Origin of the sequence: Candidatus Pantoea multigeneris, from assembly GCF_011752615.1 — a bacterium.
Taxonomy (GTDB): Bacteria; Pseudomonadota; Gammaproteobacteria; order Enterobacterales; family Enterobacteriaceae; genus Pantoea; species Pantoea multigeneris.
Genome location: NZ_VWXF01000001.1, coordinates 1 through 57,671, shown reverse-complemented (window position 1 = coordinate 57,671; position 57,671 = coordinate 1). Strand labels below are relative to the sequence as shown.

51 protein-coding genes (1 of these 51 running past the window's edge) are annotated in these 57,671 nt (G+C 53.4%); 29 read left to right on the top strand and 22 right to left on the bottom strand.

Translation table 11 applies throughout. The features are described 5' to 3' along the window. A protein-coding gene (locus tag F3J40_RS00255) for an alkene reductase (protein WP_167011856.1) crosses the window boundary here: on the bottom strand, nt 1-302 show its beginning. It extends 796 nt beyond the left edge of the window; the window shows 302 of its 1,098 coding nt (coding positions 1-302); its start codon is at nt 300-302; its stop codon lies beyond the left edge, outside the window. Between the two features lie 52 nt (nt 303-354). Beyond that, the gene (locus F3J40_RS00250; protein ID WP_167012900.1) at nt 355-948 is read right to left on the bottom strand and encodes a TetR/AcrR family transcriptional regulator; all 594 of its coding nucleotides are present in this window, start codon (nt 946-948) and stop codon (nt 355-357) included. Nucleotides 949-1,113: 165 nt separating this feature from the next. Here F3J40_RS00250 and F3J40_RS00245 point away from each other — a divergent pair, with 165 nt between their 5' ends. The 3 genes from F3J40_RS00245 to F3J40_RS00235 all read left to right on the top strand — a co-directional run bounded on the left by F3J40_RS00245 (nt 1,114) and on the right by F3J40_RS00235 (nt 2,588). After that, nucleotides 1,114-1,353 (top strand): DUF1289 domain-containing protein, encoded by a 240-nt coding sequence (locus F3J40_RS00245; protein WP_167011854.1) that lies wholly within the window; start codon nt 1,114-1,116, stop codon nt 1,351-1,353. 119 nt (nt 1,354-1,472) lie between these two features. Then, entirely contained in the window at nt 1,473-1,994 is a 522-nt protein-coding gene (gene sodC, locus F3J40_RS00240; RefSeq protein WP_167011852.1) for a superoxide dismutase family protein, read from the top strand. Between the two features lie 126 nt (nt 1,995-2,120). After that, nucleotides 2,121-2,588, top strand: a complete 468-nt coding sequence (locus tag F3J40_RS00235) for a hypothetical protein (RefSeq protein ID WP_167011850.1) — start codon at nt 2,121-2,123, stop codon at nt 2,586-2,588. Here F3J40_RS00235 and F3J40_RS00230 read toward each other — a convergent pair. The 3 genes from F3J40_RS00230 to F3J40_RS00220 are packed head-to-tail and all read right to left on the bottom strand — an operon-like array spanning nt 2,582 to nt 5,694. Beyond that, on the bottom strand, nt 2,582-4,588 hold the full coding sequence (locus F3J40_RS00230) for an FUSC family protein (RefSeq protein ID WP_167011848.1): 2,007 nt from the start codon (nt 4,586-4,588) through the stop codon (nt 2,582-2,584). The two genes, F3J40_RS00235 and F3J40_RS00230, sit on opposite strands and share 7 nt — an antisense overlap. Nucleotides 4,589-4,595: 7 nt before the next feature. Beyond that, a complete protein-coding gene (locus tag F3J40_RS00225; protein ID WP_167012899.1) occupies nt 4,596-5,453 on the bottom strand; it encodes an efflux RND transporter periplasmic adaptor subunit in 858 nt (285 codons plus the stop codon). A gap of 4 nt (nt 5,454-5,457) precedes the next feature. Further along, the gene (locus F3J40_RS00220; RefSeq protein WP_017348959.1) at nt 5,458-5,694 is read right to left on the bottom strand and encodes a DUF1656 domain-containing protein; all 237 of its coding nucleotides are present in this window, start codon (nt 5,692-5,694) and stop codon (nt 5,458-5,460) included. A 152-nt stretch (nt 5,695-5,846) separates the two neighbouring features. Here F3J40_RS00220 and slyA point away from each other — a divergent pair, with 152 nt between their 5' ends. After that, entirely contained in the window at nt 5,847-6,290 is a 444-nt protein-coding gene (slyA, locus tag F3J40_RS00215; protein WP_017348958.1) for a transcriptional regulator SlyA, read from the top strand. Between the two features lie 53 nt (nt 6,291-6,343). Here slyA and slyB read toward each other — a convergent pair whose 3' ends face one another. Beyond that, the gene (gene slyB, locus F3J40_RS00210; RefSeq protein WP_017348957.1) at nt 6,344-6,811 is read right to left on the bottom strand and encodes an outer membrane lipoprotein SlyB; all 468 of its coding nucleotides are present in this window, start codon (nt 6,809-6,811) and stop codon (nt 6,344-6,346) included. Nucleotides 6,812-7,085: 274 nt separating this feature from the next. On the opposite strand from slyB, the gene anmK reads away from it, so the two are divergent. The 5 genes from anmK (at nt 7,086) to pdxY (ending at nt 11,522) form a co-directional block, all read left to right on the top strand. After that, nucleotides 7,086-8,201, top strand: coding sequence for an anhydro-N-acetylmuramic acid kinase (gene anmK, locus F3J40_RS00205; RefSeq protein WP_167011846.1), 1,116 nt, complete (start codon nt 7,086-7,088; stop codon nt 8,199-8,201). A gap of 15 nt (nt 8,202-8,216) precedes the next feature. Continuing rightward, nucleotides 8,217-8,540: an MliC family protein gene (locus tag F3J40_RS00200; RefSeq protein ID WP_017348955.1), complete on the top strand. Its 324-nt coding sequence runs from the start codon at nt 8,217-8,219 to the stop codon at nt 8,538-8,540. Nucleotides 8,541-8,546: 6 nt separating this feature from the next. Further along, complete coding sequence (gene pdxH / locus F3J40_RS00195) at nt 8,547-9,203, top strand: pyridoxamine 5'-phosphate oxidase (RefSeq protein WP_167011844.1); 657 nt, start codon at nt 8,547-8,549, stop codon at nt 9,201-9,203. Nucleotides 9,204-9,339: 136 nt separating this feature from the next. Further along, complete coding sequence (tyrS, locus tag F3J40_RS00190) at nt 9,340-10,614, top strand: tyrosine--tRNA ligase (RefSeq protein WP_167011842.1); 1,275 nt, start codon at nt 9,340-9,342, stop codon at nt 10,612-10,614. A gap of 47 nt (nt 10,615-10,661) precedes the next feature. Further along, the gene (gene pdxY / locus F3J40_RS00185; RefSeq protein WP_167011840.1) at nt 10,662-11,522 is read left to right on the top strand and encodes a pyridoxal kinase PdxY; all 861 of its coding nucleotides are present in this window, start codon (nt 10,662-10,664) and stop codon (nt 11,520-11,522) included. A 30-nt stretch (nt 11,523-11,552) separates the two neighbouring features. On the opposite strand, the gene gstA is transcribed toward pdxY, so the two are convergent. Together gstA and F3J40_RS00175 are read right to left on the bottom strand one after the other, a co-directional pair. Then, nucleotides 11,553-12,158 carry a glutathione transferase GstA gene (gene gstA / locus F3J40_RS00180; RefSeq protein WP_167011838.1) on the bottom strand — a complete coding sequence of 202 codons (606 nt, stop codon included), beginning with the start codon at nt 12,156-12,158 and terminating at the stop codon, nt 11,553-11,555. An 81-nt stretch (nt 12,159-12,239) separates the two neighbouring features. Further along, entirely contained in the window at nt 12,240-13,136 is an 897-nt protein-coding gene (locus F3J40_RS00175) for a LysR family transcriptional regulator (RefSeq protein WP_167011836.1), read from the bottom strand. A 100-nt stretch (nt 13,137-13,236) separates the two neighbouring features. Between F3J40_RS00175 and F3J40_RS00170 the strand changes: the two genes are divergently transcribed. Both F3J40_RS00170 and F3J40_RS00165 read left to right on the top strand, forming a co-directional pair. After that, the gene (locus F3J40_RS00170; RefSeq protein WP_205297158.1) at nt 13,237-13,839 is read left to right on the top strand and encodes a glutathione S-transferase family protein; all 603 of its coding nucleotides are present in this window, start codon (nt 13,237-13,239) and stop codon (nt 13,837-13,839) included. 4 nt (nt 13,840-13,843) lie between these two features. After that, nucleotides 13,844-14,680, top strand: a complete 837-nt coding sequence (locus tag F3J40_RS00165) for a pyridoxamine 5'-phosphate oxidase family protein (protein ID WP_167011834.1) — start codon at nt 13,844-13,846, stop codon at nt 14,678-14,680. 54 nt (nt 14,681-14,734) lie between these two features. Here the strand turns inward: F3J40_RS00165 and dtpA are convergent, their stop codons facing one another. The 3 genes from dtpA to F3J40_RS00150 all read right to left on the bottom strand — a co-directional run bounded on the left by dtpA (nt 14,735) and on the right by F3J40_RS00150 (nt 18,865). Further along, the gene (gene dtpA / locus F3J40_RS00160; protein WP_167011832.1) at nt 14,735-16,216 is read right to left on the bottom strand and encodes a dipeptide/tripeptide permease DtpA; all 1,482 of its coding nucleotides are present in this window, start codon (nt 16,214-16,216) and stop codon (nt 14,735-14,737) included. A 694-nt stretch (nt 16,217-16,910) separates the two neighbouring features. Beyond that, nucleotides 16,911-18,203 carry a 3-oxo-tetronate kinase gene (gene otnK, locus F3J40_RS00155; RefSeq protein WP_167011830.1) on the bottom strand — a complete coding sequence of 431 codons (1,293 nt, stop codon included), beginning with the start codon at nt 18,201-18,203 and terminating at the stop codon, nt 16,911-16,913. Next, complete coding sequence (locus tag F3J40_RS00150; protein WP_167011829.1) at nt 18,197-18,865, bottom strand: aspartate/glutamate racemase family protein; 669 nt, start codon at nt 18,863-18,865, stop codon at nt 18,197-18,199. Before F3J40_RS00150 ends, otnK begins: the two co-directional genes overlap by 7 nt. 196 nt (nt 18,866-19,061) lie before the next feature. Here F3J40_RS00150 and F3J40_RS00145 point away from each other — a divergent pair, with 196 nt between their 5' ends. Together F3J40_RS00145 and F3J40_RS00140 are read left to right on the top strand one after the other, a co-directional pair. Further along, on the top strand, nt 19,062-20,315 hold the full coding sequence (locus F3J40_RS00145; RefSeq protein ID WP_167011827.1) for an alpha-hydroxy acid oxidase: 1,254 nt from the start codon (nt 19,062-19,064) through the stop codon (nt 20,313-20,315). Continuing rightward, complete coding sequence (locus F3J40_RS00140; RefSeq protein ID WP_167011825.1) at nt 20,312-21,004, top strand: molybdate ABC transporter substrate-binding protein; 693 nt, start codon at nt 20,312-20,314, stop codon at nt 21,002-21,004. Before F3J40_RS00145 ends, F3J40_RS00140 begins: the two co-directional genes overlap by 4 nt. A gap of 1,184 nt (nt 21,005-22,188) precedes the next feature. Here F3J40_RS00140 and F3J40_RS00135 read toward each other — a convergent pair. Beyond that, nucleotides 22,189-23,217, bottom strand: a complete 1,029-nt coding sequence (locus F3J40_RS00135) for a LacI family DNA-binding transcriptional regulator (protein WP_167011823.1) — start codon at nt 23,215-23,217, stop codon at nt 22,189-22,191. A 268-nt stretch (nt 23,218-23,485) separates the two neighbouring features. Between F3J40_RS00135 and F3J40_RS00130 the strand changes: the two genes are divergently transcribed. The 7 genes from F3J40_RS00130 to F3J40_RS00100 all read left to right on the top strand — a co-directional run bounded on the left by F3J40_RS00130 (nt 23,486) and on the right by F3J40_RS00100 (nt 31,017). Beyond that, nucleotides 23,486-24,793, top strand: a complete 1,308-nt coding sequence (locus F3J40_RS00130; protein ID WP_167011821.1) for an MFS transporter — start codon at nt 23,486-23,488, stop codon at nt 24,791-24,793. Between the two features lie 14 nt (nt 24,794-24,807). After that, nucleotides 24,808-25,446, top strand: coding sequence for a 3-oxo-tetronate 4-phosphate decarboxylase (otnC, locus tag F3J40_RS00125; RefSeq protein WP_167011819.1), 639 nt, complete (start codon nt 24,808-24,810; stop codon nt 25,444-25,446). A 37-nt stretch (nt 25,447-25,483) separates the two neighbouring features. Further along, on the top strand, nt 25,484-26,632 hold the full coding sequence (locus tag F3J40_RS00120; protein ID WP_167011817.1) for a lactonase family protein: 1,149 nt from the start codon (nt 25,484-25,486) through the stop codon (nt 26,630-26,632). 16 nt (nt 26,633-26,648) lie between these two features. Further along, nucleotides 26,649-27,356 (top strand): hypothetical protein, encoded by a 708-nt coding sequence (locus F3J40_RS00115; protein WP_167011815.1) that lies wholly within the window; start codon nt 26,649-26,651, stop codon nt 27,354-27,356. Between the two features lie 103 nt (nt 27,357-27,459). Further along, nucleotides 27,460-28,854, top strand: a complete 1,395-nt coding sequence (locus F3J40_RS00110; RefSeq protein WP_167011813.1) for a c-type cytochrome — start codon at nt 27,460-27,462, stop codon at nt 28,852-28,854. Then, the gene (locus F3J40_RS00105; protein ID WP_167011811.1) at nt 28,841-29,380 is read left to right on the top strand and encodes a sugar dehydrogenase complex small subunit; all 540 of its coding nucleotides are present in this window, start codon (nt 28,841-28,843) and stop codon (nt 29,378-29,380) included. Before F3J40_RS00110 ends, F3J40_RS00105 begins: the two co-directional genes overlap by 14 nt. After that, a complete protein-coding gene (locus F3J40_RS00100) occupies nt 29,377-31,017 on the top strand; it encodes a GMC family oxidoreductase (RefSeq protein ID WP_167011809.1) in 1,641 nt (546 codons plus the stop codon). The genes F3J40_RS00105 and F3J40_RS00100 overlap by 4 nt, the downstream gene beginning before the upstream one ends. A 50-nt stretch (nt 31,018-31,067) precedes the next feature. On the opposite strand, the gene F3J40_RS00095 is transcribed toward F3J40_RS00100, so the two are convergent. From F3J40_RS00095 to F3J40_RS00065, 7 genes are all read right to left on the bottom strand, one after another. Beyond that, nucleotides 31,068-32,342 carry a Glu/Leu/Phe/Val family dehydrogenase gene (locus F3J40_RS00095; RefSeq protein WP_167011807.1) on the bottom strand — a complete coding sequence of 425 codons (1,275 nt, stop codon included), beginning with the start codon at nt 32,340-32,342 and terminating at the stop codon, nt 31,068-31,070. A gap of 116 nt (nt 32,343-32,458) precedes the next feature. Further along, nucleotides 32,459-33,580: a tyramine oxidase subunit B gene (locus tag F3J40_RS00090; protein ID WP_167011805.1), complete on the bottom strand. Its 1,122-nt coding sequence runs from the start codon at nt 33,578-33,580 to the stop codon at nt 32,459-32,461. A 50-nt stretch (nt 33,581-33,630) separates the two neighbouring features. Next, the gene (gene eno, locus F3J40_RS24770; protein ID WP_167011803.1) at nt 33,631-34,905 is read right to left on the bottom strand and encodes a phosphopyruvate hydratase; all 1,275 of its coding nucleotides are present in this window, start codon (nt 34,903-34,905) and stop codon (nt 33,631-33,633) included. 1 nt (nt 34,906) lies between these two features. Then, complete coding sequence (locus F3J40_RS00080) at nt 34,907-36,316, bottom strand: glycerate kinase type-2 family protein (protein WP_017348930.1); 1,410 nt, start codon at nt 36,314-36,316, stop codon at nt 34,907-34,909. Between the two features lie 240 nt (nt 36,317-36,556). After that, complete coding sequence (locus F3J40_RS00075) at nt 36,557-37,402, bottom strand: sugar phosphate isomerase/epimerase family protein (protein ID WP_167011801.1); 846 nt, start codon at nt 37,400-37,402, stop codon at nt 36,557-36,559. Nucleotides 37,403-37,404: 2 nt separating this feature from the next. Then, nucleotides 37,405-39,132, bottom strand: coding sequence for a hydantoinase B/oxoprolinase family protein (locus tag F3J40_RS00070; RefSeq protein WP_167011799.1), 1,728 nt, complete (start codon nt 39,130-39,132; stop codon nt 37,405-37,407). Between the two features lie 21 nt (nt 39,133-39,153). Then, on the bottom strand, nt 39,154-41,226 hold the full coding sequence (locus F3J40_RS00065; RefSeq protein ID WP_167011797.1) for a hydantoinase/oxoprolinase family protein: 2,073 nt from the start codon (nt 41,224-41,226) through the stop codon (nt 39,154-39,156). A gap of 471 nt (nt 41,227-41,697) precedes the next feature. On the opposite strand from F3J40_RS00065, the gene F3J40_RS00060 reads away from it, so the two are divergent. The 5 genes from F3J40_RS00060 (at nt 41,698) to F3J40_RS00040 (ending at nt 44,404) form a co-directional block, all read left to right on the top strand. Then, nucleotides 41,698-42,387 (top strand): TetR/AcrR family transcriptional regulator, encoded by a 690-nt coding sequence (locus tag F3J40_RS00060; protein WP_167011795.1) that lies wholly within the window; start codon nt 41,698-41,700, stop codon nt 42,385-42,387. A gap of 211 nt (nt 42,388-42,598) precedes the next feature. Beyond that, entirely contained in the window at nt 42,599-42,844 is a 246-nt protein-coding gene (gene ycgZ, locus F3J40_RS00055) for a regulatory protein YcgZ (protein WP_167011793.1), read from the top strand. Between the two features lie 149 nt (nt 42,845-42,993). After that, nucleotides 42,994-43,290, top strand: coding sequence for a hypothetical protein (locus tag F3J40_RS00050; RefSeq protein WP_167011791.1), 297 nt, complete (start codon nt 42,994-42,996; stop codon nt 43,288-43,290). Between the two features lie 48 nt (nt 43,291-43,338). Beyond that, complete coding sequence (locus tag F3J40_RS00045; protein WP_167011789.1) at nt 43,339-43,602, top strand: biofilm development regulator YmgB/AriR family protein; 264 nt, start codon at nt 43,339-43,341, stop codon at nt 43,600-43,602. A gap of 361 nt (nt 43,603-43,963) precedes the next feature. Then, entirely contained in the window at nt 43,964-44,404 is a 441-nt protein-coding gene (locus F3J40_RS00040) for an EamA family transporter (RefSeq protein ID WP_167011787.1), read from the top strand. 38 nt (nt 44,405-44,442) lie between these two features. On the opposite strand, the gene F3J40_RS00035 is transcribed toward F3J40_RS00040, so the two are convergent. After that, nucleotides 44,443-45,234 carry an SDR family NAD(P)-dependent oxidoreductase gene (locus F3J40_RS00035; protein WP_017348922.1) on the bottom strand — a complete coding sequence of 264 codons (792 nt, stop codon included), beginning with the start codon at nt 45,232-45,234 and terminating at the stop codon, nt 44,443-44,445. Between the two features lie 245 nt (nt 45,235-45,479). Between F3J40_RS00035 and F3J40_RS00030 the strand changes: the two genes are divergently transcribed. Continuing rightward, nucleotides 45,480-46,478, top strand: coding sequence for a 4-hydroxyproline epimerase (locus F3J40_RS00030; protein ID WP_167011785.1), 999 nt, complete (start codon nt 45,480-45,482; stop codon nt 46,476-46,478). A gap of 137 nt (nt 46,479-46,615) precedes the next feature. Here F3J40_RS00030 and F3J40_RS00025 read toward each other — a convergent pair whose 3' ends face one another. Both F3J40_RS00025 and F3J40_RS00020 read right to left on the bottom strand, forming a co-directional pair. Then, nucleotides 46,616-47,446: a transporter substrate-binding domain-containing protein gene (locus F3J40_RS00025; RefSeq protein WP_167011783.1), complete on the bottom strand. Its 831-nt coding sequence runs from the start codon at nt 47,444-47,446 to the stop codon at nt 46,616-46,618. A gap of 349 nt (nt 47,447-47,795) precedes the next feature. Beyond that, nucleotides 47,796-48,524 carry a GntR family transcriptional regulator gene (locus F3J40_RS00020; RefSeq protein WP_017348919.1) on the bottom strand — a complete coding sequence of 243 codons (729 nt, stop codon included), beginning with the start codon at nt 48,522-48,524 and terminating at the stop codon, nt 47,796-47,798. Nucleotides 48,525-48,767: 243 nt separating this feature from the next. Between F3J40_RS00020 and F3J40_RS00015 the strand changes: the two genes are divergently transcribed. The 3 genes from F3J40_RS00015 (at nt 48,768) to F3J40_RS00005 (ending at nt 57,344) form a co-directional block, all read left to right on the top strand. Then, entirely contained in the window at nt 48,768-49,496 is a 729-nt protein-coding gene (locus tag F3J40_RS00015) for a GntR family transcriptional regulator (protein WP_167011781.1), read from the top strand. Nucleotides 49,497-50,136: 640 nt separating this feature from the next. Continuing rightward, nucleotides 50,137-56,946, top strand: a complete 6,810-nt coding sequence (locus tag F3J40_RS00010) for a hypothetical protein (RefSeq protein ID WP_167011779.1) — start codon at nt 50,137-50,139, stop codon at nt 56,944-56,946. Nucleotides 56,947-56,981: 35 nt separating this feature from the next. After that, nucleotides 56,982-57,344: a hypothetical protein gene (locus F3J40_RS00005; RefSeq protein WP_167011777.1), complete on the top strand. Its 363-nt coding sequence runs from the start codon at nt 56,982-56,984 to the stop codon at nt 57,342-57,344. The last annotated feature ends 327 nt before the right edge of the window (nt 57,345-57,671 follow it).

Below are 57,671 nucleotides of genomic sequence, written 5' to 3'. Positions count from 1 at the left end.
TGGACGGCACTGTGCCCCCCCGCCTGATGAATTTCCTGGTTAATTGCTTTCCAGGCCGCGATCTGCGGCTGGCTGTGCAGCCCTGGCGCACCGGCATAGCCTTTAGCCTGGAAAGAAATCTGCGTTGCTTCAGTGATGATCAGGCCAGCAGTCGCACGCTGGCGATAGTATTCGCCCATCAGTGGGGTAGGAACATCGCCCGGCTCAATACTGCGCAAACGCGTCAGAGGGGCCATGAAAATGCGGTTGGGTACGGTAATGGCGCCTACTTTCAGCGGCTGAAACAAAATCTCTTTAGCCATGATGATCTCCTCAAGTAGACCAGTCGTCTACAAATGGTGTTTTTAAAAAAAATCAGTGTTGATCAAGCCATTGCCCGAATGTCTTTAAGGCCAGACTGAGCGGCTGTGGATCGCGTGAAATCTTACTTTGCAAGCTGGCGCCAGACCAAAACACATACAGCATCTGCGCCATCTCTTCAGCCGACAGGTGCCAGTTGGCTCCCTGCAACTGTGCCTGCTTTAAGGTGCGGGCATAGGCCCGCATCACACCTTCAGCACCACGTTGTAGCGCATCGCGCATTGGCTCTGACAGGTCGCAAACTTCCGCCGACAGTTTTACACCCAGACAGCCAACAATATGGCCTTTCTGGCGAAACAGGGCTTCTGCGGTGGCAAAATGATTCAGTATCCGCTGTGCGGCGGGAACCTCGTCACCGCTGAGCTGTTGCTCAATTTGCGCAATATACTGCACGAAATACCGTTCCAGCAAAGCGACGCCAAACGCCTCTTTAGAGCGGAAATAGTAATAGAACGATCCTTTGGGTACCTGAGCGATGCTAAGTAACTCATTCAGGCCCATGCCGGTAAAACCGCGCTGTAGACAGAGGGCTTCCCCCGTTGCGAGCAGGTGTTCACAGGTTTCATTACGTTGTTGTGCAGTATTCATGGCAGAGAGACTAATAGACTGACTGGTCGGTTTCAACCCGCATTCCGAAGCGTGGCACAAACTGCTCATGAGCGAACGGATCTGCTGCGCATTTTTGCGGTTTCAACTTGCACAATAAATGCGCAATGGCTTCAATGGTATCAGATCGTGTGTGTGGGAGGCGATGTGACAGAACAACTGGAGTTTTTCCCGATAGACAGCCCGTGTCGGGGCATTTGCCAAAGTGATAGCCGTGGCTATTGTCTTGGATGCCTACGGAGTCGCGAAGAGCGTTTTAACTGGCGCAATCTGAATGACGTCCAGAAACAGGACGTTCTGCGCCTGTGCCGACAGCGCCGTCTTCGTGCGGCCAAAAAACATAAGCTGGATGATACGAATGATCCGCCGCAGCCCACTTTGTTCTGACTCAGAAGGCCAGGAAAAGACTTGAAAGCGCCGAATTGTGCTTTTCGACAGGCGAAACTGGAAAGTAAGCAGTAGGCTTGGAGAGCAAACTCTGGCAAAAACATTAAAAGGAATAAAGTATGAAAAGAACAGTCCTCGCGCTCTGCGCTCTGCTTACCGCCACTTCGGCCCTCGCGGCCAGCGAAACCGTCACCTTGCATGAAGCCACCGCGGAAGGAGCCGGTAAAGCGGTGGGTACGGTCACCATTAGCGAAACGCCTTACGGGCTGCAATTTACCCCCCATCTGAGCGGACTGGTCCCCGGCATTCATGGTTTTCATGTTCATGCTAAAGGGAGCTGCGAACCCGCGACAGTGGATGGCAAAGTGGTGCCAGCCGGTGCGGCGGGCGGGCACTTTGATCCCAAAAATACCGGTAAACACCTTGGACCCTGGAATGCTGAAGGTCACCTTGGCGACCTGCCTGCTATTTATGTTGCAGATACTGGCGAAGCCAGTTATCCCGTGGTCGCTCCGCGCCTAAAATCCCTGACGGAAATCAAAGGCAAAGCGCTGATGGTCCACGTCGGTGGCGATAACCATTCCGATCATCCACTGCCGTTAGGCGGCGGCGGGGCGCGTTTTGCCTGCGGCGTGATCTGAGGCATGTCAACTGGGCGGGGGGTATTCTCCGCCCAACTGGATTTGTTTACCTTCGGTTATTCGCTATTCGTTGATTTTGCACTTATGCTTCTGATTCATGAGTGAATAAGTAGGGAAAGCAGAAGGATGAAAACCGCAAGTCTGGTGGTCATGTGCCTGTTGCTGTCGGCTTGTAATAAGACAAATGAGACCCAGCTGATGACGGAAACCGGACGTCAGTTGCAGCGTGCCATTGATACCAGCCCCGCCAGAGCGCAGTGTGAAGCCATCGCCAAAGGCCGCGAGTGGATCAGTCTCAATGTCCGTCGGCATCTGGAAAAACAGGGATGCGCAGAGGTCTTCCGCAGCTCAACAGAAACCAACTTTACCCAGTCCAGTATCTACCACACCAGCATGACCATGGTGTGCGGCAGTATTAGCGGTGGGTCATTCACCGGCGAGACACTCTCGCGTCGCTTTATTTACTCACCTGAAGAGAACGCGCTGGTGATTGAACCGACCAGCACCGCCGATAAAACCCGCTTTGAAAAACTGAAAACCGTGGCGCAGTTGCAGGCAGATTTCGAGCGTCAGTATCAGCAATACTGTCACTGATTTTGTGGCACCGCCTGTTTGAGCTGGCCCAGCGAACAGCGCAGTCGCCACAACATGCCCGCCAGTTCACTGGCTTCACTCTCCGGTAGCGGCAGCAGTGCGTCGATCATGCTCTGCAGCCGGTTCAGAATCTCATCCAGCGCACTATGTCTTACGCCACGTGAGCTCATAATCTGTTGGAGATCGTGCAAGCTGCCGTCACGTATGCCGCGCAGCGAGTCGGAAGTGCAGTGCCACTGACGCAAATGCCACACGATATGCGAACAGTTTAGTAACACCACTCCCCAGCGGAGTAGCCAGATGCGCGCCTGCTCGTCACGGCTGTTGCTGAGCTGGCTGATGTGGTGATAAATCTGCGATTCAAAATGACTTTCACTTTGCTGTGGATGGCGACGTAGCTGATCAAGAAAGGCGCGGCGCAGGGCCTGAATATGTCGCCGACTGCGGCGCGCATCCGAACTGGGGCGCAACACCTGGAATGCCAGCCACGCCAGTATCACCCCGCAAACTTTAGCAATATTGCCGTTAAGGAAATCCTGCAAGTCCCACTCAGGTGGATTGGTCACGGCGATAAACGATCCCATAAACACGATAAATTGCCCCCACATCGCTGCACGCTGTTTTTGCTGCAACTTAAATAACTGCAGCGTCAGCAGCAGGGGAAACAGCAGGGCGACAAACGGCCATAACGTGCTGATTTGCACCATTACCCCGAATTTCATAACAAAGCTGAACAGGCTCAGCCAGAGCAGCGTTTTCAACAAGAGTGTCACGCTGCCGCTGGGTGAAGGCGAAGAGGAGTAAAGCACGCAGGCGATGGCGGTTAACGTCAACGCCGACGCCCCAGATGACCACTGCGTGTTAAGCCAAAAGGCGCAACCCAAAACAATTACGCTAAAGGTGCGCAACGCACTCCATAACGCTTCCGCGCTGTCGGTTTCACGCGCCAGCGCCGGCACTTTCGGCGGTTGTAACTGGCTATCGGCGTCAGCGCGCTCTAACAGTCGAATCCACCGGCTAACGTTCAGGTACATCCAGCAGTAGTAGCGCAAGCGTTGAACGAAAGCGCGCTGACGGTAGTCACCGCTCGCGGCGGGCGTAAGACGGCGTAGAATCAGCGCCAGGCGGTATTTATCCGCTTCCGGGCGTTTCAGCTCCTCCAGCAGCGCGTCAATGCCGGTAAACAGGGATTCTGGGGCATCGGGCCAGTTGAGCAACATACGGCGCAGGCTCGACAACACGCTGGTCAAACGCAATTGCTGGTGCAGGACATAATTGAGGACATCGTTTTGACGGCGAAAACGGTAATGACTCCAGAAGGCCTGGATGCGCAGCAGATTCATGGTGAGAATTTGACTGATCACCGTCTCATGCGCTGTGCGGATAGTCTCGGTCTCGGCGCGGGACAACAGCAGTTCAGCATGTTGCAACAGACGCTGGTGCATCTGATGCAGCGAATTCATCAATGCATCGCCATCGGAGGTGCTAGGCAGCAGTAACATCATCACGCCACCGCATAAAATCCCGGAAATGACCTCACACACGCGGGCCTGGGCAATTGTCCAGAGGTCGCTGACATCGGTCAGATTAACACTGCTAAACACAATGATGGCAGCGGTGTAGCCCGCCAGAGAAAAGGCATACGCCACGTTGTTTTGATAGTGGCTGGCAGTCCAGGTACAGCAGGCGAGCCATGCGGCGATGGCAAAAGTAAACAGCCAGGGTTCATTCAGCGTGTGTCCGGCAATCAACAGGGCTGCGCCAGCTCCCAGCAGGCTTCCCACGATGCGCCCAAGGCTTTTACTGATGACGCCGCCCACCGTGGGGAAACTCACCACCGCGGCTGAGGTCATTGCCCAGTAGGGTTGATCGAGGTCTAACCCATAAGCAATGCACAGCGCCAGACACATGGCAATGGCGTTGCGCAACGCATAACGCCATTGTGGCCGTGTCGCCTTGATCCAGGGAAGATTGTTCCATGCCAGCCACTGAAGGTTCATGGGCAACTCAGGGCTGAATGCTAATGGTGCAGGTGGTGCCTGCTACCAGCGGCACTCCCGCAGGGAGATGGTCGAGGCGGATACGCACCGGAATACGCTGCGCCAGTCGGACCCAGGGCACATTGGGTTTGATATCAGGCACCAGTTTACTGTCCGTGGCGATGCTTTGATCGTAGATACCACGGCCAATACTCTCCACCGTGCCTGCCAGTTGTTGTCCGTTGCTGTACAACACGATGCTGGCTTTGGCGCCGGGCCGAATGTGACGCAGCTTGGTCTCTTCAAAATACCCCATCACATACCACGAATGGCTATCCACCAGGGCGAACAGCGGTGTGCCCTGTTGGGCATAATTGCCCACGCGCAAGGTCAGGTTAGTTACCCAGCCATCACTGGGTGCGGTGAGTGTGGTTTGCTGTAAATTCCAGTTAGCCTGTGCCAGCGTTGCCTGGGCTGCCTTCACGGTGGCGGTCATGGCTGCGGCGTTTAAACGCACGCTGTCCAGATCTTCCGACGAAATTATATTTTTCGGCAACACGCTGCGCCTTTTTGCTTCATTCAGCGCTTTGGCCTGGTCCGCTTCAGCTTTACTGAGCTGGGCCTCGGCGTTATCCACGGCGATCTGCCAGGGAACCGGGTCTAGCTTGAGCAGCAGGTCGCCTTTATGCACAAACTGATTATCACTCACCACTATTTGTGTGATGCGACCGGATATCTGCGGCGTAATATCCACTAACTCTGCGCGCACTTTCCCATCGCGCGTCCAGGGGGACTGCATGTAGTAGTTCCACATCCACCAGCCAGCGAGGAGGGCACAGGCAAACACGATCAAGGTCGAAAAATATTTAAGCGCACTGAATTTCATCATCTTACCCATGAATCAACAGCCAGAGCGAGGCTGCAACGCAAAGCACAAACAGAGACAGTTCCAGTAAGGTCGGGTGCCAGATATCACCGGAATAGAGCCGATCGCGAATAAAGGGATGGATAAGTAACCAGATGAAGAAACCCAGCAACACGGCTTTAAACATCGGAGGAAAGAACAGTGATGCGCCAAACACCAGGTCTGTCAGGGGATGGGTATGATTGAAAAAAGTGAATACCACGGGCCTTTATCCTGCTCCAGTGCGGGACTTCCGGACATTTGCGGGTATAATCCGCGCCTTCCGGCTCCCTGAAAGTGTAATTTTCCTGAAAATGCGTAGAGATAGTGTAGAATCTGGCTAAATAGCTAGCAAGCTAATTATAAGGAGATGAAATGGATACGACCCTTGGCACAGACATATCGCGTCTGGTGCGCATCTGGCGTGCGTTAATCGATCAACGTCTCAGACCGTTGCAACTTACGCAGACCCATTGGGTGACACTGCACAACATACACCAGTTACCCCCTGAGCAATCACAGATTCAGCTCGCAAAAGCGATCGGCATCGAACAGCCTTCACTGGTGCGTACGCTGGATCAGTTAGAAGATAAAGGGCTGATCACCCGCACCACCTGCTCTAACGACAGGCGAGCGAAGCGGGTGAAGTTAACCCATTCGGCTGAGCCGATTATTGAACAGGTTGAAAACGTGATTGATGCCACGCGCGATGACATCCTCGAAGGGATAAGTCGTGAAGAGATCAATCAGATGGTGACGTTAATGGCACGCCTTGAGCGTAACATTGTCAAACTGCATCAGCAGGACAACGACCTGTAAGCATAAAAAACGCCTGCACAGCGGCAGGCGTTTATATCGCAAGCAAGATAAGCTTAGCGTGGAGAGACGGTAACCTGACTGCCGTTAGAGGCGATAGCTACGCGCTGACCCACGGAGTAACGGGTCGCGGCCTGCTTCTGCACCACCATAATGGTGTTGCCGTCATCTTTGCGAATCTCCAGCTCGACACCACTGCTTTTATTCATCGCGCCTTCAACACCCTGACCCGCTACGCCACCCAGCACAGCACCGCCAGCGGTAGCCAGACTGCGGCCTGCACCACCACCAATGGTGTTACCGAGGAAACCACCTAACACGGCCCCACCAATTGCGCCGACCACGTTGCTATCGTCGCCGCCCTGGATCTTAACCGCACGAACAGACACTAAGGTGCCGTATGTCACGCTTTGCACCTGCTTCGCTTCACTGGCGCTGTAAGTGTCACCAGAAAGTGAATCATTATTAACACAGCCAGCCAGCGTCAACCCCGTCAATGCAACGGCCACAAAACGCTTAATCATCAGAAACTCCTTTATTCACGGTAACGCCAAATTGAATGCTAACTCTCTGCAAGAGTATAAAGCATAAATCTGGTTATTGATGCTTAGTGGGTGGAAAGCCCATTCAGCGAAAGATAGACCTGTTGGGGTCAACAATAATTCAATCAACTGAGAAAAAAAGCGAGAGGAGGATGGGAAAAACCGCGCAAAAAGGTAATTAGTCATAGAATTAGCCCGGTGAATTTGCCAGGCTACAGCAGTCTATGGCGCTTCCTGCTGGGAAATAAGGATCGTAATGAAAACAGGCCGATATATTGGTGTGATGTCTGGCACCAGCCTTGATGGCGTTGATGTGGTATTGGCAGCTATCGACCAACACGTGGTTGCGCAACAAGCCAGCTACTGTCACCCCATTCCGCTGGCGCTACGCCAGGAAATACTGAATATCAATCAGGGGCAGAGCCTGACATTGTCGCAACTGGGCCAGCTTGATACGCGCTTGGGCCAGTTATTTGCCACGGCGGTACTCACCTTGCTCCAGCGCGAGGGGCTGGATGCCTCAGATATCACGGCGATCGGCTGTCACGGCCAGACCGTTTGGCATGAGCCCGGCGGAGCCGCACCGAATACCTTACAGATTGGCGATAACAACCAGATTGTTGCGGCGACGGGCATTACCGTCGTGGGGGATTTCCGCCGCCGCGATATGGCTTTAGGCGGGCAAGGTGCGCCTTTAGTGCCAGCGTTTCATCAGGCCTTGCTGATGCACCCGACAGAACGGCGTATGGTGTTAAATATCGGTGGCATTGCGAACCTTTCGCTGCTGTTACCCGGCCAGCCGGTACGCGGGTTTGATACCGGACCGGGCAATATGCTGATTGATAGCTGGATCTGGCGTAACAAGGGCAAACCGTTTGATCACGAAGGGCAATGGGCGCAGTCGGGGCGCGTGATTGCGCCGCTGCTGAACCTGATGATGCAAGATCCCTGGTTTGCGCTAGCGCCGCCAAAAAGCACCGGGCGCGAGTACTTCAACGCGGCCTGGGTTGATGGGCAGCTACGCCACTTCCCCGGCATCGCAGCGGAAGATGTGCAGGCGACCTTAACCGAATTGACGGCCAGCACAATCACCGAACAGATTCTGTTGCATGATGGCTGCGATCGCCTGCTGGTCTGCGGGGGTGGCAGCCGAAATCCGCTGTTAATGGCGCGGTTGGCCGCCCATTTGCCGGGGACTGAAGTCACCAACACCGACAGTGCCGGGATCAGTGGCGATGATATGGAAGCCTTGGCCTTCGCCTGGTTAGCCAGCCAGACGATGTCCGGTTTGCCGGGTAACTTACCCACAGTGACCGGCGCGCGCGAGGCCAGCATTCTGGGCGCTATTTATCCGGCTAACCCTGCGGTATAACGTGGAGAGCGTGCAATGCAACCTCGATTTTTAGCAGGACTGGCTTTACTCCTCGCAGGCTGTAGCCTGACGGGACAACCTACTTCGTCTGCCCAGGTGCTGCACTATCAGTGCGGCACGATGCCGCTGACGGTCACCCTGGATAATCCGCAACAGGTGCGGTTTATTCTGGATGGGAAAGCATTAACGCTACAGCAAACGGTGTCGGCTTCCGGCGCTCGCTATAGCGACGGCCAGTATGTGTTCTGGTCCAAAGGCAACAGCGCATTTATTGAGCGCAACGACAAAATCATCGTGAATGACTGCCAGCAAACTGACAGCGGACAGCAACAGGGATAAGCAACAATGAGTGACAGTGATAACCTGCAACAGATTGCCCATCTGCGGCGCGAATATACCCGTGGTGGATTGCGTCGCAAAGATCTGCCTGAAAACCCACTGGAGCTGTTTGAAAAGTGGCTGAAGCAGGCGTGTGAAGCGCAATTACCCGATCCTACCGCAATGACGGTCGCCACGGTGGATGCGCAGGGCCAGCCTTATCAGCGCATCGTTCTGCTCAAACATTTTGATGCACAGGGCATGGTGTTTTACACCAACCTCGGCAGCCGTAAGGCGCAGCAGCTGGAACAGAACCCACGCATTTCGTTGCATTTCCCGTGGCATTTCCTTGAGCGTCAGGTCATGGTGCTGGGCGAAGTGGAAAAACTCAGCCCACTGGAAGTGTTGAAATACTTCCACAGCCGTCCTCACGACAGCCAAATCGGGGCCTGGGTTTCAAAACAGTCGAGCAAAATTTCTGCCCGTGGCGTACTGGAAGCGAAGTTTCTCGAGTTAAAACAAAAATTCCAGCAGGGCGAAGTCCCTTTGCCCAGTTTTTGGGGCGGATATCGGGTGAAATTTACCACCCTGGAATTCTGGCAGGGGGGCGAACATCGCCTGCACGACCGTTTCCTTTATCAACGTGAAGGGGATAGCTGGAAAATCGACCGCCTCGCGCCCTGAATCACGCTTTAGCCCCTTTCAACGCTGGCGCAGAACGCGTCAGCGCTTTATGCTATATGCCAATTTTTTTCCTTCCGCAACTCAGCGGAAAGCTGTGTACCAGCATAGGTGCAGTCTGATCAATTTGGAGTCAGTGATGACCAGCAGTAACCTGATACAACAATTGCAAGAACGGGGCCTTATCGCCCAGGTGACGGACGAGGAAGCGTTAGCAGAGCGGCTGGCGCAAGGGCCAATCTCCCTCTATTGCGGCTTTGACCCCACTGCGGATAGCTTGCATTTGGGCCATCTGGTGCCGCTGCTCTGCCTGAAACGTTTTCAGGATGCCGGACACAAGCCGGTCGCGCTGGTCGGTGGTGCTACCGGCCTGATTGGCGATCCTAGCTTTAAAGCAGCAGAGCGTAAGCTTAACACCGCGGACACCGTGGGTGAGTGGGTAGAGAAAATTCGTAAGCAGGTTGCCCCGTTCCTGAATTTTGACTGCGGTGACAACAGTGCGATTGCAGCCAATAACTATGACTGGTTTGGTGGCATGAATGTGCTGACCTTCCTGCGTGATATTGGTAAGCACTTCTCCGTCAACCAGATGATTAACCGTGAAGCGGTGAAACAGCGTCTGAACCGTGACGACCAGGGGATCTCTTACACTGAATTCTCTTACAACCTGTTGCAGGGTTACGACTTTGCCGAGCTGAATGCTCGTCATGGCGTTGCACTCCAGATTGGCGGTTCCGATCAGTGGGGTAACATCACTTCAGGTATTGATCTGACGCGTCGTCTGCACCAAAACCAGGTGTTTGGTCTGACAGTGCCACTGATCACCAAATCTGACGGCACCAAATTCGGTAAAACCGAAGGTGGCGCAGTCTGGCTGGATGCGAAGAAAACCAGTCCATACAAGTTCTACCAGTTCTGGATCAACACGGCCGATGCCGATGTGTATCGTTTCCTGAAATTCTTCACCTTCCTCAGCCTGGAAGAGATCAATGCGCTGGAAGAAGAAGATAAAAACAGCGGCAAAGCGCCTCGTGCTCAGTATGTGCTGGCCGAAACGGTCACGCGTCTGGTACACGGTGAAGCCGGTCTGGCGGCCGCACAGCGTATTACCCAGAGTCTGTTCTCTGGTGCGCTGACAGACATGACGGAAGACGATTTCGAGCAGCTGGCACAAGACGGCATGCCAACCATCACGCTGAATGCAGAAGACGATCTGCAACAGGCGCTGGTAAAAGCGGAACTGGTGCCTTCACGCGGTCAGGCGCGTACCATGATTGCTTCCAATGCTGTCACCATCAACGGTGAAAAGCAGTCCGAAGCTGAATATCGCTTTGCCGACAACGATAAGCTGTTTGGCCGCTTCACGCTGCTGCGTCGCGGTAAAAAACACTACTGCCTGGTCAACTGGCAGTAAGCAATCACAGGGCCGGATATTCCGGCCCTTTTTGATTCAGGGAAATCATGAAAAATATCTTAGCCATTCAGTCTCACGTGGTTTACGGCCATGCAGGCAACAGCGCTGCCGAGTTTCCTATGCGTCGCCTTGGGGCTAACGTCTGGCCACTGAATACCGTCCAGTTCTCTAATCATACTCAGTATGGTCACTGGACCGGCACCGTGATGCCAGCCACTCATCTGACTGATATCGTGAAGGGCATTGCCAGCGTCGACCGTCTGAAAACCTGTAGCGCGATGTTGAGTGGCTATCTCGGCTCGGCCGAGCAGGGTGAACAGATCCTCGAAATTGTACGCATGACCAAAGCGGCCAATCCGGATGCGTGGTATTTCTGCGATCCGGTGATGGGTCACCCGGAAAAGGGCTGTATCGTCGCGCCTGGCGTGGCAGAGTTCCATTGCAAGCAGGCGTTGCCAGCCAGCGATATCATTGCGCCGAATCTGCTTGAGCTGGAGATGCTGAGTGGTGTGACGGTGAGCAACGTGGAGGAAGCCATCGCTGCCGCACGTCAACTGGTTGCCCTTGGCCCTAAAGTTGTGTTGGTAAAACACCTTGCGCGCGCGGGACGTCGTAGCGATCAGTTTGAAATGTTGCTGGTAACGGCCACGGAAGCCTGGCATATCGGTCGTCCACTGGTGGACTTTGGCGTTCGTCAGCCGGTCGGTGTGGGGGATTTAACCAGCGGCCTGCTGTTGGTAAACCTGCTGCATGGCAAAGATTTGCAAACCTCGCTGGAGCACGTCACCGCAGCGGTGTATGCCGTCATGTTGAAAACCCATCAAATGGGTGAATATGAGCTGCAACTGGTGGCTGCACAAGATGAGATTGCGCAACCTACCCAGTGGTTTAGCGCGGAAAAGCTCTAATACTTCAGGGCCATTGCTGGCCCTGTAAACTCAGATCAAGCCTTCAGCTTTCAGCGCTTCCTGCACGGCCGGACGCTGAGCCACGCGTGCATGCCATTCTGCCAGTTCAGCAAACGCACTCAGATCAACATCCACATGCTTCGCCCAGTTAGTCACAACGAACAGGTAAGCATCCGCCACGCTGAAGTTATGGCCCAACAGATACTGTTTGCCTTTCAGTTGCTCGTTAACGTGCTGATATTTTTTGATCAGCTGCGCTTTAACAATCTGTTTGTAGTCTTCTGGGGTCGCAGGATTAAACAGTGGGCTAAACGATTTATGCAGCTCGGCACTGACGTAATTGAGCCACTCAATAGCGTGGTAGCGTGCCAGGCTATTAACCGGTGCTAACAGGTTACGTTCCGGTTTTAAGTCCGCCAGATACTGTACGATGGCAACGCCTTCGGTCAGCAGTTCGCCACTGTCGAGTTGCAGAGTCGGCACCTGGCCTTTTGGATTGATTTGGTAGAAATCTTCGCCTGATTCGGTGAGGTGAGTTTTCAGATCAACATTAATCTGGCTGAAATCCAGGCCGCATTCGCGAATAACGATGTGAGGAGAGAGGGAACAAGCGCCGGGTTTGCAAAACAGTTTCATGACGTAACTCCAGTTGCGGATAAGTTGCAAGCAGCATAATCCGGCTGGATTAATTTACCAGTGATGTTGCGCATAAAAGCACTAATCGCGAATTAAATTGCTGTTAAAACAATCAACTAGTGGTAGGTTTTCCAGTGCAAAATCCCAGAAGTGGCGCACTTTCGCTGGCATAAACGCCACCCGGTGCGTCAGGAGCTGCACCGGCAAACTGTCACTTTCAAACTGCGGTAAGACCTGCACCAGTGTGCCTTGCTGTAAATCGTCATGGGCCTGGTAGGAGAGCAGGCGGCCAATCCCCTGGTGGTGGCGCAGTAGCTGCAAGCGGCTCTCCACATCATTAATACGAAAGCGAGGCTGGATCCTCTGGCGTAACCCATCGGCAAAGCGCCATTCACCACTGTTATCGGTGCCGCTAATCAGGCTGTGCTGACTTAAATCCGAGGGGTGATGAGGCGTACCGGCATCAGCCAGATACTGCGGGCTGGCGAGTAAAACCCGCTGCACCATCCCCACCTGACGCGCCACCATGCGCGAATCCTGCAAATGGCCAATGCGCACCGCAATATCCAGCTGGTTCTCAATCAGATCCTGATAGCTATCATGAAAAAGCAGTTCGACCTGAAGCTCGGGCCACTGCTGCAAAAACCGTTCTACCAGCGGAATAATGTGCAGGCGACCAAACTGCAGGGGGGCGGTAATGCGTAACAGGCCTTGCAGCCGTGTGAGCTGTACCTGGGCAATCGTCTGGTGATAATCCTGGAGTAGCTGGCGCGCCTGTTCGAATAGCTGCCAGCCCGCCTCGGTTGGTGCCAGTTTGCGCGTGGTTCTCTCTATCAGTGTCGCCCCCATCCGCTGTTCCAGCGCCGCCAGGGTTCGGGTAATCACCGGCGCTGAGCGGTGTAACTGCCGTGCCGCAGCCGCCAGGCTACCCTGTTGCACCACGGTCACAAACACCTGAAGTTCATCAAAACGGTCCATGATTATTCCTGAGTGAGAAAGAGTGAATTGCAGTAATGGCAAGATTGTTTCTTGTTACGCAATAGTATGCTGGTTCTCAGCAAAATATAAGGAGCTGAAGATGATCCTCTATCACACCCCACTATCCGGGCATGGTCACCGGGTCTGCCTGTTACTCAATATGCTGGAGATGGCCTACGAGCGGCGTGCGGCGGATGCGGCTTTGCGTGCCGAGCCTGCGTTTGCTGAGCTTAATCCGTGGCGTCAAATTCCGGTACTGGTAGACGGCGACCTGGTGATTTACGACAGCAATGCCATTCTGGTGTATCTGGTGCGACGCTATGCACCGGGCAGCCACTGGTTACCGGATGATCCAGTGGCGGCAGCACAAGTGCAGCAGTGGTTAGGCCATGCTGCCGGAGAGATTCGCTACGGTGTCGCCTCCGCCAGGATCATCCGGCAGTTTGACCATCCTGAAATTTATGAATCTGCGGTGTTGATTGCCGGGCGTTTTCTGCCGCAGATGGAGCGTCATCTTGCTGCGCACACCTGGTTGGCCAACGGTGAGTTGTCGATTGCGGATTTAGCCTGTTACGCCTACGTGGCCTGCGCCCCCGAAGGTGGCGTCTCCTTGCAGGCATTTCCTGCCATTCAGCGCTGGTTGCGCCAGGTTGAAGCGTTGCCAGGTTTTGAAGGGTTACCGCCGTTGCCGTTACCGGAGTAGTGCTATGTTCCACGAAGGCGAAGTTGCAGCCCAAGAGCGTGCGGGGTTTCTCTACGTACGCGGCATGATTTTTCCAGCGATGACCGCACAACATCAGCAGTTTTTTGCCGATTTGCCGCTGCTGTTTATTGCCCGCCTGGATGCCACCGGCGCGCCGCAGGCGGCCATGCTTACCCATCCGGCCGGGTTTATACACACCGATAACGCGGCGTATTTAGGCATTGATACCCGCGTACTTGCGCATTGGCCTTTGTGGGAAGCGCTGCAACCGGGCGACCGGATTGGGTCATTAGGGCTGGATTTCGCCACCCGCAGGCGTAACTGCATTAACGGTACGGTAGTGGCCTGTGATGATGAGCAGGTGGTGGTTGAGGTGGCCCAGAGTTTTGGTAACTGCCCCCAGTATATTCGTCGCTTCCACTGGCAGGGTTTGCCCGCCGAGGCAGTGACGGTGACGCCGCTAACGCAGGTGTCTGCCGAGGTATTAGCCGAGTGCCAGACCTTTTTTATCGCCACTGGAAATGGGGATCTGGGGCTGGATATTTCCCATCGCGGCGGGCCAGCGGGTTTTCTCCGCCAGCAGGGGGAGCAGTTGGTTTTTGCTGATTTCCCCGGTAACCGCTACATGAACACCCTGGGTAATCTGCTGTTGGCTCCGCGCTGTGCTTTGTTGCTCACTGACTTTATCCGGGGAGAGGCGATACACATTCAGGGCGAAGCACAGGTCAACTGGTTAGAGGATGAGCAGGGCCGAAGCCAGCGTGAGGTGGTGATTCAGCCGACGCGCATTGACCGGCTGTATGGCGGTGCAGCGTGGCACGCCGTGCCTTTCGAGACATAAAAAAAGCGGGTAGACAGAGTGGCTTACCCGCTTTTTCATTTACACCGCTGGCAGTTACGCTTTGGTGTTATCTGCCTGCGTCATACGATTCAGCAGTGGAGCCGTAATCAGCATCAGCACCGCAATTACGGCGGTAGCAATGCCGATCTGCTGGAAAACATGGCTGTAGATGCCCAGGGACTGAATCGGGTCGTTGATGTTTTCCGGTACCGCCATCAGATTCGCCACCTTACCGGCGATCACAGCGGCACAGGCGGTGGTCAGGAACCATGAACCCATGATGAAGCCCATCAGACGCTGTGGCACCAGCTGTGCAACCATCGCCAGACCCAGGCCAGAGATCATCAGTTCACCCACAGCTTGCAGCGCGTAGCTGAATACCAGCCACCAGACCGAAACAATCCCGGCATCACTGGCAAACTTAGCGCCGAATGGCAGCACCAGGAATGCCGCCGAGCACAGCACCATACCGATGGCGAATTTGTGTGGCATCGGCAGGCGGTCACCCAGTTTGTTATAGGTTGCGGCCAGAATCGGGCTTGCCAGCATGATCCAGAATGGGTTCAGTGCCTGATACTGCTCAGGTTCGAAGGTGAAGCCCAGGATCGAATGCTCAACGTTACGGATCGCAAAGAAGTTCAGTGACGTTGGCATCTGCATGTAGAGCACAAAGAACACAATCGCTTCGAGCATCAGCAGGAAAGCCACAATCATGCGACGACGTGCCGCGCCTTTAAGCGCGAAGGCTTCACGGGCGAAGATAAAGATAATGCCAAGCGCGATGATCAGCAGTGCCATACGTGCAACCGGTTGGTGATGCAGCAACCAGGTCGCCACACTGACCAGCGCCACGATACCCACCAGGGTCATCAGCAGTTTCTTAACCTGCAATGGTGCGAAATCCGGTTTAGAACCGAAGTTTTTCACCAGGCGCTGACAGAACAGGAAGTTCAGCAGAGTGATAACCAAACCCACTACCGAGAGCGAGAACGCCACGCTCCAGCCATATTTCGCGGCCAGCCACGGTGTCAGCATCATCGAGAAGAGTGAACCGATGTTGATCGACATATAGAACATGGTGAAAGCACCATCGATACGCGGATCATTTTTCTCGTAGCAGGTGGAGAGCAGCGATGACGGGTTGGCTTTAAATAAGCCACTACCGACGGCAATCGTCGCCATACCGATGTAGACCGTTGATACGCTGTGCCCGGAGAAGGCCACCAGCGCATAGCCGATAGCCAGCACCATCACGCCAAGAATAATGACGCGTTTTGTCCCGAGCACCTTGTCGCCTAACCAGCCGCCGATCGCCACCAGGCCATACACCATGGCACTGAATGAGGAGAAGAGGGTGATCGAGTCAGCTTCAGACATGTGAAGCTGTTTGACCAGATAGACCGCCATGATGGCTTGCAGGCCGTAATAGCCAAAACGCTCCCAGAGTTCAATCGTGAAGATGAGATAGAACGCTTTAGGCTGTCGGAAGGCATTCAGGCTTGCTGGCTGCTCCGTGTGTTTGTTTGCTGTTGACACTAGTACCTCGGTGTTACCTGTTTCGTGACAGGAATTAAGCTTGCGTCGGGATAGGTTTCCTCGCGCAAGTTTGTTATGTGAAGGGGAATGCGGCGGTTAATTTGTCCGATTTATAACATCAGGGCAAGGTTTTTTTTCATGCTGAAACAATTATGACTTGCAGATTTTATAATATGTTATTTCTGTGTTTGCAGAATTTTAGTTTGTTTGTTGTGATTTTATGCTGACTTTTTACACGCCATTCGTTTGATGTTTGTCCATTGCATGGTATTTCCTGCTAAGTATAGTAATTCTGGCTATAGTGTCTTGTTTTACTGTTTTTTTAAAACTAAATGCCAGTATTTTATTTAAAATCAGTGTTTTATTCCGCATTGGTGGGTGTTTTTAGGCTTGTGAGAGTTTTAACAATAGAAAAGTGATCAACAACACAAATTACTGATTTTATTCAGGATGAAAAATAAGTAATCGTTTGCGTGCCTAATGTTTGGCTGGTCGCGTACTGACAGTATCCTGCGGGTATTCTGAAATAGCGGGTATCAGGCCGTTAATGGCGCACGAATGATTTGTCACTGCGAAGCCCCGTTAAGATGCAGCAAGGCTGGTTGTGCCCAATTTTTTCTGCGACTTGCGAAAAATGGGGTCACTTTGACGTTAATTTCACACCCAGCCTTACCTGTATCTTCTCTCAACAGCCTTAGTTGCCTATATCAGACGCTGATTCTCCGGCCAGCACCGCTAACGCATGGGCGAAAAAGTCCTGACGACCAAAGTTGCCGGATTTCAGTGCCAGTGCAACCGGTACTTCACCGCCAGCCAGCAACGCTGGAACGCCAGGGTCAATTTCCTGCCCCACTTGTAAACTGGTCGGTTTCAGCGCGCTAACCACCGCGCCGGAGGTCTCTCCGCCACCCACGACCAGGCGGCGAACGCCTTGCTGGACTAACAGCTGTGCCGTATCCCCAAACAAGCGATCGAGTTTGGCGGAAACCCGCTGTTGGCCATAGCGTTGCTGGATTTCGGCCACCACATCCGGCGTGCCCGATGAGTAGACCAGGGGATGATTTTCCTGATGGGCAAAAACAAATTCGGCGAGCTGCTGCGGCGTGACTTTATCTTCCATCACGGCATCAATATCCACTGCTTTAACTGCCCACCGTTTCTGATGCTCGGCAATCTGGCCGCGCGTCGCGCCGGAACAGCTGCCGACTAAAATCGCCGCAGGTCCAGCCACGGGGGCAAGCTTTTGTGGGTTACCGGCAGCCCGTCCGGCACGGATTTGATTGTGTGCCAGCGCCAATGCAATCGCCGAGCCGCCGCTGATCAACCGGTCATCGGCGACCGCAATCCCCAGTTGGATCAGGTCCTCATCATGCAGGGCATCCACCACAATTAACTGCGGCTCTGTTTCGGTTAACTGGGTCAGTTGCTCGTTGATCACCGCATTGCCTTTATTAACCAGCTTCCACGGCAAATGCGCGACAGGGGTGGTGGACTGGCGCTGGAGTACGCGGCGGATATCCGCATCTTTCATCGGGGTGACCGGGTGATGCTCCATACCCGACTGATTAAGCAGCTTGTCCCAGACAAACAAATGCCCCTGATACACCGTGCGGCCCATGGCTGGGAAAGCGGGGCAGACCACGACCCGTTTCGCCGCTAGCCGCTGGCGTAGAGCGTCCAGTACCGGGCCAATATTACCTTTATCGGTAGAGTCAAAGGTTGAGCAGTATTTAAAGACAATCTGCTGGCATCCCTGGGCCAGAAGCCACTCGCAGGCGGCGAGGGATTGCGTTACGGCTTCATCAGCGGGCAGGGAGCGTGATTTTAGTGCAATCACACCCGCCTCAACGTGGCGCTCTGCTGCGCTGTCCGGCACGCCGGGATACTGCACCGTATGCAATCCACCTTCACCCGGCAGCCCGGAGGCGAGCGTCACGGCAATATCGCTGGCACCGGTAAAATCATCCGCTATCACGCCAATCAGCATTTTTGTGCTCCCGTCACCAGCGCTTTCATCTTTTCTACTGCCGCATGAGGGGCAGTGAGAATGGTATTGGTGACAGTGTCACGAACTTGTTCCGCAGCGCGAGAGGTAGAGAAGTGTGCCAGCATAATGGCATCACACTGTGCCAGTTCATGAGCCTGTGCAGCGACCAGGCGGTTGTGGGTTTCACTGTCGCCTTTGCGCAGCAGGTCAATGGCATCAGGCACCAGCACGGTTTCCAGGGTGGCGTTTGAACCCACGGCATGGGCGTATTGTTCAAATTCTTCCGTCATGGTGGGCACTGAAGGGCCGAAGGTTGCCAGCATACCAATGCGTTTACCCTGTTGTAGCGCCGCTTCAAACATCGCTTCGTTGGGTTTTAACACCGGAATAGAGACCGCAGCGGCTAGCTCATCAATGGCTGGCCCAAAAGCGGAACAGGTAATCAGAATACCGCTGGCATCCATCTCACTGGCGTATTTACCCAGTGCGACGAAACGGTCGATCATACGGCGCGAGAGCGTCTCTTCTTTCGCCCGATCCAGGGTTAAACCATCATCCAACAGATTCACAACTTCCGCCTCAGGCCAGCTTTCGCGGAAGGCGGCCAGAATCGGTTCAATCGCCACAGGCGTGGCGTGCAGCAGCACAATACGGGGTCTCATTATGTTCTCCGGTCATCAGCAGTGAGGTATCCATTAAACCCCGGTTCGGATTTTAGTTAAATGTAAGGGCTTACATTTGTTGCTGTAAAGTGAGATTGATCACATAAAATAATTACTGTTATGGCAGGATAATAAACATTAGCGAACTAAATATCGCCAAATTGTAAGCGATTACTTTTAAATGGACTCTATCACTATGACTTCATCTGCTCACCCGACAACGCTGGATACCGGCGCAACACCCACTGCGCTGGCGCGTCCTGTCAGTAATGTACCTCGTAAATTTCGCGATCTACTGGCGTTGGATGACTTTGAGCGCCACGCCCGGCGTCGGCTGCCAGAGATGATTTATCAGTATGTTGCAGGTGGCGTGGAAACCGGGCGGGGTATTGAAGCCAACTTTGAGGCTTATCGGCAATATACCTTTGTGCCGCGCATGTTCCGTGATGTGTCTGGACGCGATCAAAGCGTTGAATTATTTGGCCACCGCTGGTCGCACCCTTTTGGTGTGGCACCGTTGGGAGGGGCATCTTTTGTCAGTTATCGCGCGGATGTGCGTTTGGCTGAGGCCGCGAGAGCGATGAATGTGCCGATGATTCTCAGTGCCTCTTCACTTATCCCGCTGGAGACGGTGCATCAGGCCAACCCCAATGCCTGGTTCCAGGCCTATCTGGCGGGGGATCAGCCACGCATTGACCGGTTGGTCGATCGCGTTGCGGCTGCGGGTTATAAGACGTTGGTGGTAACGGGAGATACGCCGCTGTTAGGCAACCGTGAACACAATATCCGCAGTGGTTTTAGTATGCCGATCAAGATGTCGCCGAAAGTGATTTGGCAAAGCGCCATGAGCCCGCGTTGGTTATTGGGCACTGTTGCGCAGACCTTTTGGCGGCACGGTGCGCCGCATTTCGAGAATACCGATGCAGAACGTGGCCCGCCGATGATGTCGAGTAAAGTACGTAATACCAATGCCCGTGATGAGCTGAGCTGGAAGCATGTTGAAGCGATTCGCAAGCGCTGGAAAGGCAATCTGGTGGTGAAGGGATTGATGTCGCCGGATGATGCGTTTATTGCGCGGGATTTAGGGGCTGATGCGGTGATTTTGTCCAATCATGGCGGACGTCAGTTAGATCACACCGTTCCGCCTTTGCATACCCTGGCGGAGATTGCCGCTCAAAAAGGAGCGATGAAGGTGATTATTGATAGCGGCATTCGACGCGGCACTGACGTGATGAAAGCCATGGCGCTGGGGGCGGATTTTGTGTTCCTCGGCAGGCCTTTTTTATACGGCGCGGTGGTCGGTGGGCAGGCGGGGGTTGAACATGCCATGCATATTTTGCGTGATGAGATCGATCGCGATTTAGCCTTGATTGGTGTGCGCCGCCCTGGTGATTTAGAGGCTTCGTTGTTACGCCGAGCGCCGTTGTTCGCCAGGGAGGATCGCGCATGAGCCAGTTGACTATTCTGAGTGCTTTGACGCTGGGAGCGCCTTTTGCGCAGCTTGAGCCGAAGTGGCGGACGTTGAATCCTGATATTGCGTTGGATTTTCACTGGCATCCCAGTACGGTGATTGCGCAGCAGGTCGCTGCCGGTGTTGCTGCTGATGCCATCGTCGCCACTATTGAGACCCAGGCTCAGCTAGAGAGCGAAGGATTTTTACAGGCTGACAGTGTGACGGATTTAGTCGATTCACCCATTGGTTTCGCCGTGTTGCCGGGGGTGACTCCGCCGGATATCAGCACCCCGGAGGCCGTGAAGCAGACGTTGCTCGCCGCACGTTCGGTCGCCTGGTCGGCCGGTGGGGCCAGCGGTATTTATTTCGCTGAGTTGTTGAAGCAGCTAGGGATTGATGCCGAAGTGCGTGCGCGTGGCACGATTATTCGTGCGGGTTACACCGCAGAGCAGTTGCACAACGGTGCCGCAGATATTGCTTTGCAGCAGATCAGTGAGTTGTTGATGGTGCCCAATATCCAGATCGTCGGGGCGTTACCCGCACCGTTGCAGCAGCCGGTTTCGCTCGCCGGTTCTGTGCTGCAAACCAGCGATAACGCCGTTGCTGCACAACGGTTTTTACACTGGCTGCAAACCCCAGAAGTGTTTGCAGTGTTTAGCCAATATGGCTTGACTAAGCGCTATTGATTTTTAATGGATTCCGCATTTTGAGCCGCTGTGGATGTAGGCGGCAGGTCAGAATTCTGGAACGGTGCCGGAAGGCCGCTGTCGATTCAGGCGGCAGGTCAGACAATGGGGGGTATGACTGCAAAGGAACCCGTATCCCTACGATCCGCTGGCACATCCATGTGCCAGAGGCATTTGCTGTCATACCCCCCATCATCTTCCCAGAAGCAGCAGTGCGGCTGTCAGAAGTCCGTGCGGTTTTTTGCTTTTGGCACAGGGTTGCAGACAATATTTTTCAGGAAAAACAACCGTATGGATTTCGGAGGGCAGGGTAATCGGAGCGAGCTACGTCGCAGCCCGATTGCCCTGACAGGCCGAAGTATCTCGATTTGTCAGGCGAGTGTTTTGACTTTTCTTACAGCGTGTTGGTAAGTCACTACGGAACTGGGTGGCAGGTCAGAATTCAGGCTCGGTGCTGGAAAGCCGCTGTGGATTCAGGTGGAAGGTCAGACAATGGGGGGTATGACTGCAAAGGAACCCGTATCCCTACGATCCGCTGGCACATCCATGTGCCAGAGGCATTTGCTGTCATACCCCCCATTATCTTCCCAACAGCAGCAGTGCGGCTGTCAGAAGTCCGTGCGGTTTTTTGCTTTTGGCACAGGGTTGCAGACAATATTTTTCAGGAAAAACAACCGTATGGATTTCGGAGGGCAGGGTAATCGGAGCGAGCTACGTCGCAGCCCGATTGCCCTGACAGGCCGAAGTATCTCGATTTGTCAGGCGAGTGTTTTGACTTTTCTTACAGCGTGTTGGTAAGTCACTACGGAACTGGGTGGCAGGTCAGAATTCAGGCTCGGTGCTGGAAAGCCGCTGTGGATTCAGGTGGAAGGTCAGACAATGGGGGGTATGACTGCAAAGGAACCCGTATCCCTACGATCCGCTGGCACATCCATGTGCCAGAGGCATTTGCTGTCACACCCCCCATTATCTTCCCAACAGCAGCAGTGCGGTTGTCAGAAGTCCGTGCGGTTTTTTGCTATTGGCGTAGGATGGCAGACAATATTTTTCAGGCAAAACAACCGCATGGATTTCGGAGGGCAGGGTATGGGGTTCAGTGCACAGCCCGATTGCCCTGACAGGCCGAAGTATCTCGATTTATCAGACGAGTGTTTTGACCTTAATCTCAACCTCAACCGTGCCCACTACTCTCGCGGCGCACTACCCGTACTGCTACGTACAATCAGTTGCGTAGGGATCTCAATCCGATTGACGGTGCTGTTACCCTCTAACTGCGCCATCAACCACATGGCGGCTTCATAACCGATGCGCGTTAAATCAACCCGCATGGTGGTCAGTGGATAGTGCAAATGCTCGGCGTACTCGTAATCATTGAAGCCTACGATGGAAATATCACCGGGAATACGCAAATAACGCTCGGTTGCTGCGCGCATCACACCAAACGCCAACAAATCATTACCGCAGATAATCGCCGTCGGGGGCTGCGGGCCATCTAACAGCGAAAACAACGCCTTACGGGCATCGTTCATGCTAAACGCGCTATCAAACAAATGACTATCCGGCAGGGTCAATCCGGCAGAGGCTAACGCGCGGCGAGTCCCGTTAAGACGATCGGAAACACGATCGTTACTGGGCGGCGTGCCCACAATCACGGCGAAACGCTCATGACCCAAGGCCAAAAGATGCTGAGCAATACTCTCCGCCGCCTGCTCACTGTTGTAACCCACACATGGACGCTCATCGTCTAACGAAAACGTCTGCACACAGGGGATACCCAAGGCCGCAATACGCTCCCACAAACGGGGATGGTGCGTATTACCGACCAACATCAGGCCATCAATACCATACTCGATCAGCTTATTAACCTCATTCAGCTCGATCGCCGGATCAAAATTAGAGTTTGCCAACAACAGGGTATAACCCGCTTCGTGCATCACCCGCTGAAACTCACCCAAAGCCCGTGAAAAAGTCTCCGTAGCCAGCGTTGGCACTACCGCACCAATCGTCATACTGCGGCGAGAAGCCAACGTACGAGCTGCACGGTTAATCACATAGCCTAACTCCTCACAGGCTCTCTCTACCGCTTCACGGCGCGTCTGACGTACCGTTGAACTGCCATTAAGCACCCGTGAAACGGTGGCGGTAGAAACACCCGCCAGACGTGCTACATCTTCCAGAGACACCCTTCCTGGGCCGCTGACTTTCTCACTCATGGTTAGACTCCTGCAGAAGAGTGACCGGGTCCACAAATTTAATCAGTAAAACGCACTCATTCCTGAAAGCGCTTACTTTTGCCTTGACTGAATTTTGTAATCGCTTACTTTTTACATCATGTTATCAGTCTGGAGCTTAATGCTCACGAATTTTTAACAACAACGCGGGTGTTTAACGTCTACCCGGAAAAATGCCTCAGACCCTTGCGCCAAACAGAGGGGACTGACGACTTCGCTACCCTAACGATAAAGAATAAAGGATCTCATCATGCGCAGATATCCGCGAGTCCGCTGGTTAATGATCGCATTCTGCTTTTTAGCCATCGCCATCAACTACATCGATCGCATCAACCTTGCGATTGCGGCCCCGCACATCAAAAAAGACCTCGGGCTGGATGATACCAGCATGGGGCTGATTCTCGGTGCCTTTTTCTGGACCTATGCCCTGATGCAAATCCCGGCGGGCAGGATGATTGACCGTCTCGGCGCACGTGCCGGCCTGGCGATTGCCGTCGGCTGGTGGTCACTGTTTACGGTATTCACCGCTTTTGGCAAAGGCTTCACCTCCATATTTGCGGCACGCCTCGCATTAGGGATCGGCGAAGCCGGGGGCAACCCCGGCTGTGTCAAAGTGGTCTACAGCTGGTTTGCGAAAAAACAGCGCGCCACCGCGAGCGGCATCTTTGATGCGGGCCCACGCGCCGGTAGCGCATTAGCGCTGCCGCTGGTGGCATGGCTCATCAGCACCTGGGACTGGGAAACCTCGTTTGTCGTCACCGGCGCGCTGGGCCTGGTTTGGGTCGCCATCTGGTTAATCTTCTACCGCGAACCAGAAACCATGAAAGGGCTGGATGAAACCGAACGCCAGAACCTGCTGGAAGACCGCGCGGTGCCAGTAGGACAGCAGGGTGGCAAAATCGACATGTGGTCGCTGTTCCGCCATCGCAACGTCTGGGGCATGATGATTGGCTTCTTCTGCATGAACTTTGCCACCTACTTCTTCGTCACCTGGTTCCCGACCTATCTGACCATTGCACACGGCTTCTCGCTCAAAGAACTGGGGACGTTAGGCGCAATCCCGGCGCTGATGGGCATTCCGGGCAGCCTGCTAGGCGGTGTGGTCTCAGATGCGCTCTACCGCAAAGGGTTCAGCCTTACCACCGCACGCAAAACCTGCCTGGTCACCGGTATGCTGCTCTCCAGCGTGATTGCCTTTGCCGCCTTCACCGACAGCATCGCGGTGATCCTCACCCTGTTCTCCATCACCTACGCCGGTCTGGCTTTCACGGCGGCCAATATTTGGACGCTCCCGGCCGATGTGGCTCCGGCGGGTAATTATGTCGCCACCCTGGGTGGGATCCAGAACTTTGCCGGGAACCTGGCGGGCATCGTCACGGCTTCATTCACTGGCGTCATGCTCAGCCTCAGTCACGGATCGTTCGTCGTACCGCTGCTGGTTGCGGGGGGGATCTGCATCCTCGGTGCCCTGACCTTTATGTTTGTCCTTGGCAAGCTGGAACCGCTGCCGGTGGGAAACACACCGTCACAACCTGAAATCGCCACGGCCAACAAATAACCCAGGAAACGCACATGCAAAACGAACAACAACTTCGCGAAGAAATTTGTCAGGTGGGCGCGGATCTGTTTAACCGGGGATACACCACCGGCACGGCAGGGAACATCAGTGCGCGGCTGGAAGATGGCTGGCTCATCACCCCAACCGATGCCTGCCTTGGGCACTTATCGCCGCAGCGTATCGCTAAAGTCTCGCGCGATGGCGAGTGGGTCTCCGGGGATAAACCCTCGAAAACCCTGCTGCTGCATCGTCAGGTGTACGACAACAACCCAGAAGCCAGGGGTGTGGTGCACACCCACTCCACCCATCTCGTCCAGCTCACGCTGGAAGGGGTGTGGCAGCCGGACAGCATCCTGCCGCCGATCACCCCCTATCAGGTCATGAAGGTGGGACGTATTCCCCTGATCAACTATTGCCGCCCGGGTCATCCGGACGTGGCGCAGCAGGTCGCACTGCTGGCGAAGGAGGTGCGTGGCGTCATGCTGGAGCGCCTTGGCCCGGTAATCTGGGGCAACAGCATCTCAACCGCCAGCTTTGCCCTTGAAGAGCTGGAAGAGACCGCACGCCTGTGGCTCAACAGCCACAGCAAACCGGCGGCACTCTCACCAGATGCGGTGCAGGAACTGTGTGAAACCTTCAAAACCCGGTGGTAAGCAACACCCTCTGTACCCCCTATAAAAAGGATAAAAGATGAAAAAGATGGTTCTGGCTGCGGCGATAGGCCTGGCGGCACTCAGTGGCACGGCCAGCGCGGAGAGCCTGGTTTACATCTCCAATGCAGGCAGTGGCAGCGTCTCTGCGTATCAGTTGGACAAAGCGCAGGCACAGCTAAAACTGATTGGCGAGTACCCGACCGGCGATAACACCATGCCAACGGTCGTCTCGCAGGATAAGAAAACCCTGTACGTCTCGGTACGCAGCAAGCCGTATCACATCGGTAGCTGGCATATTAATGCCGACGGTTCCCTTAAACACATTGGCGATACCGCCGTGCCGGATGCGATGGCCTATGTCTCGCTGGATAAGACCGGACGTTTCTTACTTGCCTCTTCGTATGGCGGCGATCTGTTTGCGGTGTACCACATCGGCAGCGATGCGGTGCCGGAATCTGCGGCGGTGGATGTGATCCATACCGGGAAGCGTGCGCACTCCATTCAGACCGATCCCACTAACCACTTCCTGTATGTACCGCTGCTGGGCGCTGATCAGGTCGCACAATTCCGCTTTGATGCCAACAGCGGCAAAGTGACGCCGAACGATCCGGCCTTTATTAACATCCAGCGCGAATCGCAAACCGGCCCGCGCCACTTTGCTTTCGCACCCCAGAAAGATGCTAACGGTGAGCAGAACCTTTACCTGCTAACTGAAATGGCGGGCAACATCACGCGGTTAAGCGTCAATGCCAACGGCACCTTGACCGAGCATGAAACCATTGTCGGCCTCGACCCGGAAATCGCGAAAACCATGCAACGCGGTGAAGCGCGTCCACTCACCGGTGACAACGACTTGCCGAAATCTGAAAAACCGCGTTTGTGGCAGGCGGACATTCATATCACGCCGGATGGCAAATTCCTCTACGCCACCGAACGCACCAGCAGCCACTTAAGCGCATTTAGCATTTCGCCACAGGATGGCCATTTAACCTTTATTGAAAGCGTGAAAACGGAAGAGCAACCGCGTGGCTTTGCCATTGATAACAGCGGCCGGTTCCTGATTGAAACCGGGCAGAAGTCAGACAAGCTCTCGCTGTATGCGATTGACGATCGCAGTGGGAAATTAACCCTGAAACAGCGTATTGCCAGCGGAAAAAATGCCAACTGGGTCACTTTTGTCGAATAATTCTGAAGGAGTCAGCATGCCAGCATTAAAAAAACATTTACCTACCCTGTGTCTGAGCCTCGGTCTGGCGGCTACCGCCTGGCAGGCCACGGCGGCGGAAAAGGTGGTCGCGACCGATCTGGAACCCCTGCACCACGTTATTTTGCAGAATAAATACGTCACGGTGATGCGGGTCTTAATTCAGCCCGGCCAGAGTACGCAGTATCACGAACAACATCTGGATTATGTGAATACCCATATTGATGGCAGCCCGGTGAAAATCGAATTCCCCGATAAGCCCGCCACTCTTTATGAGATGAAAAGCGGCAACGTAAAATTTGGCGCACATCAGGGAAAATCCGATGCCGATAAAGTGACGAATACCGGCACCACGGTAAATCATCAGGTCGCGTTTGAAATTAATATGACCGGGCCGCAACACTTTGGCGGCGCGACGCGCCCAGACACCAGTGCGATTGTACAGGTGCTGGATAAACCCACGGTAAAAGGCTGGAAAGTCACGTTAAAACCGGGAGAGAGCACCGGCGAATATACCCAGCATGGGCCGGGCGTGCGCGTGTTCTTCAGTGAAGGTCGGGTATTACTGGCCGATCCTGCTCACCCGAATCACGTTAAAGAGATCTGGGTCCATAAAGGCGATGCCTTCTTAACGGAGCCGGGTAAGGTCGATATTACCGATGGCAGCAATGAGCCACTCACCTTCAACGATTATGAACTGCTGTAATTATTCTGCGCGCTAACGTTTAGCGCAGAAAAGGATTCGCCCCGTGCGTAAAAAATACGCACGGGGAAACAATAAAAACAACGTTCAATACTGGAAAAATATCATGCGTGTCAGACGTTACTGTCTGCCTTTTGCATTTAGCCTGCTGCTTCCCTGGGCGGCTTCAGCGACGGCTGAAACCAACACCGGAAACAGTGAACTGATTGCTCAGGGCAAATACCTTGCGATTGCTGCGGACTGCGGGGCGTGCCACAACACACCAGGCGGTCCAGCCATGGGTGGGGGCTATGCCATAGCCTCTCCGTTGGGCAACATCATTGCCAGCAACATCACGCCGTCAAAAATAGCCGGCATCGGCGATTACAGCGAGGCTGATTTTGCGCGCGCTGTGCGCCAGGGAATTAACAAACAGGGCCAGCACCTCTACCCGGCAATGCCGTACACCTCCTATGGCAAAATCACCGACGGCGATATCCACGCACTCTACGTTTACTTCATGCAGGGCGTAAAAGCGGACGACACACCAGCGGCGGCGACGTCACTGCCGTTCCCGTTTAACCTGCGTGCCAGCATGGCGCTGTGGAACCTGCTGTTTGCCGATGATAAGCCTTTTACTCCGCGTAAAGATGTCAGTTCTGAGGTGAATCGTGGGGATTACCTCGTCAACGCGCTAGCCCACTGTGATACCTGCCACACCCCACGTAACAGCCTGATGGGCCAGGACAACAGCAAAGCGCTCTCCGGCGGCAGTCTCGGAAGCTGGTATGCGCCTAACATCACCCCTGATGCTACCTCGGGTATCGGTAACTGGTCCGATGCCGATCTGGCGCGCTACCTGCAAACCGGGCATGTGCCGGGCAAAGCGCAGGCGGCGGGGCCAATGGCGGAGGCGGTTGAACACAGCCTGCAATACCTCAGCAAAGAAGATATCAACGCGATGGTCGCTTACCTGCGACAGGTGCCTGCCGTCAGCCAGGGTGAACACATCGCGCGTGATAGCTGGGGGCAACCGTCCACTGATGAAGCAAGACTGCGCGGTGCATCTCAGGTGGATGCCGGTTGGAAAGTCTTTAGTGGCACCTGTGCCAATTGCCACCAGCCTGACGGTCAGGGGACCGCATTGTATCCTTCGCTGTTCCACAATAGCGCCACGGGTGCGCCTCAGGCGGACAACCTGATTGCCACCATTGTCTTTGGTGTTCACCGGACGGTGCAGGGCGAGCCCATCGACATGCCTGCGTTTGGACCGAGTGGGTTCTATACCGATCGCCTCAGCGATCGGCAAATTGCAGACGTCAGCAACTATGTCCTGAAAAACTACGGTAATCCCGCCGTTAAAGTCACGGCGCAACAGGTCGAGACGATTCGTAACGGCGGTGAAACCCCGCTGCTGGCAAAACTGGCCCGGCCACAGGTGTGGGGCAGCGTACTGGTGGTGGTATTGGGTCTGATCTTTGTGGCGCTACGCCGTAGGGGGAAAAAAGATGGCAACGCATAATCAACTTTCGCTCTCCCGCCGTCGTCTGTTGCAGGGCATGGGAATTCTCTCCCTTGGCGCGCTGTGTGATTCGCTGTTTCCCCAACGTCGCGCGATGGCGGCAGAACTTGAAGAGAGTGGTTTTATCACCGTCTCCAGCCTGCTCGTCAGCCAGCCGGTGAGTCCACTGCTGGCGCAACGCTACTATGATGCGTTACAACGTCACAATAATCAGTTCTCTACCCAGCTAGCGGCATTACAAAACTATCTTAAACAACATGCGTTTGCCCATGTGGATGACTTTATCGCGGCAACCGATAAAGCCAGCCCGCAGTTTCAGACTGCCAGCACCATTATTGCCGCCTGGTACACCGGGTTGGTGGGTGATGGCGCGAAGATGGAATTGATCGCCTATGCCGAAGCACTGATGTACCGCCCAACGCGCGGCATTTTAGTGATTCCAACTTACGGCGGTGGGCCGTTGTTCTGGTTAAACAACCCGGCTACGCACAACCAGACAACCTTGTCCTCAGGAGCACAGGCATGAGTGAGCAACAATATGACGCTGATGTGATTATCATCGGTTCAGGTGTGATGGGTGGCGTGATTGCCACACAACTGGCAAAAGCGGGAAAATCGGTGATCATTCTTGAGGCCGGGCCTCGGGTAACGCGGGCAGAAATTCTGGAACGCTACCGTAGCTCCCCGTTCAAAATGTCATTGACCAACATGAAATTACAGGGCGTGGGTTCCCCTTATCCCGATCTGCCGCACGTGCCCTCCACCTACGGTGACTATTTACAGCAGAGCGGGCCGGTAAAATACCCGACCAAATACCTGCGCGTGGTGGGCGGCACCACCTGGCACTTTGGTTCGGCGCTGTGGCGCATGATCCCGAATGATTTCAAGCTGCAAAGCCTGTATGGACGCGGGCGCGACTGGCCGTTTGGCTATGACGAGCTGGAACCCTGGTACGGCAAAGCGGAGCATGAACTGGGCGTGTCGGGCGTTGACGGGCAGGATGAGAGCGGGCAAGGGGGCAAGGCGTGGCCGCCACGATCCACGCCGTTCCCGATGCCAGGCCTACCCACCAGCTATCTGTTTGAACGCCTGACGGAAAAGCTGTTAAAGGGCGGCTATAACCCGGTGCTGGAGCCGAATGGACGTGCCACGCGCCCTTATGGTCGCCGTCCGGTGTGTGCCGGGAATAACAACTGTAACCCGGTCTGCCCGATTGCCGCGAAATACGACGGATCGCAGCATATTGATGAAGCGGAGCGGTTGGGTGTGAAACTGCTGGATAACTCAGTGGTGTACCGCATTGAAGCGGACGACAGCGGGGCAATCAGCAGCATCTGGTATCGTAAACCGGATGGCAGCAATCATCAGCTCAAGGCGAAAACCTTTGTGCTGGCGGCCTACGGCATTGAATCACCGAAACTGCTGCTGATGTCCACTTCCGAAAAATATCCCAACGGCATTGCCAATAGCTCGGATCAGGTGGGACGCAATCTGATGGGGCACACCGGTATCAGCATGAATTTCATGATGAATGAAGATGTCTGGCCGGGGGAAGGCCCCACCGAACTGCTGGTGTATCTGAACAACCGTGACGGCGAGTTCCGCAAGCGCTTTCCTAGCTACAAGATCAAAGTGCGTAATACCGTGCCGACAGCGGATTACACCGCCTCGCTGATTGCGAAAGGGGTGCTGGGCACGGAACTGGATCGTCAGATCCGTTTGCTGTCTGCCCGTTCGTTAAACTTCGCCATTGATTTTGAAACGCTGCCGCTGCCGGAAAACCGCGTAGTGCCAAGCAAAACCAAAACCGATGCGATTGGCATTCCGGTACCGGACATTTACTACAGCGTGAACGATTACTGGGAAGCGGGCAAAGATGAAGGGGTGAAGGATTTCCACCAGTTTGCTGAACTGCTGGGTGGCGAGATCCTGAAGATCGACACCAAATATCAGGATCGTCAGCACATTATGGGCACGACGATCATGGGAGACGATCCCCGCACCTCGGTGGTGAATGCGGACTGCCGCACGCACGACCATCCTAATCTGTTTATTGCGGGCACCAGCGTGATGCCTTCATCGTCCTGCATGAATCCGACGCTGACCGGTGCGGCGCTGAGTCTGCGGCTGGCGCACCATCTGCTGACGCAGGTGCTGGTCTGACACACTCCCGCCTGGCCTCGTTGCCAGGCGGACTTTTACACCGGTAAAGATTAAGGATAGATACCCCGTTCCTTGCGGGCGATCAGGATGCGCTCACAACCCACGGCGTAGGCGGCGGTACGCAGCGTTACATCTAACAGCTGGGCTTTTTGCCACACGGCTTCAAACGCCTGCGACATGATCAGATCCAGCCGTGAATTGATCTCATCTTCTCCCCAGAAGTAGCTGGAGAAGTCCTGCACCCACTCAAAATAACTGACCGTTACGCCCCCGGCGTTGCACAACACATCCGGCACGATGGTGATACCGCGCTGATGCAAAATATCATCGGCGGCGGGCAGCGTTGGGCCATTGGCCCCTTCCAGAATCAGTTTGCAGCGCAGCTGACGAGCACGATCTTCCGTGATTTGTCCCTCTAGCGCGGCGGGGATCAGGATATCGAAGTCTTTCAGCCAGAAGTCATCACTGGCGATAACGCTGGCACCGGGGAATCCGGCAATTTCGCCGTGCTTTTGCTGCCAGTGTTGTAACGCCGCAATATCAATGCCGTCGTTGTTCCACAGCGTGGTGCTGTGATCCTGCACCGCGACAATATGGGCACCGGCCTGCTGGAACAGTGAAACCGCTACGCTGCCCACATTACCGAAGCCCTGGACTGCAACGCGACTGTGCTCAATGGCTAAGCCGATATTCTGTGCGGCCGCGCGGCCGGTAACGAACACACCGCGCCCGGTTGCCGTCACGCGGCCCAGAGAACCGCCGAGGTGTACCGGTTTTCCGGTGACAACGCCGGTGCTGGTCGCGCCCGCGTTCATTGACCAGGTGTCCATGATCCACGCCATCACTTGCGCATTAGTGCCAACATCCGGTGCAGGGATATCGCGCTGCGGTCCAATAATATTGCCAATCTCGCTGGTGTAACGCCGCGTCAGGCGCTCCAGCTCTTTGGTGGAAAGCTCACGGGGATCGACGCGAATCCCGCCTTTGGCCCCACCAAACGGCAGGTTAATCACCGCACACTTCACCGTCATCCAGGCGGAAAGGGCCATCACCTCTTCGAGATTAACATCCGGGTGATAGCGAATCCCGCCTTTACCCGGCCCGCGTGACAGGTTGTGTTGCACGCGGAAACCTTCAAAGTGACGCACGGTGCCATCGTCCATCTCCAGCGGGATATCAACAATAAACGCGCGCTTGGGATGACGAAGCGTATCTGCCCAGCGGGAGAGTTCACCGATGTAGGGCAACACGCGTTCAACCTGGGCAAGATAGGTGGCCCAGGGGGAGTTTTTATCTTCTGAAACGTAGGAGAGAGATTTGCTCATGATGTTATGTTCCACAGACAGAGAAAGAGGAAATCGCCTACCGGGCATGGGGTGAAGTCAAACAGGCTGTCAGCTCAGCAGGTCGAGTGGGCTGCCGGTGCGGCAGCCCACGTTGATCACGCCTGGCTTGGCTTATCCCACAGGTTTAACTGCTGGCCGATACCGCGTTCGCGCGCGGTCTGCATCAGCTCATAGCCCCAGCTGATGTCAAACACGGACATGCCACAAGCGATGAAAATCACGCGCTCTGCTTTGTTAACACGGCCAGGTTTTGCATCGTTAACTACGTCGCCCAGACCGGTGGATTCAGTCAGTGCCGGCAGTTTGCCTGCATCGATCAGACGGTAGAATGGGCCGCCAATGACGCCGTTGTAGTAGGCTTCTTTATCGCCAGAGCCAATCGCATCTTCCACATAGGCTTCGTGCAGGGCGGTGTGGTCATAGACGATTTTGGCGCTGGTCAGGAACGACTCTTCGGTATTCACCGGGCCGGAAACCAGAATGGTGGCACCGGTTTTGATCCACTCATCTTTAAAGTGCAGAGGCTTGAGGCGCGAGGCTGCAACGGTGATCACGTCCGCATCACGGAAGCCAAATTCGGCTTCGTTTACGCCAACGGCTTCAATCTGGTAGGTTTCGCTGGCCCACTGCGCGAATTCATCGGCTTTTTCCTGGAACAGGTCAAAGCACACCACTTTGGTGACGGATTTCAACTGAGTCATGATGGCAACAAAGCAGGCTTTGTTGATTGGGCCACAGCCCACCACGGACACCGTTTTCGCATCTGCGTTGGCCAGATGTTTCGCCGCGACACCCGGTACGGCACCGGTACGTGCAGCGCTCAACAGGTTGGCAGACATCAGCGCCAGTGGGGCACCGGTGTCTTTATCATTCAACATCATGGTCAGGATAGAGCGCGGCAGGCCTTTTTCGGCATTCGCATGGTTAGAGCCATACCATTTATTGCCGCACACGTCGAAACGGCCACCTAAATAACCCGGCATTGCCGCGAAACGGCGATCCGGACCGGCAACCGGCATATTCGGGAACGGAGAGGTTTTAGGGAAAACGATATTCATGCCGTGGCTGTTGTGATTAGCCCCGCCCATTAAATAGTCCCCTTTGCCTAATAAGCTAAAGGTTTCTTCGCAAACATTAACACAACGTGCCGCGTCCAGAACGCCAGCTTCAATCATGTCCGGTTCTGACAGGTAAATAAAATCAATTTTTGGATACATGTTATTAACCTTAAAGTTAAGTTATCGGGTCTGCGTGAATAAATTCAGCGTCAGAAACGGACTAAAGGAGAAATATCGTATAAACGACAGTGTTCACTGGCGGCATTGGCGCGCATCAGGAAATTCAATTTTTCAATACGTTCACCCGAACGCGGCGCACCGTTTTTCTGCAACGGCACCTGCAGGCCAACGGAGAAGTCCATTACCACATCATCGACTACGCCGCCGGAACGTCCTGAAGGGACGGCAATCAGGCCTTTGTCGGCCGCAAAGTGGTACGCGTCCATCGCTTCACTGATGGTGCCCACCTGATTTGGCTTCAGGATAAAACCGTCAACGGCTTTTTCTTCGTAGGCGCGCTGCAAGAAACTGAGCTTGGTCACGGTAAGGTCATCGCCCAGAATCAAGGTACGCGGGATCTCACGCACCGCCTTCTGATAACCTTCCCAGTCATTCTCATCCAGCAGATCTTCAATAAAGACAAAATTGAATTTCTCACTTAACTCGCGGGCATAGGCAATCAGCCGATCGCTGGTCACGCGTTCACCCTTAAGCAAATAGGTTTTGCTGTCGGCATCGTAGAATTCGCTGGAGGCGCAATCGAGGGCAAAGGCGATTCGCCCGGTATACCCACACTGATCAATCGCTTCCTGCATCAGATACAGCACCACTTCAGGATCGTCCGAAGGGGCGGCATAGCCATATGAACTGGCCACCTGAGGTTTGCTGGAGAGATAACGCGTCAGTACGTCATTCAGTTTCTGGAATACGGTGACCGCCATTTCAATCGCTTCATCGATGCTGTCGGTCACGTAGGGCACAATCAGAAACTCATTAAATGTCTGGCTGAACAGCTCGTAGCGGCCACCGTTGATCACATTAAAGCAAGGGACGGGAACCGTTTTAATCTCACCACCGGCAATATAGTTATACAGCGGGATGCGGCGAGCATCAGCCGCAGCACGGAAGGCCGCAATCGACACCGAGTAAATGGCGTTGCCACCGAGTTTTTGCTTATTTTCCGTGCCATCCAGCGCAATCATGGTGTCGTCAATGGCGCGCTGGTCGAAGATATTCATGCCGATCAGGGCGGGGGCAATAATCTGCTCCACATTCTGCACTGCCTTATGCACGCTCAGGCCGTTGTAGGTGCTTTTATCGCCATCACGCAGCACCCAGGCTTCATACATGCCCACCGAGGTCCCGGTTGGCGCGGCACCACGTCCGATAGCGCCACTTTCAGTACGTACCACCACTTCCACCGCAGGGCGACATTTACAGTCGATAATCTGCTGGGCTTCAACCGCAATAATCTTATCGTTCACGTTATTTCCCTTCTTTCAGTGCAGGCACATAGACAATGTTCAGGTCGCACAGGTTTGTCCCGGTGTTGCCGGTAAACACGGTTGAGCCAATCGCGTCCAGCGCTTCGAAGCAGCTGTGTTCACGCAGAGACTGATAGAGATTGATCCCTTTGGCCTGCGCGGCTTTCAGGCTCTCTGAGTCCGTAATCCCGCCAGCCACCTGTGCGGTGCCGTCGGTGCCTTCACTGTCAATGGAGAGCAGGCACGCACCTGGGGTTTTGGCAGCGGCAATCGCAAAGCTCACCGCCATCTCCTGGCCGGGGCCGCCGTGGCCTTTGATCAGTTTGCTATCGAGAATTTGGGTTGTGACTTCGCCTGAGCTAAGCAGCACGCAGGGGGCCTGAACCGGGTTGCCGTAGGTCTGAATTTCCCGCACCAGTGAGGCCATGAAGGTTCCCGCGTCGCGGCTTTCACCCTCCAGGAAGGAGGTGAGAATCACCGCCGGTAAACCCATCTCGGCACAGACTTCTTTGGCATAAATGCAGGAGTCCGGCAGGGTGTTAAGCAGGAAATAGGTGTTGTCCGGGAACGCTTTTGGCGTCTCCTGTTCCGGGCCGGCGTTGGTCAAATAGTCAACAATGCTTTTGGGCAGGCGATCGGCCAGATCGAAGTTGGCGATGGTGGCACGCGCATCGTCCAGCGTGGTGGCATCCGGGCCGATTGGGGTGCTTTTGTAGGCGGTGTACGGTTCACCAATATCACCGGTAGCGGGTGTACCCACCGCATCGCTGATACCAATGCCGATTAATTCTGCGCCCACATCCTGAATACGTTTAGCTAACATGCCACCGTTTAACGCGGAAATATGGCGGCGAATGGCGTTAATTTCATAAATACCCGCGCCCGACTTCAGTAATACATCGGTGGCGTCAATCTCATCCTGTAAAGTAATGCCGTCTACCGGACAAGACATTAATGCTGAACTGCCGCCACTGATCACCACAATAAAAAGATCTTCCGGGCCAGACTGTTCAACCAGTTGAATAATCTCTTTCGATGCCTGATAACCCACTTCATTAGGCAATGGATGGCCGCCAACAAAGACATCGGTTTTATTAAACCGGTCTGTCTCTTCGTGAATTTTTACAATTGCAATGCCGCGGGTCAGACGGTCACCTAATACATGGTCCACCGCCATTGCCATATGGTTACAGGCTTTGCCAGCACCAAACAGGTAAATATTTTTCTTACGGCGTAAATCCCATGAACGGCTACCAATATGTAAAACATCACCGTCGAGATGCATGATGCTTTTAATACGATGGTAGCTATCGAGGCGCTGCAAGGTTTTATCAGCGATTTCGAGTACGGTTTCTCTGGAAGCAAAATTTCCGTTGGTAAGAATCTGGTCTGCATTACGGATTTTTTTCATCTTAATGGCCTGTCGGTTCAGTTAACGCGAATGTTGATTGCTGCCGAAAGCGCTTTTCCAGTCGATAACCTGATCGCGGCGCTCAATAGGGGATCACTCTAGGGTACTCACTAACAATGTGTCAATCGATTGTCAGACAATTAACATCGTTAAATTTTTTTTACTTTTTAATCAGTAAGTTATTCATTCGCTACTTGAGGTGTTACCGCCAGCGAGCGCGATCGCTGGCGGTAAGGCACGTCAGGGCCGTGCTATGCGCGGTCCGACATAAGGGCCGCAGCGTTCAATCGCAATCTGAACGGTTTCATGGTGATCGCGTTCCCACCAGTCCAGTTCAGAAAATATCTCCAGCTCAAACGGGCCGTCATAACCAATCTCATCCAGCCAGCCACGGATCTGGGCAAAATTCACCACACCATCTCCCACCATGCCGCGATCGCGTAGGTTGCGCGTCGGCACCAGCCAGTCGCAGTAATGGAAGGTGACAATGCGATCTTTCCCGGCGCGTTTTAGCTGCTGCTCAAAGTTGGGGTCCCACCAACAGTGGTAAACATCGGCGACTAAACCCGAGGCCTTATCCCCCAGCTCATCAATCAGGTCGTTGGCGTGAGTAATCAGATTCAGCGCACTGCGATCGCCACAGTACATGGGGTGCAGGGGTTCCAGCCCGAGCTTGACCCCGGCCGCAGTCGCGTAGGGGGCCAGCTCTTCCAGTGCATCATGAATGCGGCGATGCTGAGCGTAGAGATCTTTATCACTGCCTACGCCGCCCACCACCATGACCACGCAAGGCGCGCCAATGGCCGCCGCCTGATCGATAATGCGACGGTTTTCATCCAGCGCCTGACGATAGCCCGCTGCGTCAGTTTGATTGACCCATGCGCTGGTGCACAGTGATGCCACCCACATATCGGCGGCATGTAAATGCTTCACCGCCGCTTTGACACCATAATCATCAAGGTATTGTCGCCACACGGCAATCCCGTGCACGCCCTGACGGGCATAACCCTCAATCGCTTCCGCCAGCGTCCATTTTGGCGTGGTGATTTGGTTAATCGCAAACCGGCTCAAATCAAACTGACTCATGCTTATGCTCCTGTGCTACGACGCTGGGAGGTTGCGGAAGTATCAATCGTGACGCCATCAGCGGCGAACACCACGCCATGATGCGCGCTGGCAAACTCGGCAGAAATTTTGCCGTTGCTCAGATCATCGCGAATCAGCTCCAGTGAGCGTTTCAGCGGGTCGCCGTAGCCACCGCCGCCTGCCTGCTCGTGGCGAACCACCACGTTGCGGCCGATAGTGCGGGTGATCTTGGCGGGCAGCACGGTGTTTTCTCCCTCAGGATCGAGGATGTTCACGCAAGGCGCCGCCGGTTTACCGCCAAACAGTCCGTAGGGCGCGTGGGCATGGCGGTCAGCACGGATCTGCAATACCGCTTCTTCTGCCAGCAGGCGATACTGACGAATCAGGCCCAGGCCGCCACGGAACTCACCGGCACCACAGGAATCCGGACGCAGGCTGTACTCATCCATCATCATTGGGTAGCGTAATTCCAGGGTTTCCACCGGCAGGTTAGACATGTTCTGTGAGGGGTTAGTCACGCCTTCGACGCCATCTTTGTTCCAGCGACCACCCCAGGCGCCGTTGATCATATCCACCAGTACAAACGGTTCACGGGTGGTTTTATCCCAGCCGCCGAATGCCAGGACGGTGTTACCGCCTTCGCCTGCCGCCATGACTTTTTTCGGTGCCAGCTGTGACAGTGCGCCCAGCACGGTATCCACCACGCGATAACCGGTGAGTGCGCGTGCCGCAACTGCCGCAGGCATAACCGGGTTGAGGATCGAGCCCTCTGGCGCGCTGATAGTAATACAGCGGTAGACGCCGGCGTTGTTCGGCACTTCTTCATCCAGCGCACAGCGCACCGAAAGATAGGTCGCGGATTTCACGAAGGAGAGGGTGGAGTTGATCGCCCCTTTAACCTGCGGTGAAGAACCGGCGAAGTCGACAAACAGGTGATCGCCTTTTACCGTTAACTTGACGCGGATTGGAATGGCATCGGTAGTGAAACCATCACCATCAATGAAATCTTCAAAGTGGTAGTCGCCATCTGGCCATGCTTTGATCGCCGCCCGCGTCAGCTGCTCGCCGTAGTCGATCAGCGCATCGAAGTAACCGTCCAGCTCATCGGCACCATAGTTCTCAATCAGACGCAGCAACTCACGCTCACCGAGGTTACAGGTGGCGAACTGCGCTTCCAGGTCACCCACCACCAGCTCTGGCAGACGCACGTTTTTGGTGATGATGCGCATCAGGGTGTCGTTCAGAACCCCTTTGGTGTAGAGCTTCATCGGGGAAATACGCAGGCCTTCCTGGAAGATCTCCGTCGAATCCGCGGCGTTGGAGCCCGGTACCCGGCCACCCACATCACAGTGGTGCGCAATCACCACGGAATAGCCACGCAGGCTGTCTTGGTAGAAGATAGGGCGGATCATGAAGATATCCGGCAGGTGCATGCCGCCTTCATACGGGTCGTTGAAGATGATGACATCGCCCGGCGCTAAATCTTCGGAATAGTGGTTGATGATCACGTCCATCGCGTCCGGTACTGCACCAAGGTGCAGCGCAACGGTTTTCGCCTGGGAGAGAATGCGCCCCTGTTTGTCACACAGGGTCACGGAGTAATCCAGTACATCGCGCACAATCGGTGAACGTGCGGTACGCATGACGGCAAACGCCATGTCATCAACGATGTTATCCAGTGCGTTTTTAATAACGGCAAAGGTAATCGGATCGTGATTTTTCTGAGCCATGAGTCTTATCCTTACAAAGTCTTAAGCGAGAGTGGCGACGACGTTGCCGAAGGCATCGAGATCGGCCTGGGCGCGCGGTGGGATCACGATAGTGGTGTCTGGGCTCTGAATAATCAGCGGGCCCGCTACGCCACCCTGGAATGTGCTGCGCTCATAAATCGGGGTATCGAGCCACTGGTCATCGCGCGAGAAGTAGATCTTGCGCGTTGCCGGTTGCGCATCGGAAGGCTCTGGGCGCTGCGCCACGAACTGCAAACGGTTACCGCTGTTACCGCTGGCGTTCAGACGAATGTTGACGATTTCAACGCTGTCTTCTGAGGCGTAGCCATAAATGCCTTTATAGGCGTCACGGAACGCCGCGCGCAGAGATTCGCGGTGTGCTTCAGTCACGTTTTCTGGCAGGGCAATAGGCAGTTCGAAGTCCTGGCCTTTAAAACGCAAATCCGCTTCAAAGTTGAAATCTACCTGGCCTTCCTGATAACCCTCTTCCGCCAGCAGAGAAACCGCTTCACTGCGCATTTCAGTGAGCAGTGTATTGACCTGTTCTACCGGCAACTGGTCGAGGAAACCGTTCAGTGGGCGCAGGAAGTAACGTTCTACTTTGGCGGCCAACATCCCGGTTGCGGTGAAGACACCCGGTGATTTCGGGAAGATCACGCGGCGAATACCCAGCGTACGCGCCAGGTCACAGGCGTGTACCGGACCGGAACCCCCAAAGGCCAGCAGGGTGAAGTTACGTGGATCAACACCGCGCTCAACGGTAACGGCTTTGATGGTACGCGCCATATTGATGTTGGCGACTTCACGAATACCGAATGCCGCATCTTCAATGCTGAGTTTGAGCGGATCGGCCAGGTCACGTTTAATCACTGCACGCGCACCAGCAACATCCAGATCCATGGTACCGCCCGCGAGGGAAGCAGGCAGGAAGCCCAACACCACGTTGGCGTCCGTGACGGTAGGGGAGTTACCGCCAATGCCGTAGCACACCGGACCCGGATCGGCACCGGCAGACAGCGGGCCGACGTGCATCAGGCCACCTTCATCAATACGCGCGATGGAACCCGCGCCGCTACCCACTTCGGCAACGTCAACGGTAGGAACACGCATCAGATACCCGCCCGCTTTAATGAAGCGGCTTGGGGTAGAGATCCCCGCACGGAACTCGTACTCATTCGCACGTGCCAGCTCACCTTTATAGATCAGTGACGCGGAAGCGGTGGTGCCGCCCATGTCGAATACCACCAGATCTTTTTCACCCATGGCTTCGCCAAGGCGACCGGCACCGACCACGCCCGCTGAACGTCCTGATGAAATAAAGAATACAGGCTTCTCCTGGGCCATTTCGGCACTGGACAGACCGCCGTTGGAGTTACTGATCAGCAGCGGCGCAGCGACGCCGATCTCTTTCAGACCACTCTCCAGACGAGCGAAGTAGGCCCGTAATGACGGCAGCACGTAGGCGTTAACCGCCGTGGTAGAGGTGCGCTCGTATTCACGAATTTCCGGCAACACGGAAACCGATGCGGTGACGTAGAGGTGCGGGAAATGTTTGTGCATCAATTCCAGCGCGCGCTGTTCGTTTTCCGGGTTGCGGTAAGAGTTCAGGAAGCAGATTGCCACTGACTCCACGCCTTCGCGGGTGAAGAACTCACCAATTTGAATGATCTCTTTTTCATCCAGCGGCTTGAGGATGCGGCCATCGGCGGTTGAACGCTCATCCACTTCCAGGCGATAGCGGCGTGAAATAAGCGGAACCGCTTTTTCCCAGCTCAGGTCGAACATGGTTGGCGTACGCACACGGCCAATTTCCAGCACATCACGGAAACCTTTGGTGGTGATCAGACCGGTTTTAGCGCCCACTTTCTGCAACAGGGTATTCGAACCCACGGTGGTCCCGTGCACCACTTCGGTGACTTTGCTGACATCGAGACCGGCCGTATCGGTGATGCGTTTAATCCCGGTCAGCACCGCCTGCTCAGGTTTAGCCGGGGTTGAGGGGACTTTGGTAAAGAAGGTTTCACCGTTGTCGCCAAACAGAACCAGGTCCGTGAAGGTCCCGCCGATGTCCACGCCGATGCGTGCTGTATTCATTTGTTGCCTCCTGCGCCATAGCGCGAACTCGAAAAAAAGGTATGACTATCCCGTGCCACCTGCGGAGCAGGTCGCCATTTACTGATATGAAAGGTCGTGTTGCGTCAGATCGCACCAGGCTGAGGGCAACAACTCATCGCATTTTTCGCAGTGAGAGGCTTCGACTGAAGGCGCTCTTATCCTGGTTATTGAACTGTTTGGTTTAAACTAAACGGTTTAATAGCGACAAAGTTAGCTGGTTTAAATTCTGTCGTCAATGGGGTTTTTAAAGCCATAAAAACATCATATAGATATTATTTATCAATAACTTATATTGAATTTATGGGTTTTATGACGACTTTTTGTCGACAAAAATGTTTTTTCTGTGATGTAAAACATCTGGCGAGAGGGGCGGGGTTTATGCTTTTCTAACAGGACGGATGAGTAACAGAGTGGCGGGGATTCCCGACACGGCCACGATGAGAACAGTACATGCTGAAGCAGAAACCTCCCGCAGCAGAGGTCGCGACCGACCTTGCGATAAAGAAAAAACGCATTCGCGATCCACAGCGTACGCGCCAGCATATTATTGATGCTGCGCTGGATGAATTTACCGAACGGGGATTTGACGGCGCGCGTATGGATGCGATTGCGGAACAATCGCAGACCAATAAAAGCCTGATTTATCGCTATTTTGACAGCAAAGAGGCGCTGTATATCGCGGGGCTGACGGACACTTATGAGAAGCTACGTGCCTCGCAGCATGATATTCATTTTGACGATCCTGATCCGGTGGAATCAATGCGTAAACTGATTGAATCCACCTTTGACAGTTTTGCCAAAAATCCCCGTCTGGTGCGCATTCTTACCCATGAAAACGTGCAGAATGCCCGTTTCCTGCGGCAATCGATGAACATCAAGCTACTCTATACGCCGCTGATGGATAAGCTGAATCATGTGATCAAAAAAGGGCAGGATGCCGGGATTTTTCGTCAGCACATTGAGATGAAAAACCTCTACATCTCGATCTCTTCGCTGGGGTATTTCTATTTTTCCAACATTCATACCCTTGGGGTGGTGCTGGATGAAGATCTGAGCAAGAAGAAAAATATCCAGAATCAGCGCCGTCATGCGGTTGAGATGGTGCTTGCCTGGCTGACAGCTCCCGCGCCTGGACAATAACGGGAAATTTTTGGCGTGAATCCTTCAGCCTGTTTTGGGGATATCAATCCCCGGAGAAGCGATGTATTTCCCCCGTTTTGCCGCTAAACATCCGTTATCCCCGCACTTTTTGCTAAAAAATTGTTTTCGGAGATTGATTATAGTTGTACAGCTTTTAGGGTGTTGTACAACTTACCGGGTCAGATGCCGGCCAACTACATGGGGTAAACATATGCGTCAAAATGAATACACTCAGAGCCCTTCGGAAGCCATGCAGCAGTATTTTAGTCAGGCTTCATTGCCCTCCCAGCAGGAAATTTTGGGGCAGATTGTTGTCGAGATCCTGAGAGAAGGCCGCACGCTTAACCGTAAATCCCTCTGCACCAAACTTCTTGGTCGTCTGGAACGGGCAGGCAATGCTGAGGAAGAGCACCAATATCATCAACTGATTGGGCTGCTGTTTGATCGAGAAGGCTGAGCTTCAGCCTGATTCCACTGTTATACGGCATCATGTTTTCTGAACCTGCATCACTGTGTATGACGCGTGGATGATAAAAAATCACACATCAATCGCGATAAAAAACTGGCGTACAGATGTCGTCAGGAAGGTCGTCATCAGAGACAGGTATGAGCAGAAGTAATCCACAGCAGAGAATAGATGAGATCATTGGGGAAGCTGCACTGGCGCTGCTTCAACAGGCAGGCCCGGTAACCCTTCGTGCACTTGTCGCACAGTTACAGACCATGCATAAACTGGCTGAGGATTCGGCCAGGCGCAATGATGTCATGCTGGCTCTGCGGGAGGTGCGGATGAGTATTAAATCCGTAAGTCAGGAGTTTCCTGAGGAGATGGGAGAAATTGAGGGGAAATCGAGTCATGCCTTTCTGGAGACGCACTCTCTGGCTAACAGCCGCAAGCATTAAGCCCAAAAACACTTAACTAACCACTACCTTGAACTACGGGATACCGATATGCCGACTTCAGTCGATCTGTACTCAGCGTTACCCAATATTGAGCTGGCCGAGCATTTCCGTAACGCGAGTGTTGCACTCAATGAAGAGGCCGCTGTCCTGGATATCATTATTCGTAACGTCCTGGCAGTGGAAGGTCGGGTCAGTAATAAGTCAGTCATTATCAGTCTTGTTAAGGCGCTAGAGTCGACCACGGATGTTGCGCAGGCGGACGTACTGCGTAGAACGCTTGAGATCGTCGTTGGCTATACGCCGGATGATTAACTGAGCATACGCATTTATAGCCCTGAGAACAGACGGTTAAAACCCGCCTACGGCGTCTGTCCCCCCTTTAAGGGTGTTTTCAGCATCGCTCCCACTGGCAGTTAGTCTCTGGGAGCGAAGTCATACTCCTCCCCCTGGTTTATCTGTGCATGACGGTCAGTACGTTGTCCATTGTTTCGGCAGGTTATTTCACCCTGGTCAGGTCTGCTGACCCGTCAGTGACGGTTCCCGCATCTGCGTGATAAAGTGGGCTTTAACCCACCCAACGGTTGCGGGCGTGGGTGAAAATCAGTGCATCCCCACAGCCTCAAACTCCCCTTAACAACGGATTTCATCATGCTGATTTACGACGAGGATTTACATGTCTTTTCTTACAAGTAACAACTGGTTGGTCTGGGCACTGCTGTCGGCTGCATTTGCCGCTATGACGGCAATTCTGGCCAAAATTGGAATTCAGGGGGTTGATTCCGATCTCGCGACGCTGATCAGAACGGGTTTTATCATTGTCATCCTGTGTTTATTTGTGGTGTTTACCGGGAAATGGACTAACCCACTCACGTTAAGCGGTAAGACCTGGTTATTCCTGCTGCTTTCCGGGTTAGCGACGGGCGCATCATGGGTTTGCTATTTCAGAGCGTTAAAAGTGGGTGAAGCGTTTAAAGTCGCCCCGGTGGATAAACTGAGCGTGGTACTGGTCGCGGTGTTTGCCTGCGTATTTTTGGGCGAGCGGCCATCCATTCGCGAATGGATCGGGCTAGGGCTCATCGCTGTTGGCGTTGTGACTTTATCACTGCGTATCTGATTCACGATAAAGCGTGCCATCTCTGGCACGCTTCGCATTTACGCCGGTTGTGCCGCCGCTGCGGCATACACCGAGGACGCCAGCCAGCCGCAGTCGATAGGCAAGACCACACCGGTAATGGCGGCTGCCTGGGGCGAACAGAGGAAGTAGATCGCATCGGCGATTTCACTCGGTTCAACGAAACGACGCAGTGCGGATTTCGCAATCACAGCTTCAGGGTTACGCTCACCACTTTCAATCCGCTGTTTCATCGCAGGCGTCAGCGTATACCCTGGCGCAACGGCATTCACTCGCACACCAGCAGGACCAAACTCAGAGGCCATGACCTCGGTTAAGGTTTTCAGTGCCGACTTACTCATGGCATAGGCGGGCTGTGGGTGTGCCTGGTAGGTGGTGAGTGAACACAGGTTAATGATCGACCCCGCCTGGTCGGCAATCATTCTGGCACCGAAAACTTGTCCCATTAGCAGCGTGCCGCGCAGGTTGATATTGATAATGCGGTCAAAATCCTCCAGCGCCATGTTGGTGATACGCGTGGCATTTTGTAACACGCCGCCGGAATTCACCAGGACGCTGACGGAACCAAATCGACCATAAATTTCAGAGGCGAATGCGTCAACGTCATCTTTGTTGGCCACATCCAGTTTACGGAAGGTCGCCTGACCGCCATTGACATTGAGTTCTTCAGCAATCGCCAGACCGCGCGCTTCATTGATATCGGCAATAATGGTTTGCCAGCCCTCCGCCACAAACTTCCGCACTGTCGCTTCACCGATTCCGCTCGCGCCGCCCGTGACAACGGCGACTAATCCATTCTGTTTAATGGTCATCAATCCAATCTCCCGACTCTGAGTGAGTGCGCGTTGTGTCCCGGTATTGACCAGCCACAACACGCGATGTCTAGGGGATATCAGGCGCTGTTTTTATCGCCTATAAATCCCTTGCCAGTCCCTTAAGATTACATATAGTATTTGTTTTGTCGACATTTGGACGACATTAAAAAATGAGCTCGTTACGGTTTTACTACGTAATGAGTTCGCTCTATATCAATAACTTATGACGTCGGAGTTTCAGCATGGCACGCTATAATTTTGAGTGTATTGAAGGGCATACTGCGGGTATGCCCGTGCGTTTAATCATCTCCGGCCAGCCTGAATTAGAAGGTGCAACCCAGAGCGACCGCAGGCGGGATTTTATTGAGCGCTTTGACTGGATGCGGACCGGGATCATGTGTGAGCCGCGCGGCCATGAAATGATGTCCGGTGCCATGCTGGTCCCATCAACCCGACCCGATTGTGATACCGGCGTGCTGTACCTGGAGACCTCCGGCTGTATTCCGATGTGTGGCCACGCCACGGTGGGGCTCACCACCTTTGTAATCGAAAATGCATTGATTACCCCGCAGACACCTGGCGTTTTGCGTCTTGACACCCCCGCGGGTGTGGTCGAAGCACACTATGTTTTCGATGGCACAAAAGTGACCGAAGTGCGCTTTGTTAACATTCCCTCTTTTGTTTTCGCGAAAGATGTTGAAATTGATCACCCCGACTTAGGGCGCATTCACTTCGATATCGCCTATGGCGGTAACTTCTACCCGATCGTCGAAAGCCAGGCGAACTACCGTGACTGCGCTGACTATTCGCCAGAAGAACTGCGTCGCATGGCGCAGGTGCTGGTGAAGCTTATCCCGCAGGTGATTGATGTGGTGCACCCGGAAGATCCCAATGTGCGTGGCGTGCATCACACCATGTGGGGTGGCGCGCCACAGGTTGGCGGAGACGCGCGTGGTGTGGTGATTGCGACGCCAAAAATCATTGACCGCTCACCCTGCGGAACCGGGACGTCAGCCCGCGTTGCACTGCGCGCTGCACGTGGTTTGCAAGATATTGGCGATGTGTTCGTGCATGAGAGCATCATCGGCACCACGTTCAAGGGGCGGGTTGAAGAGCATCTGACCCTGCGTAATGGCACACCTGCTGTGCGTCCAAGCGTGGAGGGCGTCGCTTATGTTACCGGTCGCTCCAGCCACTTTATTGATGATGAACAGCCGTTCTATTCTGGTTTCCTTGCCTGATTGCCGTGCAACGCCCTGAACCCGCCCTGGTGTAGGCGGGTTTTTTTTGGCATCCAGATTGTTAAAGCAGCAGAAAACGAGACAGGGCGAAAAACAGGTGGGCGCACCTGTAAATTCGTGCGCCCACGCATAAGGGGTTATTTCTGCGCTAATGCCAGGTCGACACCTGCATCGGACATTTTTTTAACGTCACCGGAAGCCTGTTTCGCTTTGATGAACTGATCGAACTGGGCGAGGTCGGCGGCCGGGATATCTTTCCGGACGCCAAAGTTAATGCTCTGTTTTGCCAGCAGTGGGTTTGGTGTGAATGCGGCTGCCCAGTCAGGATGGGCACGTAACAGCAGGGTATTGCTCATGCTGTCATCCGCGAGAAAGTCCGCACGTTTTGACATCAGAGACAGGCGGGTTTCATCAAAGCCGGGCAGGCGCATAATTTTGGCCCGTTTAAGTACGCTGCTGATGGCTTTGTCCTGCGCCGTGCCTGACATCACCGCAAAGGTATATTCCGGTTTATCGATGTCAGCCAGAGAGGTAATTTTCTTCGGCAGTCGAGGGTTATTTTTGTTGTAAACAAAGTCGACGCTGTAATCCACCACCGGGGCGGTAAACGAAATCGACTGGCGGCGTTCGGGTGTGTCATTGAGTGACAGGGAAACGTCCCACTTACCTGACTGCAGCCCGGCGACAATGTTGTCCCAGGAGGTATCAGCAAACTCGACTTTTACCTTAAGAACCTGCTCACCAAACTGGCGACACAGATCCGGGAAGAGTCCGCTGTAGTTGCCGGTTTTAGGATCGCGCATCACCCATGGCGCGGATGCCGCAGCCCCACAGCGCAGTACGCCCGCCTGACGGACTTGCTGCCAGGTTGTGTTGCTTTCAGCGTGAGTAGGCAGGCTCAGCAGTGATGTCCCCAACAGTGCTGCAGTGACGAACAGTTTGCGACCAAAACAAGTGACTTTATGCATGTATGTACCCTCAGAATTATAACACCCAGGTGGATAACATCAGTGATGAAAGTGTTGATCAAATTGCCATCACATTTGTCGACATAATGACTACAATGTCAATTGTGATAGTTTGATTTTGCGATAGGGTTTTCATATATTGCATTTAAAACAGTGGGTTAATTTTTATTAGTTGTTGAATTTTATAGGTTTTATTTTTTAGTGGTTTTGTTATTTGTGTCGACATTGAGTCGACTTATTGGTGTGAAAATCACGTTGCAGCCTGAAGGCCAGAGACAAAAAATCGGCAGGGAATAAGAACCAGGGGGTCAGGACAGCGATCGTGTCATCGCTGCCCTGGAGAAGGGAATCAGGGGTAGTTGATCTGTACGTCTGAGGTGAGATTACGGTTGAGGAACTGCATGAAACGTCCACGGAATTGCGCGGCATGTTGATGAGCATATTTCTCCGCCAACTCAACATCCCTTGCTTCAATCGCGTTGGTGATCAGGCTGTGGTCACTGCCAATCTGATCGGCAGTTTTATGCTCATCCAGGGTCTGGAACTGGAAGTGAAGGTGCAGCATACGGCGGCCTTCTTCGAGCAAACGACGATAAACATCGGTGAAGTAGCTGTTGTGGGCGGCTTCCGCAATGGCCATGTGATAATCATAGTTCTTTTCGATCATCCCCTGGCTGTTGCCATTTTTCACGCAGATTTTCAACGCCTTCTCATAGGCCACTTCCGCTTTGCGAATCGCGATAAGCTGCGCTTCCGTACGGTGCATGGCAGCCAGTCGGGTGATGACGCGCTGAACCAGATCCAGCGCATCCAGAAACTCGGGGATCTGGCTGAAATTCATCGGTGATACCACCGTGCTGCGATTAGGCAACATGGTCACCAGACCATCGGCGGAGAGGCGGACCAGGGCTTCACGAATCGGCGAGCGGGATAAAGTGAAACGCTCCGCCAGGCTCACTTCATCAATCGCACTGCCTGGTGCCAGTTTCATGGTTAAAATTTCATCACGCAGGACGCCATAGACGCGAACGGCACCGGTCTCTTTTTGGGTTGGGTTCTCTTTTTCTTTTTTGATCATGTCAACTTCCGTGAATAGTAATGACTTCAGGCACCGGCTTCATCGCCCTAATATACAGCAATCTTTCCCTCTCGCACGGCGAGTGCGGGTTGTTACACCAAATTCTGGTTTTCTGATGTCGCTGAGATTCTGCGCTGTTTGCTTGCGTCATCTGTGATAACGTTAAAAAGACGACTATAGCAGCGTTTTTGTCGACATTTTGCATTTTTTGGCGACCTGACTGTGAACACAATGGAAGAGCACATGACCAAATATGTGGGTGATACGAATAATCAAAGAGAAACCGGCGCGATGCGGGTGTATGCCATTTTGCGTGATGAAATTTTAACTATGCAGCTGGCACCGGGCAGTGCGGTTGATGAGATAAGCCTGGCAGAACGTTTTGCCCTGTCACGCTCGCCGATTCGCGAGGCGTTGGTGCGCCTCTCGGCCGATGGACTGGTGATGATTTCGCCCAACCGGACCACGTCTGTTGCTCCTATGGATTTTGGCCGCATCCCCGAATTTCTCGATGCCCTGGATTTACTGCAGCGTGTTGTCACACGGTTGGCGGCCATTCACCGCACTGCAGATCAGATGGCTGCCATTCGCAAAGCCCAGAAAGCCTATGAAAAAGCCTGTGCGGCCTGCATCAAATCGGGTAACAGCCAGTCGATGATTGAAAAAAACTATGAGTTTCACATGGTGATTGCCGCCGCTGGGCACAATGTCTATTTTGCCGATCTCTATCGGCGATTACTGGAAGAGGGGCGGCGTATGTTGCATTTGCACTTCCAGTTTCAGACGCTGGACGAGCACCTCACCGCCGAGGAGATCTCCAGCGACCATGTGGATATCGTCAATGCGATTGAACAGCAAGATGCGGAGATGGCAGAGAAATTTGCCCATTTGCATGCGACGCAGTTTAAAGGGCGGTTTATGCAGTTCCTCGATCGTAACCTGACCGCCAATATTCCGGTGAATTATCCCTGAATGGGAAAAATAAAGTCGGTAGCCTGAACCTGTTTACATTTCAGTGTAAACACCTCTTCAGAACTGACCATCAACGGACTGAATTATAAAACGGCTCATGGCCATCCGCCGGTCCTGAAGTGGCACTGCCCATTGCTTTGACGCTGACTGGGTGGCCTGCCGCTTCACCTTCTTCACCGATTCATTCTGTGTGCTAAACTCCGATCTATCAGTATTCCCGCGACTTTCAGTGTCGGAACCCGACGTTTCTGGCGCAAGCCAGTGGCGGTACCGCCAACATCACATATACTTTCGAGCAGAATTCGAAAGCTGATGTGAAGAGTGGGGCAAAGTATGTTTTTTGTTGGGCTGCATGTCCCAGACAATCTAACAACCCCTTGAACATGGGTAGATAGCTGCTCAGAGAGATATCCCAGAATCTCAGACGTCACCCCAGCCAGACAGACAATCCTGGGGCGCGTTATACCATTTATAACTGCAGGCGAGACTGCTCCTATTTCTGTATCACAGTATTTATCATTGCCGATAATAACCAGCGTAAAAACGTTCAGATTATAAAAAAACATCCGCCTCAGAGTCAATACAGATGTTAGAAAGATCACTTCCGTAATTTAATCACTGTAGTCACCCGGAGGATTTTATGCCTTTAGATAATATGGTTGAGGAAAACAGTCATAATACTGATGTGTCATCGGCGAGTGATAAAGAACAGGACATTAAAACTCGTGATAATGAAGTCTCCGCTACCTCTTCACCTGTTATTCATGCTGGTCCTGTTGATGCCGACATGGGCAGGCATATCATTGAAGGGATAGAGATACAATTTCCTGAATTCATGGAGTTCTCTCTGCTGGGTAAAAACAGAAATTATTTCCGGGTGAATTCTCTCAGACAACTCCAGTCTGATATACAACAGTTAATTGAGAATTTGTCGGGAAATAAAGGGTTTCTTCCAGGTGCGATATTGGAAAAACTTGCCTCACTGAAAAACAGCAAAGATAAACGCAGTGTTTTTAATTATTTCGGCACGTTCATTGAAGAATATATTCATTTCCGCCAGAGGAATTACGACGGCAATACCAGCGGCCAGAAAATTCTGTCGGACAGAAACCGCCAGCAACAGGGCCTTGCTACCGACAAAGATAAGCACAAACAGCAGACAGATTTACTGGCATCGCGGCTGAGTGGCTACCTTGCACAGACGTTCGCCCTGCTTATGCGGCTGAGGGAGACTGACCTGAGCTCATGGCGTGACACAGAAAACCGGGCACGTGACACTTTAATAAAGCGACTGCCACTGCCTGAGTTTCATGCTTTAAACCTCAGAGGACCGCTGACAGAAAACAGCCAGAGCGGAAAAATCCTGGCTGGCCAAAAACTGAATAACCTTATCCACGCAGAGACCTGGAAGGAACGGGGTTTACGTCAAAAAAGTCTGGCGACGACCGCGGGCGGTTCAGACAGGGCAGAAACTAACGGGGCTGATGAGTTAACAGGGTTTGGCGCTTTACTGGACAAAGAGCCCGACGACCCGGCTGATGGCGTGAATACGGCGTCACTCACCGGTGAGCTGGCGTTGCTGTTGCAGGGTATTAAGCTGACGCGTAGCGCCGCCCTAAAGCTGACGCAAAAAGGGGATAAGGCTTCATTGTCCGGGCGGGAGCTGAATTTCCTCACTTATATTACGGGGAGCTGTGAAAAGCTGACTGCTCTGGTCAGTGAGATGCACTCTGTGGTTGAAAATGCAGTACCGGCAAACGATTTACTTCGGGATTCTCCGGAAAGAAAATTCGCTGAGAACCTACAGAACGCCCTGGCCAGCGCCTGGCAGGCGATCACCACGCATGCGCCTTTTATTTTCCGACCAGCCGAGCAGATAGCCTGGCGGGCAGAACGTGTTTTAACGGCGCAGTTTACGGAAAAAACGGATCGGCTAAAGGATGCCCTCGGCATGCACACGCTGACGGAGGAAGAAAAATCGGCGGTCTTGCAGGCGGGGGGGATCGTTAAGGATCTGCTCCAGCAGGCGATGGCGAATATTCAGCGTATCCACCTGGCGGCCCGGCCGTTATCCGAGGCGCTACAGCATCAGGCAACGCTGAAAGACCTGCTGGCAGCGGGCGAAACGCAGTTTCTTGATGACGCACTGAGACAGCAGCGGGTTTTCTGGCAGACAACCGTTGCAGAGGAGCAAACCGCGCTGGAGTCGTTCATTGAAAAGACCGCCGTCCTGTCGCGCGGGGGAGACCATGACAACCTGAAGCGGCTTATCCGCGAGGTGTTGAGTACTGATGCACAGAGCTCGCACTCAGCCGACGCGCTGAAGGGTTTTTTTGTCGAGCTGAATGGCCATATCAATTACCTTACCGCCCTGGAAAAAGAGGAAGCTAAGCTTCCGGACACGATAGTTGGTTCAGCGCAAAAAAATCAGTCGCTGTCGGCGATATTCACGCCGTGGTTAAAGCAGATGGAAGAAGTCCGCAGCCTGCTGAACGCGCAGATTAGCCAGCTGGCTGGTCGGGAGCCCGCCAGTTTTTCACGCAGCGGAATGCTGGCCAAGGGCATTGCGGTATGGCATCAGGAGCGGAAGGCGCAGTGGCTGCAAAATCAGCCAGCTGAGGGACAGGAAGAGCGCGGAAAGCAGTATGATGCGGCGTTTCAGACCCTGATAAAAAATTATTTGCCGCTGCTGGCGAAGCAACATGACAGGCAGGGGGATGTGCTGCTGCAACGTATCAAAACGGAGATGGTGAACGCGGAGGTCGGTACCACACTTTATCCGACCACGATGGCGGAGATGCTACATACGCAGAAAGGAATGGCCGGGGTGCTGCAAAACTCGGCCATCCGGAGTCTGGTCAGGCTCGGTATTTCAGCAATATTTGGCAGTGTGGGTGTGCTGCCTTCGCTGGCCGCACTGCCGCTGCGCATTGTTATCCGCTCGCTGTTAACCGGTGCGCGGTTAGCGTATGTGTCCCGTAAAGGCGCGGCGGGAGTCAGACTGGGAGAAGGTAGCGCGCGGCTGGAAGCACGTCAGTACAGGCAAACTGCGGTGAGCCAGGTCGTGGCAAAAACGGCGCTTGGCCTGGTTAAACCGGTGCGTGAAGCAGCAGGCCTGGTCTCTTTGCTGTATGAGATTTATCAGGGGGATGCGACAGGTGCGGCCGTACGTGTTGCGCGGGAACTGCCGGCTGAGCTGGGGATGAGCGGCATGGCGGGCGCTGTCAAAGCGGTAGTGCTAGCGCATATTGCTCGTCAAAGTGCTGAGGAGAATGAACAGACGCGAGAGGCGCTGCAACGCCTGTCAGAGGAGATATCTGCTACAGATGACGACGCCGATGCAGAACCTATCGCCACCACGGCGGAAGCCGGTGAGGAGGTTGCAACCGCGCTGGAGGCCATAGTGAATCACCCTGACGGGCCGGCGGGCCCGCAGCGGCTGGCGGTAACGTTGCTGAAGCAGTATCGGGCGCAGCGGGCAGCGGGAGAACCGCCGCTGCGGCTGGAGAGGTTATCATCTGTGGAGCGCAGTCAGTTCAGTTACAACCGTTCAGGCGGGGTTATCTCGCTGCGGGCTGATGCAGAAGAACAGGAAGTCCTGCACGAAATCGCGCACGCGCTGACCGCGCGGCGACTGGACGAGGGGCTGCGTAATCCCGACTCTGAGGCGGGCCAGGCGTGCGCGGAGCTGGCATCTCTGCGGGCAGCAGCAGCTGCGGCATGGCAGGCCAGGGGAGAAGTGCCGCCGGAACTGGCCTACTATCTGGGCGAAAGGGAGGATACGGAAGTGGCGCTGCATGAGTTTGTGGCCGGGGTGTACTCGGATGCTGCGCTCAGGACATTCCTGGCTGGTATTAATACAGAAGGCGAGAGTCTGTGGACGCGGGTGACAGGGTGGCTGTGTGAGCTGCTGGGCATTGAGCGTGAGGCAATTAGCGCGCTGTTTGCGGCGGAGCAGGCAGGGGAAAAACTGCTGGGTCAGGCACTAACGGAAAATACGGATGAAGGGCGAGAGCTATATTGGTGGAGCTACAATCCCGATAAAGGTGTGTTTGAATACGAAGACGAAGACGAAGACGAACAAGATACCGCCTATATAACGCAAGACTGGGAAAACTGGCATGGCTCGTCAGTGGCTAGTTCTGGCGACAGGGCTTCACTGGTCACGTGGCTTGGCACGCAGAGTAAAATTAAAAGGAATCTCTGGTTTAAGAACAGCACGTTGCCCCCTGAATATAAGCAAGATCTCAGGATTCTTGTGGCCGAAAATTACTTTATTTATGAGGGTATGGTCTCTGGAGATGAATACGTTAAATGGATCAGTGATTTCAAACAATGGCCGGCTGACTTTCAAAGTAATAATCGGATTGTCGGTGTTCTGAGGGACCCAGAAACGGATAAGTCTTTCCCCAAGGGGAAAGGCATGTTATTCATTCTGAATGACAGTGAAGGAAATATAGTTTTCTCAAAAATATATTATCCGCAAGACATGGGCGAGGAGAAAGATACATCTGGGACATGGCAGAAGAACATCCTGTCACAAATAGAAGCAGATATGCAGGCACAACCAGAAAGCAACAGGGTTTCGGTTGTACACATTAACGGCTATGATTCACAGCATCCCACTATTGCTACTGGTACCGGTGATGGTTTCAACTTTTTTAAAGCTGAGGGAAACAGTAGAGCTTCCAGTGCCGATATCCGTTTCATTGATATCGAGCCAAAAAGTCAGAATCAGTACAATAATATAAACCAGGCAGAGAGTGCCGGTGTGGATACCGTGCTGATTGAAAAGGCGGCAGAAGAGGGGCTTATTATCAAACAGGAAGATCTCGATAAAAAATATCATGTTAAATTCAGATCTCAGTATATTACGCCATTTTTGCGCACGGAACTTCCGGATTCATCTCTTCAGTATACATTAAGACAAATTCTTCTGGGTGAGCCCTTCCGGCATGAAGAAATAAATTTCAGTTCAATGAGAGCATTTATTAATGTTATAGGAATGAATCAATTCACCAGAGATAAAATTAATAATATAACGACAAAAACACAGCTAAGTATGACAAATCAATTGAAAACCCTGAGGGAAAATGAGGAGTTTAGATCTTCCAATATTTCTGACTTTGAAAAAAGAACAAACAATATCCTGCTAGGCCTATATTTAGATATTGAAACAAAACCTGAAGCAACTGAGGATGAGCAAGAAGTGAGCAATATGATAAATGATTATAGTAATGGGAAGCTAAATATTTCTTTGGTTGATTTAACAATGCCAAGAAATCATACCTTGGGTCCTATGGCAGGCTTGTCGACCTATCCGGTGCCAGGTGTGCTGGCATTGGTAGGCCCAAAGATGACGATTTACATCTCGTTAACCAACAATACTTATGTTACTTTCCCAAGCTGGGAGATTTATAACCCTAGACTTGTTAATTTCATTAATGCCCATCTTTCCCTTTTTAACCGGGGTGATGTCCACTCGACTTTTAAAACAGAATGGAGATTATCATTCAATAGTTCAGGCAATAACAATACCGATGACACAGATAATATTTTCTCATCTCTGCTTGACAGATATATGGATAGCATAGAGTCCAATGTTGACTATGCTATATTTACCACTGCAGAGCAGCGTACCCAATTCTGGACGGAAAAGGCGCAGACAGCGTTAAGAGTATTAGCGGCAGTAGCAACGGTTGCGACGTTGACCGCGTCAGGGAATCCTTACGCAGCAATCGGTGTTGGCATGTTAATAGAAGTGGCAGATATCGCAATGACGGCGGTTCAAGTAAATAATGCGGATCGGCCAGAGACATACCGTGCTGCGAAAAATGAACTTTTAGTTCAAGCCATTCTCTTTGCTGTGTTTAACGTGACGACAGTTCGTGATTTGCTAAAAATCGCCAGCACCAGACCGCAGCAGTATCTCGCAGCGGCGCGAATGGCGCGTGAAGACGTTGCAAGTAATATTGCCGCTAAGCAGACTGGCCGTCGCCCTACACCTGGATCAAGTGATTTTGTCAGCACCAGATCGCCAGGCATAGCAGATACCACTAGCCAGTCATCGAGAAACGTTGAACCAAATAGCTCTTCTTCAGGATACTCTTCAGGCAGTAATCGTCCAGGGTATAGCGAGTCGCGGGTTAATACGCGTGCTGCCAGTACAGGAGGTAATGCTGCGGCTCCACGACAGCCCGCACTTCCTCATCGCGAGCCAGTAATGCCCAGAGCTTCCAAGGCTGATTTATCTGATGCAGAAACTGCGGTGATTGACAGTACGAAGGAACAACTACGCTCAAGTATGGGGGGGCAGTACGATATCTACCAGATGCGTCCAAAAGAAAATTGTGCTAACGCCGCCAAAGATGTCGCTATAGCCCTTAAGCTAAATGGCTACACTGATGTAAAAATGCATGAACTAGGTATCTGGCGGAATGGGCGTACAAATACTATTCCCGTAAATCACTATGTCGTGATGGCAAAAAAAGACGGTGTTGATATTGTAGTTGATCTCACTGCGGGACAGTTTGAAAGATATGATTTAACTGGAGCGATTATAAGTACGAAAAATAACTGGCTGTCCAAGTGGCAGGAGGCAATGGCAGGACAACCGCAATTTTTAGTAAAATTGGCCCCAGTAAGAGGGGGGACAGCAACATCTCCTTTCGGTAATTTTTCGTCCTATAATGATGCGCAGATAACTGTGCCAAATGGAACATTGTTACAATCCCCTGCATGGTACAGCTCAGTAGAAGTAAATGGAGCAAACGCTGTTAGTCATACCACTATAAACACCTCAACGGTCAGCACTCTTTCAGGCACACCATCAGGGAGTGGGCAAGGTTCAGGTAGCATTAATGTTAACAATAGACTCGCCTCCGCGCCGCCAACGAATTATTCCACTGCAACAGGCAGCACAATACGCACTGTCCACCAGGCAATGGTGCCGACGGGAGAAAATGCCAGTAATACCATGCAACAGTCTACTAACTTACCTGGCTCGACTGACAGTGCACAACGTCTGGTTGTCCATCGCGGAGTGAGTGAGAATAGTCCTCATACCACGGAGCGTAACGGCTGGAGGCCGCTGACGTCAATTGACCGATCAGATTTTGATCTTCATCCCGGAGAATGCATTGAGTACCGTTTCAGCTATGTTCGAAATAGTCAAAAAACAACCATTAGTGGGAGAGTCCGCATACCGGCTGACCAGCGCAATAACCGCAAGTGGCATACCTACTTCAGTCAGCAGCTAAACCATATCATAAACGGGGACGATGCCCTTCTCGGGGTGTTTAATGTCCAACACAATGGCCATGGAGGAGGAGGGAGCAGTAACCTGAATTATCTCGACCCCAACTCACATTATAATGCTGTCTATGCGTCCGAAAATTCGGAGGCCACCGAACAAGAATTTACGTGGAATATACTCGCCGTACCCACATAGCAGGGCGAAGTTCTGGAAGGTGGGATAGAGAGACAATGGCAGTGCATACAGGAATGCAGCGAGAAAATATATTTAGAGGTGACGTTGAAGGCTGGAAAGCACTGACCTCCCTGAATTTGCCAGACTTTGATCTTCCTGTTGGAACAAAAATCCAATACGCGTTTAGCTATGTAGTTGTTGAAAATGGTAAGAGCAGAACCGTGGTCAAAAAGGGCTCTATCACGCTGCGCACCGGGAGAAACCGAGACTGGCATCAAGAATTTGGGATAGAACTGAATAAAATCATCGAATCTGACGCTGACCTGCGGGGCATTTTCGACGTTGACACACTTGAACATACCCGGTGGCGTGATTCTTACTGGGGGGGAGATTTTCTCATTATAACGATATGTATATAACAGACGACGGAAGAAGTGCCACAAACACTCAGTTTTCATGGCGGATAGAACCGAAAGCCGGACAGCTTACTTAGCAGTCAACAGAAAGTTATTCATTACCAGAAGGCTCAGGCTGATCTTACCCGCGTAATGTGGGCATAGTGCTAAGAGAGAAAATAGCACTATAAGATTATCTACGATTTATGAAGGCAGGTGAGTCAGCCATCTTTTCTTCAAAGGGTACTCCCACCGAAGGAGGTGGGAGGGGAATTTGAATTGACGCGGTAGCGTCAAATATTTCTCAGCCTCGCGGGTTTTGAAAGTACTTTTTCACAACTTCAGGCGGCG

Bases quoted from the DNA above. Each gene is read 5' to 3' on its own strand.
- slyA (WP_017348958.1), top strand. From the start codon at position 5,847: ATGGATACGACCCTTGGCACAGACATATCGCGTCTGGTGCGCATCTGG.
- F3J40_RS00060 (WP_167011795.1), top strand. From the start codon at position 41,698: ATGCTGAAGCAGAAACCTCCCGCAGCAGAGGTCGCGACCGACCTTGCG.
- F3J40_RS00040 (WP_167011787.1), top strand. From the start codon at position 43,964: ATGTCTTTTCTTACAAGTAACAACTGGTTGGTCTGGGCACTGCTGTCG.
- F3J40_RS00080 (WP_017348930.1), bottom strand. From the start codon at position 36,316: ATGAAAAAAATCCGTAATGCAGACCAGATTCTTACCAACGGAAATTTT.
- F3J40_RS00200 (WP_017348955.1), top strand. From the start codon at position 8,217: ATGCAACCTCGATTTTTAGCAGGACTGGCTTTACTCCTCGCAGGCTGT.
- F3J40_RS00130 (WP_167011821.1), top strand. From the start codon at position 23,486: ATGCGCAGATATCCGCGAGTCCGCTGGTTAATGATCGCATTCTGCTTT.
- F3J40_RS00015 (WP_167011781.1), top strand. From the start codon at position 48,768: ATGACCAAATATGTGGGTGATACGAATAATCAAAGAGAAACCGGCGCG.
- F3J40_RS00175 (WP_167011836.1), bottom strand. From the start codon at position 13,136: ATGGACCGTTTTGATGAACTTCAGGTGTTTGTGACCGTGGTGCAACAG.
- F3J40_RS00120 (WP_167011817.1), top strand. From the start codon at position 25,484: ATGAAAAAGATGGTTCTGGCTGCGGCGATAGGCCTGGCGGCACTCAGT.
- F3J40_RS00050 (WP_167011791.1), top strand. From the start codon at position 42,994: ATGAGCAGAAGTAATCCACAGCAGAGAATAGATGAGATCATTGGGGAA.
- F3J40_RS00135 (WP_167011823.1), bottom strand. From the start codon at position 23,217: ATGAGTGAGAAAGTCAGCGGCCCAGGAAGGGTGTCTCTGGAAGATGTA.
- F3J40_RS00250 (WP_167012900.1), bottom strand. From the start codon at position 948: ATGAATACTGCACAACAACGTAATGAAACCTGTGAACACCTGCTCGCA.
- F3J40_RS00075 (WP_167011801.1), bottom strand. From the start codon at position 37,402: ATGAGTCAGTTTGATTTGAGCCGGTTTGCGATTAACCAAATCACCACG.
- F3J40_RS00065 (WP_167011797.1), bottom strand. From the start codon at position 41,226: ATGAATACAGCACGCATCGGCGTGGACATCGGCGGGACCTTCACGGAC.
- otnC (WP_167011819.1), top strand. From the start codon at position 24,808: ATGCAAAACGAACAACAACTTCGCGAAGAAATTTGTCAGGTGGGCGCG.
- tyrS (WP_167011842.1), top strand. From the start codon at position 9,340: ATGACCAGCAGTAACCTGATACAACAATTGCAAGAACGGGGCCTTATC.
- F3J40_RS00025 (WP_167011783.1), bottom strand. From the start codon at position 47,446: ATGCATAAAGTCACTTGTTTTGGTCGCAAACTGTTCGTCACTGCAGCA.
- F3J40_RS00145 (WP_167011827.1), top strand. From the start codon at position 19,062: ATGACTTCATCTGCTCACCCGACAACGCTGGATACCGGCGCAACACCC.
- F3J40_RS00110 (WP_167011813.1), top strand. From the start codon at position 27,460: ATGCGTGTCAGACGTTACTGTCTGCCTTTTGCATTTAGCCTGCTGCTT.
- sodC (WP_167011852.1), top strand. From the start codon at position 1,473: ATGAAAAGAACAGTCCTCGCGCTCTGCGCTCTGCTTACCGCCACTTCG.
- F3J40_RS00105 (WP_167011811.1), top strand. From the start codon at position 28,841: ATGGCAACGCATAATCAACTTTCGCTCTCCCGCCGTCGTCTGTTGCAG.
- F3J40_RS00115 (WP_167011815.1), top strand. From the start codon at position 26,649: ATGCCAGCATTAAAAAAACATTTACCTACCCTGTGTCTGAGCCTCGGT.
- F3J40_RS00140 (WP_167011825.1), top strand. From the start codon at position 20,312: ATGAGCCAGTTGACTATTCTGAGTGCTTTGACGCTGGGAGCGCCTTTT.
- ycgZ (WP_167011793.1), top strand. From the start codon at position 42,599: ATGCGTCAAAATGAATACACTCAGAGCCCTTCGGAAGCCATGCAGCAG.
- F3J40_RS00045 (WP_167011789.1), top strand. From the start codon at position 43,339: ATGCCGACTTCAGTCGATCTGTACTCAGCGTTACCCAATATTGAGCTG.
- F3J40_RS00035 (WP_017348922.1), bottom strand. From the start codon at position 45,234: ATGACCATTAAACAGAATGGATTAGTCGCCGTTGTCACGGGCGGCGCG.
- F3J40_RS00005 (WP_167011777.1), top strand. From the start codon at position 56,982: ATGGCAGTGCATACAGGAATGCAGCGAGAAAATATATTTAGAGGTGAC.
- gstA (WP_167011838.1), bottom strand. From the start codon at position 12,158: ATGAAACTGTTTTGCAAACCCGGCGCTTGTTCCCTCTCTCCTCACATC.
- F3J40_RS00235 (WP_167011850.1), top strand. From the start codon at position 2,121: ATGAAAACCGCAAGTCTGGTGGTCATGTGCCTGTTGCTGTCGGCTTGT.
- F3J40_RS00230 (WP_167011848.1), bottom strand. From the start codon at position 4,588: ATGAACCTTCAGTGGCTGGCATGGAACAATCTTCCCTGGATCAAGGCG.
- otnK (WP_167011830.1), bottom strand. From the start codon at position 18,203: ATGCTGATTGGCGTGATAGCGGATGATTTTACCGGTGCCAGCGATATT.
- F3J40_RS00100 (WP_167011809.1), top strand. From the start codon at position 29,377: ATGAGTGAGCAACAATATGACGCTGATGTGATTATCATCGGTTCAGGT.
- F3J40_RS00170 (WP_205297158.1), top strand. From the start codon at position 13,237: ATGATCCTCTATCACACCCCACTATCCGGGCATGGTCACCGGGTCTGC.
- F3J40_RS00030 (WP_167011785.1), top strand. From the start codon at position 45,480: ATGGCACGCTATAATTTTGAGTGTATTGAAGGGCATACTGCGGGTATG.
- F3J40_RS00020 (WP_017348919.1), bottom strand. From the start codon at position 48,524: ATGATCAAAAAAGAAAAAGAGAACCCAACCCAAAAAGAGACCGGTGCC.
- F3J40_RS00095 (WP_167011807.1), bottom strand. From the start codon at position 32,342: ATGAGCAAATCTCTCTCCTACGTTTCAGAAGATAAAAACTCCCCCTGG.
- F3J40_RS00165 (WP_167011834.1), top strand. From the start codon at position 13,844: ATGTTCCACGAAGGCGAAGTTGCAGCCCAAGAGCGTGCGGGGTTTCTC.
- F3J40_RS00010 (WP_167011779.1), top strand. From the start codon at position 50,137: ATGCCTTTAGATAATATGGTTGAGGAAAACAGTCATAATACTGATGTG.
- F3J40_RS00070 (WP_167011799.1), bottom strand. From the start codon at position 39,132: ATGGCTCAGAAAAATCACGATCCGATTACCTTTGCCGTTATTAAAAAC.
- slyB (WP_017348957.1), bottom strand. From the start codon at position 6,811: ATGATTAAGCGTTTTGTGGCCGTTGCATTGACGGGGTTGACGCTGGCT.
- F3J40_RS00225 (WP_167012899.1), bottom strand. From the start codon at position 5,453: ATGAAATTCAGTGCGCTTAAATATTTTTCGACCTTGATCGTGTTTGCC.
- pdxH (WP_167011844.1), top strand. From the start codon at position 8,547: ATGAGTGACAGTGATAACCTGCAACAGATTGCCCATCTGCGGCGCGAA.
- anmK (WP_167011846.1), top strand. From the start codon at position 7,086: ATGAAAACAGGCCGATATATTGGTGTGATGTCTGGCACCAGCCTTGAT.
- pdxY (WP_167011840.1), top strand. From the start codon at position 10,662: ATGAAAAATATCTTAGCCATTCAGTCTCACGTGGTTTACGGCCATGCA.
- F3J40_RS00090 (WP_167011805.1), bottom strand. From the start codon at position 33,580: ATGTATCCAAAAATTGATTTTATTTACCTGTCAGAACCGGACATGATT.
- F3J40_RS00150 (WP_167011829.1), bottom strand. From the start codon at position 18,865: ATGAGACCCCGTATTGTGCTGCTGCACGCCACGCCTGTGGCGATTGAA.